We start from the raw sequence: 57,671 nt of genomic DNA, 5'->3' as shown, positions 1-57,671 counted from the left end.
CGTGTAACTAATTATTGGGTAAGCTTTCTAATGAAAACTTTTACAGCTAAACCAGAGAGCGTAAAACGCGACTGGTACGTTGTTGATGCAGATGGTAAAACTTTAGGCCGTCTCGCTACTGAACTGGCTCGTCGTCTGCGCGGCAAGCATAAAGCGGAATACACCCCGCACGTTGATACCGGTGACTACATCATCGTTCTGAACGCAGAAAAAGTTGCTGTAACCGGCAACAAGCGTACAGACAAAGTGTATTACCGTCACACCGGCTACGTCGGTGGTATCAAGCAAGCGACCTTTGAAGAGATGATTGCCCGCAACCCAGAGCGTGTGATTGAAATCGCGGTTAAAGGCATGCTGCCAAAGGGTCCGTTGGGTCGTGCAATGTTCCGTAAACTGAAAGTTTACGCGGGCACCGAGCACACTCACGCGGCACAGCAACCGCAAGTTCTTGACATCTAATCGGGATTATAGGCAATGGCTGAAAATCAATACTACGGCACTGGTCGCCGCAAAAGCTCCGCCGCTCGCGTTTTCATCAAGCCGGGCAGTGGTAACATCGTAATTAACCAGCGTAGTCTGGAACAGTACTTCGGTCGCGAAACTGCCCGCATGGTAGTTCGTCAACCGTTGGAACTGACCGACATGGTTGGTAAGTTTGACCTGTACATCACCGTTAAAGGTGGTGGTATCTCTGGTCAGGCTGGCGCTATCCGTCACGGTATCACCCGTGCACTGATGGAGTACGACGAGACTCTGCGCGGTGAATTGCGTAAAGCTGGCTTCGTTACTCGTGACGCCCGTCAGGTTGAACGTAAGAAAGTCGGCCTGCGTAAAGCACGTCGTCGTCCGCAGTTCTCCAAGCGTTAATTTTTTACTGCCTCGGCAGTGGAATTTACGCCAAAAACCCGGTGCTTCACCGGGTTTTTTTATGCCTGAAAATCAACTTGTCGCTACTAAAATCTTTGGTATATCAGACAATTCAATACGAAATCACCGCACAGCCCCCACAAAACAAGCAAAATCTGGTAAACTATCATCCACTTTTGCGCCTGTTCGCCATGCAGCAGTTATCAGTCTACCTCCGAGGCCGTTTTTATGACCTAAGGTTTCGCTGCAAGTTGCTGGCCTGCGGTCAAGATCATTCAGGATAGCAGCCTGTCAGTTGGCTATTCGCAGTATTTTCTAGATAACTTGGAGGTTTTCATGGCTGTCGCTGCCAACAAACGTTCGGTAATGACGCTGTTCTCTGGCCCGACCGACATTTTTAGCCATCAAGTACGTATCGTACTGGCGGAGAAAGGTGTCAGCGTTGAGATTGAGCAGGTTGAGTTGGATAACCTGCCGCAGGATCTGATTGACCTCAACCCGTACCAGACGGTGCCTACCCTGGTCGATCGCGAACTGACCCTGTATGAATCCCGTATCATCATGGAATACCTCGATGAGCGTTTCCCGCACCCACCATTGATGCCGGTCTACCCGGTTGCTCGTGGTGAGAGCCGCCTGATGATGTTGCGCATCGAGAAAAACTGGTATTCGCTGATGTACAAAATCGAGCAGAGCAACGGCCAGGACGCTGAATCAGCTCGCCGTCAACTGCGCGAAGAGCTGCTGGCGATTGCCCCTATCTTTGGTCAGACCCCGTACTTCATGAGCGAAGAGTTCAGTCTGGTGGATTGCTACCTGGCGCCGCTACTGTGGCGTTTGCCGCAGTTGGGCATTGAACTGAGCGGCGCCGGTTCCAAAGAGCTGAAAGGCTATATGACTCGCGTGTTTGAGCGTGACGCCTTCCTGGCCTCCCTGACCGAAGCCGAGCGCGAAATGCGCCTGCAGACTCGGGGCTAAGCGTTATGGATATGTCTCAGATGACTCCGCGCCGTCCGTATCTGCTGCGAGCTTTCTATGACTGGCTGTTGGAGAATCAGTTGACTCCGCACCTGGTGGTGGATGTGACGCGTCCTGACGTGCAAGTGCCGATGGAATTCGCCCGTGATGGTCAGATCGTTCTGAACATCGCACCGCGTGCGGTAGGCAACCTGGAATTAGGCAACGATGACGTGCATTTCAACGCACGTTTCGGTGGTGTGCCACGTGAAGTCTGGGTGCCAATGGCCGCGGTGCTGGCGATTTATGCCCGTGAAAATGGCGCAGGTACCATGTTCGAACCGGAGGCCGCTTATGAAGTGGAAGGCACGTTTGAGGGTTTGGACAATGAGACGATCCCTTCGGAAAGCCTGATGTCGGTGATTGATGGCGATCTCCCCGATCTGGATGAAGGTAATGATCCAGACGACGAGCCGCCACCGCCACCACGTGGTGGCCGCCCGGCACTGCGCGTGGTGAAATAATCCTGCAGCAGTAAACAGTAAAGGTCGCTTCGGCGGCCTTTTTTATGGCTTGCGATCCGGCAAATCCTCAGCTTTTCAGTGATGCAATACAGGCATCACGTGGGGCGCTGAGGTCACCGATACGCACGGTGGTGAGTGCGTGGGTCGCGCGCTGTTTAAACGAGGTAATGGCTGTGTCGCCTTGCACTTCAGGGGGCGCGGTACAGATGTCGTTGATGGGCAGGTTATTGCCCTTGTCGAGGGCATGCAGCACCGCGGCTGGGTTGTAGGCCAATGCAAAGGACAGGGCGGATTTGATGCCGGTGGTGAAGGCCGCGTTGCCGCCATTGGCCAGTTTGGGGGCCAGCGCGATCCAGCTGTCGTCACCCAGTTTGATGCTGTTTTCTATCGCCGCAAGCTGGCTTGCCTTGGCCAGTTGAGCGACTACCGGTGCCGCACCGCGTGCTTCAATATTGTAACCCACTTCTTGAGGATCCAGCGACGAAGCCAGTGAGTTGAAACTGACAACCAGCAGTGCGCCGGTTAATAAGGGAATAGGCAATTTCATGGTGAACTATCCTTATCAAGATATCAGGCACGACCGCGCCTCTGAGTGATGCTGACTGAATACTATAGCGCTTCAGGCGTTGCGCTGTGAGGGAGGTTGTTACAAAGCGTGTGGATGCGGTGGAAAAAACTAAGGGCCCGGCAGATCACCTGCGGGCCCTTTGGGGAAACGCTGACGGAAGATTAGACTTCCAGGTAGCTCATGATGCCATCGGCAGCTTTACGACCTTCGGCAATCGCCGTCACCACCAGATCCGACCCACGCACCGCATCGCCACCGGCGAAGATTTTCGGGTTGCTGGTCTGGAAGGCATTATCGGTGCTTTCCGGCGCCACAATGCGGCCCTGCTTGTCGAGCTCAACGTCGTGCGCGGCCAACCAGTCCATCTGGTGCGGACGGAAACCAAAGGCCATGACCACCGCATCGGCATCAATGATGTGCTCGGAACCTGGCACCTGCTCAGCAATCTGGCGGCCGTTGGCATCCGGTGCACCCAACTGGGTACGAACCATTTTCACTCCGGCCACGCGACCAGCGCTGTTGAGTTCGATGCTCAGCGGCTGCAGGTTGAATTTGAAATCAACCCCTTCCTCACGCGCGTTTTTCACTTCGCGTTTGGAGCCTGGCATGTTGGCTTCATCGCGGCGGTAGGCGCAGATAACGTCGGTAGCCCCCTGACGGATAGAGGTACGCACGCAGTCCATCGCGGTGTCACCACCGCCCAGAACTACCACGCGTTTGCCTTCCATGCTGACATAAGGCTCGTGCTGCTCAGCCTGATAGCCCATCAACTGCTTGGTGTTGGCGATCAGGAACGGCAGTGCATCATAAACGCCCGGCGCATCCTCGTTCTCCAGGCTACCGCGCATTGACTGATAGGTACCGACGCCGAGGAACACCGCGTCAAACTCGCTCAGCAGCGTCTCCATGGTGATGTCTTTGCCCACTTCGGTATTGAGTTGGAACTCAATGCCCATCTCGCTGAAGATGCCACGGCGTTTCACCATCACTTCTTTTTCCAGCTTGAAGGCCGGGATCCCGAAGGTCAGCAGGCCGCCGATCTCCGGGTGACGATCGTAGACCACCGCTTTCACACCGTTACGGGTCAGCACATCGGCACAGGCCAGACCGGCTGGGCCGGCACCGATAACCGCAACTCGTTTGCCGGTAGGCAGCACGTGGGACATGTCCGGTTTCCAGCCCATCTCAATCGCTTTATCGCTGATATAGCGCTCGATGTTACCGATGGTCACTGCACCGAACTCGTCGTTCAGGGTACAGGACCCTTCACACAGACGATCCTGCGGGCAAACGCGACCACACACTTCCGGCAGGCTATTGGTCTGGTGCGCCAGATCCGCAGCCTCCATGATGCGGCCTTCATTCGCCAGCTTCAGCCAGTTCGGGATGTAGTTGTGAACCGGACATTTCCATTCGCAATAAGGGTTACCGCAGGACAGACAACGGTCCGCCTGCGCCTTCGCCTGACTTTCCGAAAACGGCTCGTAAATCTCTACAAACTCAATTTTACGGATCTTGAGCGGTTTCTTTGGCGGATCAACGCGCTGCAGGTCGATAAATTGATAAACATTCTGACTCATTAATGACCTCTTACTGCGCCTGAACCCGCAACTCGGCGGCGGTTCGACTACGGTGACCCAGCAATGCTTTGACATCACTGGACTTCGGCTTGACCAGAGCGAACTTCGGCGCCCATTCCGGCCAGTTGGCCAGGATCTCTTCCGCACGCGAAGAACCGGTCGCCTGGACGTGCTCGGTAATCAAGCCGCGCAGGTGCTCTTCATGGATAGCCAGTTGTTCGACATCCAACACTTCGACCAACTCTGGATTCACACGTTTGCGGAACTCGCCGTCTTCATCCAGAACATAGGCGAAGCCGCCGGTCATGCCCGCACCAAAGTTGATACCGGTTTTACCCATTACGCAGACAATGCCGCCGGTCATGTATTCACACCCGTTGTCACCGATACCTTCGACGACGGTGATGGCACCGGAGTTACGCACGGCAAAGCGTTCGCCTGCACGACCGGCGGCGAACAACTTCCCGCCGGTCGCGCCATACAAGCAGGTATTGCCGATGATGCTGGCTTCGTGGCTGCGGAACGCAGAACCAATCGGCGGACGTACCGCGATACGGCCACCAGCCATGCCTTTACCGACGTAGTCGTTGGCGTCGCCGGTCAGGGTCAGTTCAACCCCACCAGCATTCCAGACGCCGAAGCTCTGGCCGGCGGTACCGGAGAAGTGCGCCTTGATTGGGTCGGCGGCCATGCCTTGATCGCCATGCACGGTTGCGATAGCCCCGGACAGGGTAGCGCCCACGGAACGGTCGGTATTGCGGATATCAAAGTAGAAAGCCTTGCTTTGTCTGGCTTCGATATGCGGTTGCGCCTGCGCCAGCAGATCTTTGTTCATCAGCCCCTGGTCGAATGGCGGGTTGCTGCTTTCGGTGCAGTACAGCGCCTTGCCCGGATGCGGCGTGGCGGTTTGCAGCAACGGCGACAGATCCAGCTTGTTTTGCTTGGCAGAAATGCCGGGAAGCGAAGTCAGGAAATCGGTGCGGCCAATCAGATCTACCAGTTGGCTGACTCCCAGTTGCGCCATAATCTCGCGGGTTTCACGCGCGATAAACTGGAAGTAGTTGGTCACACGTTCCGGCAGGCCGTGGTAGTGATCGCGGCGCAGTTTTTCATCCTGAGTCGCTACGCCGGTTGCGCAGTTATTCAGATGACAGATACGCAGATATTTACAGCCCAGCGCCACCATAGGACCGGTGCCGAAACCAAAGCTTTCCGCGCCGAGGATCGCCGCTTTGACAATATCCACGCCGGTTTTCAGGCCGCCGTCTACCTGCAAGCGGATTTTATGGCGCAGGCCGTTAGCCACCAGCGCCTGCTGGGTTTCCACCAGGCCCAGTTCCCACGGACAGCCGGCGTATTTCACCGAAGACAGCGGGCTGGCACCGGTACCGCCATCGTAGCCGGCAATGGTGATCAGGTCGGCATAGGCTTTCGCTACGCCGGTGGCGATGGTACCCACGCCCGGTTCTGACACCAGTTTCACCGAAATCATCGCCTTCGGGTTGACCTGTTTCAGGTCGAAAATCAGCTGCGCCAGATCTTCAATCGAGTAGATGTCGTGGTGCGGCGGTGGCGATATCAGGGTCACGCCCGGTACCGAGTAACGCAGCTTGGCGATATAAGGGGTCACCTTATCGCCCGGCAACTGGCCGCCTTCACCCGGCTTGGCCCCTTGCGCCACTTTAATTTGGATGACATCGGCATTCACTAGGTAGGCTGGTGTCACACCGAAACGGCCGGATGCCACCTGCTTGATGCGTGACACCTTGTTGGTGCCGTAACGAGCCGGATCCTCGCCGCCTTCGCCGGAGTTGGAGAAACCGCCGAGGCTGTTCATGGCGATTGCCAGCGACTCATGCGCTTCCGGGCTCAGAGCACCGATAGACATGGCCGCGGTATCGAAGCGTTTGAACAGCGATTCTGCCGGTTCAACCTGATCGACCGGGATTGGCGTGCCTTTCGGCGTGATGGCCAACAGGTCGCGCAGCATCGCCACCGGGCGTTCATTCACCAGCTTGGCGTACGCCTGATAGTCGCTGTATTTGCCGCTGTGGACTGCGGTTTGCAGTGTGCTCACCACGTCAGGGTTGTACGCATGGTACTCGCCGTCGTGGACGAACTTCAGCAGGCCGCCCTGTTCCAGCGGTTTGCGTTTCAGCCACGCACGCCTGGAAAGGTTTTGCAGATCCTGTTGGATATCACCGAAGCTGGCACCGCCGATACGGCTGACCACGCCCTGGAAGCACAGATCGGACAGATCGCGATGGAGACCGACGGCCTCGAACAGTTTGGCGCAGCGGTAAGAGGCAATCGTCGAGATGCCCATTTTGGACATGATCTTGTACAGGCCTTTGTTGATGCCGTTACGGTAGTTCAGCATCACTTCACGGTATTTCTTGTCGATCGCCTGGGTATCTACCAGTTTGGCCAGGGTTTCGTAGGCCAGGTACGGGTAGACCGCCGTTGCACCGAAGCCCAGCAACACGGCGAAATGGTGCGGATCGCGGGCACTGGCGGTTTCGACAATGATGTTGGCGTCACAACGCAGGCTTTTCTCTACCAGACGGGTCTGGATCGCCCCTACGGCCATAGGCGCAGGTACCGGCAGACGACTGGTGGAGATCGCGCGGTCCGACAACACCAGCAGTACGGCACCGTCGCGGACTTTGCGTTCTGCTTCGTCGCACAGGGCACGGATAGTCTGCTCCAAATCCTGCTCCGCCGGATCAAAGGTCAGATCGAGCGTATCGGCGCGATAGTATTCGCCTTCCAGCGTGGTGAGCTGTTTGAAGTCGGAGTACAGCAGGATCGGCGATTTGAAGCTTAAACGGTGCGCCTGACCTTCGGCCTCGCAGAACACGTTCATTTCGCGGCCGATGCTGGTCGCCAGCGACATCACATGTGCTTCACGCAGCGGGTCGATCGGTGGGTTGGTCACCTGGGCAAACTGCTGACGGAAATAGTCATAAATAATGCGCGGACGGCTGGAGAGCACGGCAAACGGGGTATCGTCACCCATTGAACCCGTGGCTTCCTGGCCGATCTCACCCAGCACGCGGATCACTTGATCCAGTTCTTCGCTGCTGTAGCCAAACTGCTTTTGGTAAGTTTCAAGCTGCGAGTCGTCCAGCTCACGGCTGCCCACCTGATCGGCCGGCAGATCTTCGAACGGCACCAGACGCTTGACGTTTTTTTCCATCCACTCTTTATACGGATGGCGGCTTTTCAGATCGTTATCGGTTTCGGCGGAGTGCAGGATCCTGCCGCTGCGGGTGTCGATCACCATCAGTTCGCCAGGGCCTACGCGGCCTTTCTCAACCACTTCATCGGGCTGGTAGTCCCAGATACCGACTTCCGAGGCGCAGGTAATCAGTTTGTCTTTGGTGATGACGTAGCGCGCCGGACGCAGGCCGTTACGGTCAAGGTTACAGGCAGCGTAGCGGCCGTCGGACATCACGATGCCGGCAGGGCCGTCCCACGGCTCCATGTGCATCGAGTTGAAGTCGAAAAAGGCGCGCAGGTCAGTGTCCATATCCGGGTTGTTCTGCCAGGCCGGCGGCACCAGCAGGCGCATGGCACGGATCAGATCCATCCCGCCCGCCAACAACAGTTCCAGCATGTTATCCAGCGAGCTGGAGTCGGAACCGGTTTCGTTAACAAACGGCGCAGCAGTCTGCAAGTCCGGAATCAGCGGCGTCTGGAATTTATAAGTACGGGCACGCGCCCACTGACGGTTGCCGGTGATGGTGTTGATCTCACCGTTGTGCGCCAGATAGCGGAACGGCTGTGCCAGCGGCCAGCGTGGCACGGTATTGGTGGAAAAACGCTGGTGGAACAGGCAGATGGCCGACTCCAGGCGCAAGTCCGCCAAATCAAGATAGAAACGCGGCAGATCCGCAGGCATGCACAGGCCTTTATAGATCGTAACCAGATTCGAGAAGCTGCAGACGTAGAAGCTGTCGTCCTGGACGCGCTTCTCGATACGGCGACGCGCGATAAACAGGCGGCGTTCCATATCACGTGGGCGCCAACCTGCCGGGGCGTTAACGAAGATTTGTTCAATGCGTGGCAGAGAAGAGAGGGCGATCTCACCCAATACGTCCGGGTTGGTCGGCACTTCACGCCAGCCAACGACCGACAGCGTTTCATTCTGCAGCTCTTCTTCGACAATGCGGCGGCTGGCACGGGCTTCCTCTTCATTCTGGCTGAGGAACATCATGCCAACGGCGTAGTTTTTGGCTAAACGCCAGCTGCGCTCTTCCGCCACCATGCGGAAAAAGCGGTCGGGCTTTTGCAATAACAGGCCGCAACCGTCGCCAGTCTTGCCGTCAGCAAGGATTGCGCCACGGTGCTGCATACGGGCAAGTGCGTGAATAGCCGTACGCACCACCTTATGGCTAGGTTCGCCTTCTATGTGGGCGATCAGGCCGAAACCACAGTTGTCCCGCTCTTGGGATTTATCGTACAACATAATCAGTGAACCTCCCCAGGCTCTGCGTGACTCTCACAACCGACTCACGAGCGGGCTTCCCAACGTTGGCAGAAGTCCAATCAGCAAGCTTAATAGCGCCGATCTGCTTTTCCGCCCTCCGTTAATGGCCTCTCGTGACGGTTCTCACAAGTGGTAAATGACTTGTTTTAAGAGGGAGTCTTAAATTACTGCATAAATATGACGAGACGTTTGCCCGTCCAGAAAGCTTCCAGCGGAGTTCCAACTTAGCGAGAAAGAATACGCAGGTCAACTATAGGCCTAAGGGGGTTTCTTACGGGATATTTAACGGTTAATTAATTGATATTTAATATTTTATTTAAGTTTTTGGGCTTACTCAGGAGAGCCATAACTCCCGGAGAAATGTGAGCTGTCTCACTATAGTGCAACGCCTGAATCTCTGCACCATGCTAGTGCGGGTGGGAATGTCGGAATTTTATTCTAATAAGTCATTATTTTTCGTTGTTTATAACTATTTTTCATCGCTTTGTCATATTGACGTGAACGGTTGCGTGAGAATAAGAAAAATTCATCTCGGCTGGAGTGATTTTATTTGCATTTATAATGAATAGTTATGCCTGTTGAAGCCTTGCGGGGAAAGCGTTGATCTCTGTCATCGTGGGAAAAGCCGTTTCTTATTAGCATCACGGGCTTTGAGCACAGAGAGCTCCAAGATTATGCAGTTGCCGCAATTAGTCAATATGTTTGGCACCGATCTTCAGCGCCGCTACGGTGAAAAGATCCATAAACTCACGCTGCATGGCGGTTTCAGTTGCCCGAACCGCGATGGCCGGCTTGGGCGCGGTGGCGGTACCTTCTGCAATGTGGCCTCTTTCGCCGATGAACAGATGCAGCAGCAAAGTATTGCCGAGCAGTTGGCGCTATTGTGACCGGCAGTACCCTGTCGCGGGTCTGGCAGGCTGGGCGCTTGCCTGAGTTGGCGCTCGAGGAGTATGCCTGCAGTGCCGGTGAGATAATCCGCCATACGCCGAAAGAGGTGGTGTATCACCGCATCTCCGCCAGTGCCCGTCGGCCGACGCTGTTGGCACCATTATGGTGCGAAAACCGTTGGAACGGCATGCAGGCGGTGGGGGCTATCTGCAACGCCATGGCGGTCAGGGCAGCGCGTTGGAAAAAAAGCAGCAATATCGTCCTTGCGCACTGTTTTGATTTGCAATCTTTCCCACACTTCGGCGTTTGCTTTCTTATCTCACCGGGGTTTTACGGTATGATTTACAAGATTCTGTCTGATGGGAGCGGCTATGAAGCAAATCCGGGTGTTAGCCCAGTATTACGTTGATTTAATGGTAAAATTGGGGCTGGTACGCTTTTCGCTGCTGCTGGCATCGGCGCTGGTGGTGCTGGCGATGGTGGTACAGATGGCGGTCACCATGTTGCTGCGCGGGGAAGTCGAAAGCATCGACGTGGTGCGCTCAATCTTCTTCGGCCTGCTGATTACGCCATGGGCGGTCTACTTTCTGTCGGTGGTGGTCGAACAGCTTGAGGAGTCACGCCAGCGCCTGACGCGGCTGGTGGATAAGCTCGAAGAGATGCGCCACCGCGACCTGGAGCTGAACCAACAGCTTAAGGACAACATCAGCCAACTGAATCAGGAAATTGCCGACCGTATCAAGGCGGAAGAAGAACGTCAGCAGGTGATGGACAAACTGACGGGAGAGATGGAGCAACGTGAACTGGCGCAGATAGAACTGGGCCAGCAGTCGGCGCTGTTGCGCTCCTTCCTCGATGCCTCACCGGATCTGGTTTATTACCGCAACGAAGACAAAGAGTTCTCTGGCTGTAACCGGGCGATGGAACTGCTGACCGGCAAAAGCGAAAAGCAGCTGATCGGTCTGACCCCCTTTGACGTCTACGGTGAGGAAATTGCCGAGAAGGTCATCGAAACCGACGAGAAAGTGTTTCGTCACAACGTCTCACTGACCTACGAACAGTGGCTGGTTTACCCGGATGGTCGCAAGGCCTGTTTTGAGCTTCGCAAGGTGCCGTTTTACGACCGCGTGGGCAAACGCCACGGCCTTATGGGCTTTGGCCGCGATATAACCGAGCGTAAGCGCTATCAGGACGCGTTGGAGAACGCCAGCAGGGACAAGACCACCTTCATCTCAACGATCAGCCACGAGCTTCGTACGCCGCTTAACGGCATCGTCGGCCTGAGTCGCATTCTGCTCGACACCGAGTTAAACGACGAACAGCTGAAATACCTCAAAACCATCCATGTCAGCGCCATCACGCTGGGTAATATCTTCAATGACATTATCGAGATGGACAAACTCGAGCGCCGTAAAGTGCAGCTCGACAATCAACCGGTGGACTTTACCGGCTTCCTGGCCGATTTGGAAAACCTCTCCGGCCTACTGGTGCAGCCGAAAGGGCTGCAGTTTGTGATGGAGCCGCAACAACCGCTGCCGCAACAAATCATCGCCGATGGTACCCGCCTGCGGCAGATCCTGTGGAATCTGATCGGCAACGCGGTGAAGTTTACCCCGCAGGGGCAAATCGTGGTGCGGGTGCGGCGTGAAGAACAGGATCGGCTGGTGTTTGAAGTGGAAGACTCCGGCATGGGCATTCCGCAGGATGAACAGGACAAGATCTTCGCCATGTATTATCAGGTGAAGGATCAGCACGGCGGCCGTCCGGCGACCGGTACCGGCATTGGGCTGGCGGTTTCCAAGCGCCTGGCGCAGAGCATGGGCGGTGATATCACCGTTAGCAGCGTGCAGGGGCAGGGTTCTTGCTTCACCTTATCCATCAAGGCACCGGCGGTGCAGGAAGCAGAAAGTGAAACCGCAGTCGAAGAGGAACTGCCATTGCCGGCGCTGCATATCCTGCTGGTGGAAGATATTGAGCTGAACGTGATTGTGGCGCGTTCGGTGCTGGAGAAGCTGGGCAACAGCGTTGAAGTGGCAATGAACGGCCAGGATGCGCTGGCCATGTTTGATCCGGACGAGTTCGATTTGGTGCTGCTGGACATCCAACTGCCGGATATGACCGGGCTGGATATCGCCCGGATACTGCGTGAACGCTATGCCGGGCAGGTACTGCCACCGCTGGTTGCGCTGACAGCCAACGTGCTGAAAGACAAAAAAGAGTACCTCGACGCGGGAATGGACGATGTGCTGAGTAAGCCGCTGTCGGTACCGGCGCTGACCAGGGTGATTAAACAGTACTGGGATCATGAACCCTCTCACACCACAAAGAAAACGGAGCAAAAGACGATGAAGATTAATGAGTCTTTACTGGATACCACCATGCTGGAACAGTATATGGACCTGGTGGGGCCGCAGTTGATTCATCAGAGCCTGGAGATGTTTGAGCAGATGATGCCGGGTTACCTGGCGGTGCTGGATTCCAACATGACGGCGCGCGACCAGAAAGGCATCACGGAGGAGGGGCATAAAATCAAAGGTGCCGCCGGCTCGGTTGGCCTGCGTCATTTGCAACAGATTGCGCAGCAAATTCAAACCCCTACGCTGCCGGCCTGGTGGGATAACGTGCAGGATTGGGTTGATGAGTTGAATCAGGAATGGCGCAACGATGTGCAGGTACTGCGTGGGTGGGTAGCGGAAGCTGAAGCTGAAAAAAAATGACCCCGACCTAGGCCGGGGTGCGCTAATATTGCGCCAACACCAGGGAAATTGTGAACCTGCGTATTGGTTTTAATGTTCTGGTCGAGCAGGTTGTAGAGAACTCCTAAACATCATACAGCCAACAACATAGCAAATGTAAGCGCTCTTGTTAGAAGATTCATTAAAATGTGTGATGTAGATTAGTGTTTGTCAACTCAGAGCACTTACCAGTTGACAGTAGCGACAGGAGGAAGGGTGATGAAAAACGTTGGCGTAGTGTTAAGCGGTTGTGGGGTTTATGACGGTACGGAGATCCATGAAGCCGTTCTGACGCTGCTGGCGTTGGACCGGGCGGGGGTGCAGGCGGTGTGCTTTGCCCCTGAAAAACCTCAACTTCATGTTATTAATCATTTATCTGGCGATGAAACGCCGGAGAGTCGCAATGTTTTAGTGGAGTCTGCACGCATTGCCAGGGGGAAGGTCCAGCCGCTTTCGCAGGCCGACGCCAGCCAACTCGATGCCTTGATCGTCCCCGGTGGCTTTGGTGCGGCAAAGAACCTCAGCAGTTTCGCCAGCGAAGGGGCGGAATGCTGGATTGATAAGGATTTGGCTAAGTTAACGCAGCAAATGCATAAGGCAAATAAACCAATTGGTTTTATGTGCATTGCACCCGCCTTGCTGCCGAAGTTGCTGGATCAACAAGTGCGGCTGACCATTGGCAACGATCCCGACCTCGGTGAAGTGATTGATGCCATGGGCGGCGAGCCGGTGATTTGCCCGGTAGATGACATCGTAGTGGATATCGAGAACAAAGTGGTGACTACACCGGCCTATATGCTGGCGAAATCTATCGCTGAGGCGGCCAGCGGAATTGATAAACTGGTTTCACGGGTGCTGGATTTGACTGAATGAGAAAATCTGCGGGCAAATCGATTTTTTCCCGGCCCTGGTTTTGGCTGAAACGTGGATTAATTGCGTTGGTTGGCGTATGGCTACTGGGGATCCTTGCCTTTGCTTTTCTGCCAGTGCCTTTTTCTGCTGTGATGGTTGAGCGGCAGATCGGCGCCTGGCTGAGTGGCGATTTTGGCTACGTGGCGCATTCCGATTGGGTGTCGATGGACGATATATCCCCGCAGATGGCGTTGGCGGTGATGGCGGCGGAAGATCAGAAATTCCCGGAGCACTGGGGGTTTGACGTGGCGGCGATCGAAAAGGCGCTTAGCCACAACGAACGTCGGCCCACGCGCATCCGTGGTGCCTCTACGCTGTCCCAGCAAACGGCGAAGAACCTGTTCCTGTGGGATGGCCGCAGCTGGCTGCGTAAAGGGCTGGAGGCCGGGCTGACATCGGGGATTGAACTGGTGTGGACCAAGCGACGGATCCTGACGGTTTATCTGAACATAGTGGAGTTCGGCGACGGTGTATTCGGTGTGGAAGAAGCGTCACGGCGCTTTTTCAATAAACCGGCCAAGCGTCTGACTGCCTCGGAGGCCGCACTGCTGGCGACGGTGTTGCCCAATCCGCATCGCTTCAAGGCCAATGCGCCTTCCGGCTATGTCATACAGCGACAGCAGTGGATCATGCGCCAGATGCGCCAGTTGGGTGGGGAAGGCTTCCTGAAAGAGAATAAGCTCGATTAACCAAGAGATACCCTGCTTTCGGGCAAGGTATCTCTCTTCGGCGACTAATGCCACATCAGGACTTATTGCTGATGAATGCACTTAAATCCGCATGCATCTTTTTGAGCGATGGTTCATCCACGTAAGGCATATGCCCTGTGTCATACCAATAAAAACGGATATTGTCGCGTAGTTTGGGCGACACGGGCAGATGGCTCATCTCATATTTGGCGACGAAGTAAGGCGTGGCCAGATCGTAAACCCCGCCTATCACCATCACTCTCATTGCCGGGTTCATTTTCATCACCCGCGACAGGCTCGGCAACACGTTAAATGATCTGTCCCGGCTGTTGCTGGACATGTTCCAGTCATAGATCTCATCGGAAAAGGCGCGATAGTTTTGGTCGGCGCTAAAATGCAGCGTCTTGCCGAGATAATCGTGGAATTGCGCGACGTAGGCGGAAGTAATTGCACTGATGTTGGGATCGTAATTGGACGTTTCGGCGATATTATCCAGCGACGGTCCACGATAGCGGGTATCGATTCTGCCAATGGTCTCGTCCTGGCCGCTCAACAGCTGTTTGGCGAAAACCGGCCCACTTAGGCGCAGATTGGCCTTGAGCCAATAATCGGCCGAAATACCGGTAAATTGGTAAAGCTGATCGGCGAGCGTTTGGCGAGCTTTTTCAGGCAGATTGGTACCTTGCAGCAATGCCTGGGCATAAGTCCCCAGAGCAAACTTCTCGGCCTGGTCTAACAAGGTTTGCAGGCTCTGGTGTTTGCCCGGCAGCCGCTGGTGGTACCACGCGCTGGCCGCGTAGGTGGGCAGTGCCAGATAGTAAGGCTGATCGACGCCGGGGTTTTGATTGGGGTCGTCGACATTATTGTCGTAGTTCAGAAACTGCGACATCAGGATAATGCCGTTAAGATCGATATTCTGATTTTTTAGCGTCTCGGCTAATACCACCGAGCGGGTAGTGCCGTAGCTTTCACCCAATAAATATTTAGGTGAGTTCCAGCGTTGGTAATGCGTTAGAAACTGAACGATAAACTGAGAAAAAGCCTGAGCATCGCCGTTGACGCCATAAACGTTGCTGGCACTCTGTGATTTTTGCTGCGCTCTCTCCGGTTGGCTGGCGGCACTACTGGAAAAGCGGCTGTAACCCGTTCCGGGGGCATCGATAAACACCAGATCGCTGACGTTGAGCAGGCTGTATTGGTTATCGGTTAGTTGGTAAGGTGCCAGCTGTGTTTTCTCTGGCTGAGTAGCGATAACCCGTTTAGGCCCGAGTGCCCCCATATGCAGCCAAAGCGAGGCGGAGCCCGGCCCGCCGTTGTAGATAAAGGTAATCGGCCTGTTCTCGTTCTTATTCTCATTCTTTTTGAAATACGCGACATAGAACATGCCGGTCACGGGATCTTCCGGGTCGTCTTTACTCAATTCCAGCACCCCGGTTTGCGCCTGATAGTTGATTTTTACCTGGTTGACCGTGATCGCGCCTTCGGTAGCTACGGTTTGATCGGCCATCGGGGTCGGGGCGTGCTCGGCGCGGGGCGCGTCCTGTGGCGGATTGGCGGCGGAAACTCCGGTGGTGAATAAAGAAACGGCAGTGAGAAAACCGATTAAAATTCTGTCCATTTGAATTTTATCCGTAATGAAGTGAGAGATGACTTTAAACGCGACTCATTAAACTAGGGTAAAACAGCGGGGAAGCGTGCCGAAAAGCGGCAAGGGGAAGGCCCCTTGCCTGAAGGATCATTTAACGAAGGTGAAGGCGGTGGTGACGTGTTTCACGCCGCTCAGCTGGCTGGCGATCTGCGCCGCAGACTGGCCTTCCTGTTGGGTGACCAGGCCCAGCAAGAACACTTCGCCATTTTCTGTGGTCACTTTCACGTTGGATGACTTCACCGTATCGCTGGTGAGCAGCTGTGAACGGAGCTTGGTGGTGATCCAGGTATCGGAAGAGGCTGTGCTCAGGCTAACCGGCGTTCCCTGACGGATCTCGTTATACACTTCGGTGGTGCCTTCAACACCCATAGCAATCTGCTTGGCACGCGCCGCCAGATCGGTGCTTGGCGATTGGCCAGTCAGCAGGACTTTACCCTGGTAGGCCGTTGCGACCACCCGAGCCTCTTTTTTCAGCTGCTGATCTTTGCTCAGGGCATTTTCAACCCGGGCTTCCAGCGTCCCATCGTCTACCTGAGTACCCACGCTGCGTGGGTCGGTGGCCGTTTTAGTGGCGACAGCGGCGCTGCCAACGACAACGCCTGCAATACAACCTTGTAACAGCAGGGCGCTGGACAGCACTGCAAATGTGGCTTTTAGCTTCATCTCAGTTCCTTAATCGTCCTGGTGGGGAAACAACGTATTATCTATCAGGTCGCATAGGCAATTTACAGTCAGCATATGCATTTCCTGAATGCGTGCACTGCGGTGGGAAGGGATGCGGATCTCGACATCCTGCTGACCGAGCAAGCCGGCCAGTTCCCCACCGTCATAACCGGTAAGCGCGACAATCGTCATGTCACGGGTTACCGCGGCTTCGACCGCTTTCACAATATCACGGCTGTTGCCGCGGGTGGAAATTGCCAGCAGTACGTCGCCTGCGTGGCCGAGCGCACGAACCTGTTTGGCATAGACTTCATCGTGAAGGCGATCGTTGGTGATCGCGGTCAGCACCACGTTATCGGCATTCAGGGCAATGGCCGGCAGGCTTGGGCGCTCGGTTTCAAAGCGGTTGATCATGCTGGCGGCGAAATGCTGCGCATTGGCTGCCGAGGTGCCGTTACCGCAGCACAGAATTTTATTGCCGTTAAGTAAGGATTGAACCAGCGTCATTGCTGCACGCGAGATGGCGTCGGGCAAAGCTTCCGCCGCCGCAATCTGGGTTTGGATGCTTTCGGTAAAACAGGCTTTAATTCTATCCAGCACGTTGTATTAATCCACTAAGTCAAAGGGCCGGTCTGCACCGGTAAACCGCGTTTAATCCGCATTGAAGGCATTGGGTATCCATTCTAACTGGCTACCGGTAATGGCCAAAACATCAAAACGGCAAGACGATGTGTCAAAACTGGCTCCGCGTCCTGCCAGCCACACGGCGGCGGCATGCAGCAACCGTTGCTGCTTGCGATAGGTGACGCTGGCAGCCGCACCGCCAAAAGCGTCACTGCGACGGTAGCGGACTTCAACGAACACCCAGGTTTGACCATCGCGCATGATGAGATCGAGCTCACCGCTGCGCAGCGCCACATTGGCGGCGCAGAAGGTGAGCCCGGCGCGTTCCAGATAGTGGCGGGCCTGTAACTCATAGTCCGCCCCTATGGCGCGTTGACTCAAGAGACCGGAACGACCGTGCCCTGACGATATTGCAGCCAAGGCAGCTTTCTGTTAATCACACAGCCTGGCGCGGCAGTGAGTACGCCAGTGGTGCCGGAAACCTGGAAGCCAGGCAACTGCCGCATTTCAGCAAAGTGGTTGGACAATGTCCAGGCATCCATCCCCATTGCGTACAGACGTACCAGCGAATAATCGTTGCGGAATTGGCTGCTTGCCTGCTGCAACAACTGCGGGTTAGCACCGGCCAGCAATGGAATATCACTGAACTGCAGGCCTTCCATTTCCAGGCGGAAGTCCGGGCCAGCTCCTGCCTGGTAGCTGCGGGAGCTGGCGTACATTGCCGGTTTGCTGCGCGAATTGGTAGCCATGTCGATCATCGGTTTGATCAGCGTCAACTGAGACTGGGTGGCGACGATATAGACCGAGTCTACGCTGCCACCGCTGGTTGCGGGCATATCGCTTGGTGGTGCCGGAATAGTCAGCCCGGCAATGGTCACCGCCTGCGGCGCCGGAGCAGCGGAGATTGGCGTGCCGGACATGCGAATGCCACCGCTGTTGACCATCTGGCGCAGTTCACTGGCGGAGCCGATACCTTGCTGCAGCACGGTTTGGCCACCCAGTTTCTGCCACTCCTGGTTAAAGGCTTTGGCAACGCGATCGCCGAAGGCACCACGTGGGAGCAGCAACAGCGGCTGCCGCTTCTGCTGTTCCCAAATGTGGCGGGCTGCATCACGCGCTTCGTCTTCCGGAGAAAGGGCGAAGTAACAGATGTTCGGGTTATCTTTCGGCGTTTCCGGTTGATTGAGCGCCAGCACGTTCAGAGTAGTGGTGCTGCTGGCCAGTTGATCGACGTTTTCCTTCAGCAAAGGGCCGACCACCAGGGTCGCGCCATCCTGTTGTGCCTGCGTCAGCAACGTGGCCAGCGGCTGGCTGGAGGTATCATACACCTTAATCTGTGCGTTAGCGGCCTGCGGCGGTGTCATTGGCGCAGTGGAAGGCGCAGAAGGCTCGGCGGTGGTCACCGGGGCCGCATCTGGTGCCGAGGTGCTCACCGCCCCATTGGCATTTTGATCGGTTGATGTCGGCTGCGTTGCCTGTTCAGGTGCGCTGGCGGGTTGCTGTTGCTGAACCGGCGTAGAAGGCGTTACGCCATATTTAGCCGCTTCAAAACCTTTTTGGATCGCGTCGGCGAACACCTTGGCCTGGCCGTTCAACGGCAGCAGCAGGGCGATTTTCGACGTGGAAGCTTGGGTAAAGTTCAGCACCTGGTTCAGCTGGGTCGGTAGCGTTTTTGCCGCCGGGTTCTGCGGATAGCGGTTCTGCCAGTCTTTAATCCCGGCCTTCAGCAGGTCAGGATCCTGTTTGTTGTCCTGATATACCCGCAACAGATCCAGCCAGCCTTGCAACACATTCTCATTGGCGTTGATCACCAGGCTGTTCATGCCCTGCGGTGTCAGTTGCAACAGCGACTGCCAGGTTTGATCCAGGTTGTTCTGATGTGCCTTGCCGGTTAGCAATGGCTCTTGCGCGATGTAAGCGCGGATTAGCGGCAGGGAAGGTTTGCTCTGATTGGCCGCGATCTGCGCCTGGTAGAATCGCACCAACTGGTTGGCTGATAGCGAACCGCTATCGATATGGCCCAGCGTGCTGCGCGCGCTGACGTAGCTTTTGTTCGCTACCTGCAGTTCTGCGGCCAGCAACTGGCTTTCCGCCTGTTGCACGCTGCTGAGGTTTTTCGGCAGTTGGTTCAGTTGTTCACTGGCCTGCGGCAGTTTCCCTTCACGTAACAACGCGCGAATAGCAAGTAATTGCCAGTCAGCCTTGTTATCATTGCTGCTTTGCTGCAACTGCTGCAGATAGTAATCGGAACTGGCGCTCGCTTCGTCCTGTATATTGGCAGGCGGCGTTTGCGGGGCCTGACTTGGACAGCCTGCAAGGAAAAGGGCTGCTGCGATAACTGCGGTAAGTCGGACAGGCTTTGAACGCCCTGCTTTGGTACGAACGAATGTTGAGGAAAGCATACTGTATCCAGTGATGTTTTTTTCAAGATGCTCAATATTAAATCGGCAACCCGGATGAAACAATGAATCAACACCAACAATCAGTCATTTCTGCATCAACGCTGTATGTGGTGCCCACCCCAATCGGCAATTTAGGGGATATTACCCACCGTGCGTTAGAGGTACTGAAAAGCGTTGATCTGATTGCGGCGGAAGACACGCGCCATACCGGGTTGCTGCTGCAACACTTCGCGATTAGCGCGCGGTTGTTTGCGCTGCATGACCATAACGAACAACAAAAGGCCGATCAACTGTTGGCGAAACTGCAGGAAGGCCAGAGCATTGCGCTGGTTTCCGATGCGGGTACGCCGTTGATCAACGATCCTGGTTATCACCTGGTGCGCCGTTGCCGTGAAGCCGGCATCCGTGTGGTGCCGCTGCCAGGTGCCTGTGCGGCAACTACCGCACTCTGTGCCGCCGGTTTGGCTTCTGACCGCTTCTGCTACGAAGGGTTCCTACCGGCGAAAACCAAGGGGCGTAAGGATACGCTGATGGCGCTGGCAGAGGAACCGCGCACGTTGATTTTCTACGAATCCACCCACCGCTTGCTGGAAAGTTTGCAGGACATGGTCACCGTCTGGGGGCCGCAACGTTATGTGGTGCTGGCACGCGAGCTGACCAAAACCTGGGAGTCCATCACCGGCGCGCCGGTGGGTGAACTGCTGGCCTGGGTGCAGGAAGACGAAGTTCGACGCCGTGGCGAAATGGTATTGATCGTTGAAGGCCACAAGGCGCAGGAAGACGCATTGCCGCTGGAGGCACTGCGTACCCTGGCATTGCTGCAAAAAGAACTGCCGCTGAAAAAGGCGGCGGCACTGGCGGCAGAAATCCACGGCGTGAAGAAAAATGCGTTGTATAAATATGCTTTAGAGCAACAAGAGCAGTAAAGCGGTTGACCTGCCGTGAGTGCAACGCTACTATCCGCGCCGGAGTTGACCAGACAGTCGCCGCTTCATTGCCGTCCCTTTCGGGGGAGACAGATGGAGGGGAGGAAAGTCCGGGCTCCATAGGGCAGGGTGCCAGGTAACGCCTGGGAGGCGCAAGCCTACGACTAGTGCAACAGAGAGCAAACCGCCGATGGCCCGCGCAAGCGGGATCAGGTAAGGGTGAAAGGGTGCGGTAAGAGCGCACCGCGCGACTGGCAACAGTTCGTGGCACGGTAAACTCCACCCGGAGCAAGGCCAAATAGGGGTTCACATGGTACGGCCCGTACTGAACCCGGGTAGGCTGCTTGAGCCAGTGAGCGATTGCTGGCCTAGAGGAATGACTGTCCACGACAGAACCCGGCTTACCGGTCAGCTCCCTCTATAAAGAAAACCCCGCGTGACGCAAGTTACGCGGGGTTTTTTCCTTTCTGGATGCCCATTACACTGGCAAATCGATCAGCAGCGCGCGCAGCGGTGTCTCGGCGCGGATGGTCAGGCGGTTTTCTTCGTGGATAAACGCCCCATCGCCGCAGGTCAGATTTTGGCTGTCGTTGCGCTCGCCCTGGGCTTCAAGGGTGCCGTGGATCGATTGTAGGTACGCACGGGGTCCGTTCAGCGCCAGCGTCTGCTGTTCGCCCGGCTGTAAATCCAGATGGTGGATCCACACCTGTTGACGCAACTGCAGGCTGCCCCGAGCACCGTCTGGTGAGGCCAGCAGTGTCAGGCCGGCCTCTGGCAACATCAGGCGTTGCACGCGTTCGTTGTTGCGCTCTGGGCAGGCATCCAGCCACAGTTGCAAGCGGGTCAGCGGTGTATCACTGCTGATGTTTTGCTCGCTGTAACTCAACCCCGGCTGGGTGGCCAGCAGCAAAGTCTCACCGGCCTTCGCGCTCACCGTATTGCCTTCGCTGTCGCGGTATTCCGCTTTACCCTGCAGGATTAAATTCAGGATATCCACGCTGGGGTAGGTGCGTGGCTGGAACGACGCGCCCGGAGCCAGCACTTCCTGATTTAACACCCGCAGTGAGGCATAGCCCATCAGCTTGGGATCGAAGTAGTGCCCAAAAGAAAAAGTGTAGCGAGCCTGCAGCCAACCAAAGTCAGCTTGCCCGCATTGTTGTGCTGTTCTGCATGTAATCATGGCAATCGGCTCTCTAAATTCATTATCTAGATGGTAAGCATCTGGACGGCGGATTGTTAGCCAGTTAATCTGCTCGGTATATTCAAATTTCCTGACAGAGAGATTCGATGGCCAGAGATCGGGCGTTAACGCTTGAAGCGTTAAGGGTTATGGATGCGATCGACCGACGTGGCAGCTTCGCTGCGGCAGCCGATGAGCTGGGACGCGTGCCTTCGGCACTCAGCTATACCATGCAAAAATTGGAAGAAGAATTGGATGTGGTGCTGTTCGACCGTTCCGGCCACCGCACCAAGTTCACCAACGTCGGGCGTATGCTGCTTGAGCGTGGACGGGTGCTGCTGGAGGCGGCAGACAAGCTGACCACCGATGCTGAAGCGCTGGCACGCGGCTGGGAAACCCACCTGACGATTGTCAGCGAGGCGCTATCACCCCCGAGCAAACTGTTTCCGCTGGTCGATAAACTCGCGTTGAAGGCCAATACCCAGGTGTCGATCTTGACCGAAGTGCTGGCCGGTGCCTGGGAAAGGCTGGAACAGGGGCGTGCGGATATTGTTATTGCTCCGGATATGCATTTCCGCGCGTCGTCCGAAATCAACACCCGTAAGTTGTACAAGGTGATGAGCGTGTATGTGGCCGCACCGGACCATCCCATCCACCTGGAGCCGGAGCCGCTGTCTGAAGTGACGCGTGTGAAGTACCGTGGTATTGCGGTAGCGGATACCGCACGTGAGCGTCCGGTGTTAACCGTGCAATTGTTGGATAAACAGCAGCGTCTGACGGTCAGTACCCTTGAAGACAAGCGCCTGGCCTTGTTAGCCGGTTTGGGCGTGGCGACCATGCCTTACCCGATAGTCGAGAAAGATATTGAAGAAGGGCGCTTACGTGTGGTGGGGCCGGAATATAGCCGCGAGGCCGACATTATAATGGCCTGGCGGCGTGATAGCATGGGGGAGGCGAAAGCTTGGTTCCTGCGCGAAATTCCACGTCTGTTCGCCCAACTGGAACGTCAGTAAAACTCCCCCTTGCCGTTAAGCAGAGGGGAGGCGTGCATTAACCGAAACGCCGGTCGCGCCCGTGTGGTTCATCCAAATCTTGCGCCGGCCCGATAGAAATAATTCCGTGCGGATTGATAGTGGCGTGGCTGCGGTAATAGTGATTGCGGATGTGCGGCAGGCTGACCGTTTCGGCAATGCCTGGCATTTGGTAGATGTCACGCAGGAAGCCGTACAGGTTGAGATAATCGCTGATACGGTGTTTGTCACATTTAAAATGGGTGACATACACCGGGTCGAAACGTATCAGCGTGGTCCACAGACGTAGGTCGGCTTCGGTCAGGCGATCGCCCGTCAGGTAACGCTGTTGGCCCAGGATCTGTTCCAGTCGCGCCAATGCGTCAAATACCCCGTTTACCGCTTCGTCATAGGCTTCCTGGCTGGTGGCGAAACCGGCCTTATAGACGCCATTATTCACCTGATCATAAATCCAACCGTTCAGTTCATCAATTTTTCCGCGAAGCTCTGTGGGGTAATAGTCGCCGGCGCGTGCGCCAACACCATCAAATACGCTGTTGAACATGCGAATGATATCTGCGGATTCATTGCTGACGATGGTCTGTTGCTGTTTGTCCCACAGTACTGGCACCGTCACACGGCCGGTGTAGTGCGGGTCGGCGCGCAGGTAAAGCTGGTAGAGGAAGTCCGAGTGGTACAGGCCGTCGCCGGTGGCTTCAGGGAAGTCGGTGCCGAAGGTCCAGCCATTTTCCAGCATCAGCGGATGCACCACGGAAACGGGAATGAGTGACTCCAGCCCTTTCAATTTGCGCATCAGCAGGGTGCGATGTGCCCAAGGGCAGGCGAGTGAAACGTACAGGTGATAACGATCTTTTTCCACTTTAAAACCCCCGACTCCGTGTTCGCCCGGCTGACCGCCTGTGGTCAGCCAATTGCGGAACTGAGAGGTTGAGCGTTTGAAACGGCCCCCGGTGGATGAGGTGTCATACCAGATGTCTTGCCAAACGCCATTGACGAGTTGTCCCATGGGAATCTCCTTCGTGTCCGAGTGAAAAAGCAAAAAGGCCCGACATGCGGGCCCCTGAGTCGGTGTTAAAACCTTACCACTTTTTGTTCAAAATGCGGTCGATGCTGAAACCGCCTGGACCTGCAACGGCCAGTACGATGAAGCCACCGGCGATGGTCAGGTTCTTCATGAACATCAGCTGGTTTACGCCATCAGCAAAGTTAGTATGGAACAGTAACGCGGTCAGGATGGTAAAACCGGCGGTAAACAGTGCCACGGTACGGGTCAGGAAGCCGAACAGAATCGCCAGACCGCCGCCAAACTCCAGCAGGATGGTCAGCGGCAGCAAGAAACCAGGTACGCCCATCGATTGCATGTACTGTTGGGTGCCGGCATAGGCATCACCCATTTTGCCGTAGCCTGCCACGATAAACAGGATAGGCATCAGAATACGAGCAACCAGCAAACCTGCATCTTCTAATTTTTTCATCATTTACTCCAAAGTGATTTTTGTTTGCCAGTTTTGGCGTTTGTCATGTTAGTGAGCGGTATGCCGGGTATCTGACCCTGTGCTGCCCGTTTCGTTTTGATGGGGTGAATGTTAATCGGGATGAGTACGCTTTGTTAGCAAGTAAAACTGTCGTATTTCTTCAAAAAAATTGAATCTTTAGCGTGCTAACAAATCGTGGATAATCAGAAAGTTGCCCAGCCTTCACCGGCAGAAACGCAAGGCCTCTGTGAAAAGGCGGGCAAAACATCGGAAGTATTGATGGAAGGGTGGAAAGTTATTTGCTGGAAAACGTTTTTTGGATCAAGCGGATAGTACCAAAGGCACCAAAGGCCCGGCGTGACCAGCGGATCAGTTTGCTGGGGTGACGGATGCCGTACAATGCCATCACACTGGAGCCGACCACCAGATATTTACGCAGGCCGAAAAGGGTTTGCCAGCCGCGATCGATACGCTCGGTTTTTTCCAGCCACAGGGCTTTGTTTTCGGCAAGATCCAGCCTTTGTTGCTGGATCTTGCCAATCAGCTTCTCTTTCCTCCATTCCAGATAGCGTCGGCGATTCATTTTTCACCTTCCAGCTCGGAACGGTCGATTTCCAACTGCTTGCGTGTCGCACCCAGCAGCGTGGAGCGGCGGGCTTTGACCAGTGTCCAGATAGCGCCAACCACGGCCAGGAACAACAGCACACCAGTAGTCGCGCCTAACGCCATCAAACGGTAAACAGGATCGATAGCCCAGAAAATCAGGATCAGCAGGCTCATCAGGCCAAATGCGGTGAATAACAGGGTCATGCCGGCCATAATCAGCAACTGAATGAGGTTGGCTTTTTCCTCTTCCAGCTCGACCACGGCCAGGCGAACCCGGGTTTCCACCATACCGACCAGAATAGTGATGATGCGCTGAGCGACATCCAGGACCCCTTTAGCGGGGCCCTGTGCACGAACTTGCGGTTGTTCTGCCATAATTAGCGGCGCGCTAGCAGAACGCCCAGCACTACGCCGACCGCAGCGCCGATACCAATACCGGTCCACGGATTATCACGAACATAATCATCAGCCTGGCCGGCGATTTGTTTGGTCTGGGAAGCAATCTTGTCCCCGGCATCGCTCAGACGTACGCGGGTATCTTTCAACGCGCTTTCGGCTTTGGAACGCAGCTTTTCCAGTTCAGCTTTTGGCTTATCGGTGGAAGAGTTCAACACTTCTTCCAGCGTATCGGCTAAGGATTTAAGTTCAGCGCGTAAGTTTTCTGCATTTGAATCATGTGCCATGTGATTATTCCTTAACGTTAACTTCGACAGACTTTCAACATAGCGGATTTTTTCGCCGGAGCAAAGGGCGGATGGGTAGCTGATATCACTAAGCATCCATTTTATATACAATAAAAATCCCGTGTGGCGTTGATCTCAGCGATAAATCCGCTGGTGTAAAAAATTATTCCGTCTGGGCCTGTTTCAACTCGGCTTGAGCTTCCGCCAGCTTTTTCTGTTTCTTGGCCACTTTCTCCAGGTTGCCGGTCTGCTGGGCTTCTTTCAACTCTTGCTGACGCTCGGTGACCTTGCTTTGTTTTTCATCGATTTTTTTCTGACGATCGGCCTGCAGGTTGGCTGGTGTGCAATGGGTCTGCACTTCGCTCAATGCCGTTTTCAACCCGGCGGCACGCTGAGTATTGCCGTGTTGGATGGCGTAATCGATCTGTTTCTGAATTTCTTGTGCCTTGGTCACACAGCCATTCTCGGCTGCGAATGACAGGGCCGGCAAGAGCAATAATGGGAGGGCAAGCAACACCGGGTGGCGTAATTTCATGTTATCAGTTCCTTATTAATGGGATGCATTGGCATGCATCCTCTGTTCCTGACTGCCAGCAAAGGCAGTGCGACAGGAGTCTTACGCTGCTGACTGACGCTAACCTTTAGCATAGTCATGGAAAGCGCAGACCCCCAAAGAACCCGCCCCAGTTCGGTGGTGATTGGTGATTAATTGAACAAAGAGGCCAAATGAAAGGAAAACCCTTCATATGAAGGGGATATTATCCCAGATTGAGTGGGGCGCGTACAAATTCACGCACCCAATGGGTAGGAACAGGGGGTTCGCTCAGGGCGATGATGTAGCCCGGCGGCAAAATGTTTTGCAATGCTTCGCGCGCCAGCAACTGTTGTTCCGGCGAGTCCAGGCGGATCACCAGCCCATCGCCTTCCGGGATGATGCTTTTGATGCGAATGCCTCGCTGATCCAGCCTTTGGTAGACATAAAAACCGTCAGGTAGCGAAAGGCCCTGCTGGCCGGTACGGATACGCAGTTCGCTTTCGGTACGCACCATGCAGGGCACCAACAGCGTGGCGAGCGCCAGTAAAGCTAACGCAAGCAGCAACACATACTGCCAGCGCGGGCGTTTGGTCATCACGCCCCTTTCCCCTGATCGGCGCGTTTCTTGCGCCACAGTACGATCAATGAACCGACCAGCCCGACGACCAGCAACACCAATGGCAGTAGCATCAGGCAGAACATCAGCTGGTCTTCATATTTGCGGAACACCGGGGTTTTACCCAGCGCAAAGCCCAGCGCGGTCAGGATCACCACCCACAGCAGACCGCTCATCCAGTTAAAGAACTGGAAACGTGCGTTGCTCAGACCGGAGAGGCCGGCAATGGTCGGCAGCAGAGTACGGACAAACGCCAGGAAACGACCGACCAGCAGAGCGGAAAGCCCGTGGCGGTGGAACAGCTGATGGGCACGCTGATGATAGTGAGCCGGCAGATGGGATAGCCAGCCCTGCACTGTTCGGGTATTACCGAGCCACTTGCCCTGTATGTAACTGACCCAGCACCCCAGACTGGCGGCGACGGTGAGGATAAAAATGGTCAGCGGGAAATTCATCGTACCTTTGGCGATCAGTACGCCAACCAAGATCAACAGGCTGTCACCTGGCAGAAACGCCGCCGGCAACAGGCCATTTTCCAGGAACAGAATCAAAAACAGCAGGGCGTAGAGAGTCCAGACCAGCGAGGGATTCGCCAGCGTCTCAAAATCCTGCTGCCATAAGGCATGTAACAGTTCTTTAATGATGTCCATCCGGTGTTCCTAAAACGTCATTGTTTGTTTTGTCTCAGCGGCGGATCGGGAGTGGGCGCAGAGCGCGCGGGCGATCCTGGCTGCTGATAATGATGAAACGGCGTTGCTTTAGTGTGTTCTAATCGGTGCGACACCGGTCAAGAGTGGTAAGTCAGCGTACCACGATAAAGCATATTACTTTCTTTCCAGCCACCGAGCCTGTTTTGCTGCCGCGGGGTATGCAGCGTCCAGTTCATCTGGGCAAGCCGGTTTGGCGCAGGTGATTTCTGGCGCGGGAGTCGAGTGCTGTGACCCAACTCTGTGGCTAACGAATAAACCGGCAGCAGTTGGGCAGTGGCGGGTAGCGAACCGGGGTAAGAATGCACCCGCGGCAGCAGCAGCGGCATTTTACCTGGTGCTTTACGCCGCAGTTCTGCCGGTAACCGGTAAACCGGGTCATCAGGGGAAAACACCGCCTCGGCAAGCGATGACTGATCGTTCAGTACCGTGGGGATAGCTTTGGAGGGTGCCGCGCATAGTTTTTGGCCGGAGACCGCACCGGTCCAGCAAAAAAGAGCAATAAGCATGGCAAACAACCAGCGCATGTATTCGCGTCCCGCCCCGTAGCAGAGGGTAAAAAATTGGCTCAACTTTACCAAAATAGCACGATTGGCAACAGGGAAATCTACGTTGCCAGCGGTGAAATACTACACGGCAAATCGCCGTTCAGGCATCGATTCAGAGGATTTTACAATACCTGACATAACACTACGGTTTTTGACTGCTTGCGCTATTTATTTTCTGCGGCCACGCCGTCCAGATGAATCACCGGGTTATCGGCGAACAGATAGCGGTCGGCGTTATACTCAAAATCGTCGCTGGTGGCGTTGAACAGCATCTGCTTGGTATTTTCAAGATGTTGCCACATGGCCAGTTTGGCGGCGTAAGGATCTTTACGTATCAATGCCTTAAGGATCTGATCGTGATCGTCACACCAGCTGGCGATCGAGCGGTCGTCAATATGCTCATGCAGCTTGATCCAATAAGGGTTATTCACGCGCTGTACCCACATTTTTTCCACGATGGTGGCCATCGCCGTGTTTTGAGTCGCCAGCGCGACCTGAACGTGGAATTTCAGATCCCACTGCGAGTCGCGGAAGCGATCTTCCTTACGTGCCTGTTCCTGGATCTCCATCAGCAGAACGATGTCCTGTTTGGTGACCTGGGTGGCGGCGAACTCGGCAATGTTGCTTTCAATCAGTTGACGCGCCTGCAGCAGTTCAAATGGCCCGGCGGTGGCAAACTCGATGCTGTCGCCCGGAACCACCAGATTTTTCTGCTGGTTGGACATCACATGGATCCCGGAGCCTTTGCGTACCTCAACGTAGCCTTCCACTTCCAGCATGATGATCGCTTCCCGCACGACGGTGCGGCTGACGTTCATCTCTTCGGCAATGTAGCGTTCGGCCGGCAGTTTATCGCCCACTGGATACCGGCCGCTTTCAATACGCTGCTTTAGCTCGGCGGCCAGTTGCTGATACAGGCGTCTGGTTTCAGTGAATTCCATAGTGAATGCTCTTAGGGTAGAGAGGGGCGCGTAACCATGGATTTGTTATACCACTTATCCTGCAGAGCTACCAGTGGCCGGAGGTAATGCCCGGCACACTGGCCGGACGATGGGGTCAACTTCGAGCCGAGGCCGGTTGCAGTGGATCTTCCTGCGGCTGTGAGGCCGGTCGATTTTGCAGGATGGTCCAGATGGCGATGGCACCGAGAATATCGAATACCGACAACGCGGCGAACAACGGGCTGAAGCCCAGAGTATCGGCCAATGCGCCGACCACCAGGGCAAACAGGGTGCTGGCAGTCCAGGCTGCCATGCCGGTCAGGCCGTTGGCAGTGGCCACTTCGTTGCGACCAAACACGTCAGAAGACAGGGTAATCAGCGCGCCAGACAGCGCCTGATGGGCAAAACCCCCGACGCACAGTAGCGCGATAGCCGCATAAGGGCTGGTAAACAAACCTATCATGCCAGGGCCAATCATTAGCACTGCCCCCATAGTGACCACCAGCTTGCGCGAAACGATCAGGTTCACCTTAAAGTGCTTTTGGAAAAACGGCGGCAGGTAGCCACCAACGATGCAGCCAAGGTCGGCGAACAGCATCGGCATCCAGGCAAACATGGCTATCTCTTTCAGGTTAAAACCATAGGCTTTGAACATGAATAACGGGATCCAGGCGTTGAAGGTGCCCCAGGCAGGCTCTGCCAGAAAACGCGGCAGCGCTATGCCCCAGAACTGGCGGTTGCGCACAATCTGCCAGGCGGACATTTTCTTGGCGTTGTCGGTTTGGTGCTGCGCTTCCTGGCCCTCCAGAATGTACTCGCGTTCCTCACTACTGAGTTTCTTCTGGTCTTTCGGGTGCTTATAGAAAACCAGCCAGCAGATGGCCCAAATCAGGCTCAGCACGCCGGTGATGATAAACGCCATTTCCCAACTGTGTGCCACTATGGCCCAGACTACCAGCGGTGGGGCGAGCATGCCGCCGATCGACGAGCCGACGTTGAAGTAGCCAACGGCGATAGAGCGCTCTTTGGCCGGGAACCACTCGCTGCTGGCCTTGAGCCCGGCGGGGATCATCGCCGCCTCTGCCATGCCAACGGCACCGCGCGCCAGGGCCAGCCCGCCCCAACTGTTGGCGAGTGCCGTGCCCATACAAAACAGCGCCCACAGAATGGCGAACATGGCGTAACCCACCTTGGTACCCAGTACGTCCAGTACGTATCCCGCCACCGGCTGCATCAGGGTGTAGCAGGCAGAATAGGCCGCGACAATGTACGAGTACTGCTGCGTGGTGATATGTAAGGTGCCTTCCAGCGTCGGTGCCGCCACGGCCATGGCATTGCGGGTCAGGTAGCCCAGCACGGTGCCGATGGTCACCAGCCCGATCATGTACCAGCGTAATCCTTTAATTTTACGCATCCAAAATATCTCCCAGTCTTCAATAGGTGGCGCCGAGATGGCGGCAGCGTTTTAGGGGGCTCCCCCTTTTCGTTGTTCTGCGCCGGCCTGTCCGTCACCGACGTATTCCCGCCGCATGAGCGACTGGGTGGCGAGACAATAACTTGTCATACAGATTTAAAAGTTGAGTGATATCACAAAAGCCGTTTTTCAATTGGGCAATACTGATTGCTGGATAATTATGCGATTCAGACGGCTTTTTGCCGTAAAAATGCGGGTTAATGGCCTTTTATGGCTGATGGCGACAAGGCAAAGGGTGATATTTTGCTGGACGCTCAATAAAATTGGTGTGATAACTTTGTCGAATTGGACAAAGTATCGAACGGTAAGCAAGGCGAGGAACTCAAAAAGATGGCGACGTTTTTAAGCGAAGATTTTCTGTTGGGCGGCGAATTTGCCCGACGTTTGTATCATGACTATGCGGCAGAGCAGCCGATCTTTGACTACCACTGTCATTTACCGCCGGAGCAGATTGCCGAGAACACCCGCTTCAAAAATTTATATGAGATCTGGCTAAAGGGCGATCACTATAAATGGCGGGCGATGCGCACCAACGGTGTGGCTGAGCGGCTGTGTACCGGGGATGCCGGTGACCGTGAAAAGTTTGACGCCTGGGCCGCTACCGTGCCACATACCCTAGGTAATCCGCTCTATCACTGGACCCATCTGGAGCTGCGTCGTCCGTTCGGGATTACCGGCACGCTGCTTTCCCCGACGACGGCGGACGATATCTGGCAACGCGGCAACGCCTTGCTGGCGCAGGATGATTTCAGGGCGCGTGGCATCATGCAGCAAATGAATGTGAGGATGGTGGGTACTACCGACGATCCGATCGACGATTTGCGCCACCATAAAGCGATTGCGGCTGACATTAGCTTCGATATCAAGGTGCTGCCAAGCTGGCGACCAGACAAGGCGTTCAATATCGACGCGCCGGGTTTCAATGATTACCTGCAAAAACTGGAAGCGGCAGCGGATATCAATATTGGCCGTTTTAGCGCGCTGTGCGACGCGTTGAAAAAACGTATGGATCATTTTGCCTCCCATGGCTGCAAGGTGGCTGACCATGCGCTGGACGTGGTGGTGTATGGCGAAGCGGACGAAAGCACATTGGACGCGATTTTAACCGCGCGTTTGAGCGGCAAGCTGCCGACGCTGGAGCAGAGCGCCCAGTTCAAAAGTGCGGTTTTGCTGTTCCTGGCCGGCGAATATCAACGTCGCGAATGGGTACAGCAGTATCACATCGGCGCACTGCGCAATAATAACAGCCGTATGCTGGCCAGTGTGGGGCCGGACATCGGCTTCGATTCGATTAACGACCGGCCGCTGGCGGAACCACTTTCTCGCTTGCTGGACGCCCAGTCACGTCAGGGCGGTCTGCCGAAAACTATTCTGTACTGCCTGAACCCGCGCGATAACGAAGTCATCGGCACCATGGTCGGCAACTTCCAGGGGGAGGGCATACCGGGCAAGATGCAGTTTGGCTCCGGCTGGTGGTTCAACGATCAAAAAGACGGTATGCAGCGACAAATGACGCAGTTGGCGCAACTGGGCCTGCTGAGCCGTTTTGTCGGCATGCTGACCGACAGCCGCAGTTTCTTGTCTTATACCCGTCATGAATACTTCCGCCGCATCCTTTGCCAGATGATTGGCGGCTGGGTGGAGAGCGGGGAAGCGCCGGCGGATATCACGCTACTGGGTGAGATGGTGAAAAACATCTGTTTCGACAATGCCAAAAACTATTTCGCCATTGAACTGGCGTAGCCGTTGCCCGAGGTGGGTTTATGCAAAGCATGGTAAAAATTCATTCGCTGGATAATGTCGCGGTAGCGCTGCGCGATCTCGCTGCTGGCGAAACGTTGGCGTTGGAAGCACAGACCATTCGGCTGGCGCAACCGGTGACGCGTGGGCACAAGTTTGCGCTGCAGCCGATCGCCGCCGGTGAGGCGATCACCAAATACGGCTTGCCGATTGGACATGCGCTGGAAGCCATAGCGCCGGGTGAACATATTCACTCGCAAAATGCCAAAACCAACCTGAGCGATCTCGACAGCTATCAGTATCAACCCGCTTTTTCTGCTCTGCCACCACAGGCTGCGGACCGTGAGGTACAGCTTTATCGCCGTGCCAGCGGAGAGGTGGGGATCCGCAACGAGCTGTGGATCGTACCGACCGTTGGCTGTGTCAACGGCATTGCCCGACAGATCCAGCAGCGTTTTCTGAAGGAAACTCAGGATGCGCAGGGGATCGACGGCGTGCATCTGTTCAGCCATCCGTTTGGTTGCTCGCAACTGGGTCAGGATCACGAGAACACCCGCACCATGCTGCAAAATATGGTGCGCCATCCCAACGCCGGGGCGGTGCTGGTGATTGGACTCGGGTGCGAGAACAATCAGGTGGATGTATTCCGCAGTACGCTGGGCAGCGTTGATGAGCAGCGGGTGCGCTTTATGGTGTGCCAGCAGCAGGACGATGAAGTTGAAGCCGGGCTGGAGCAGCTGCATGCGCTGTATCAGGTGATGCGTGACGATCGCCGTCAGTCGGGCAAGCTAAGTGAGTTGAAGTTCGGACTGGAGTGCGGTGGATCGGACGGTCTGTCCGGGATCACCGCCAACCCACTGCTGGGGCGTTTTTCTGATTACCTGATCGCCAACGGCGGCACCACGGTGCTGACCGAGGTGCCGGAGATGTTTGGCGCCGAACGGATCCTGATGGGCCGCTGTCGCGATCGGGAGACCTTCGAGAAGACCGTCAGCATGGTCAACGACTTCAAGCAGTACTTCATTGCCCATAATCAGCCGATTTATGAAAACCCATCGCCGGGCAACAAAGCCGGCGGGATTACCACGCTGGAGGAGAAATCCCTCGGTTGCACGCAGAAAGCCGGGCAGAGTCAGGTGGTGGACGTGCTCAAGTATGGCGAACGCTTGCGGCAGCCCGGCTTAAACCTGCTCAGTGCGCCAGGCAATGATGCGGTAGCGACCAGCGCGCTGGCCGGTGCCGGCTGTCATATGGTGCTGTTCAGCACCGGACGGGGCACGCCTTATGGCGGCTTTGTGCCGACGGTGAAACTGGCTACCAACAGCGAACTGGCGGCGAAGAAACCCCACTGGATTGATTTTGACGCCGGTCGGCTGATCCACGGCACCCCGATGGAGAGTCTGCTGGAGCAGTTTGTCGACCTGATCGTGGCGATTGCCAATGGCCAGGCGGCACGGAACGAAGTGAATGATTTCCGTGAGTTGGCGATTTTTAAAAGCGGGGTGACCTTGTAGGGCTGTGATATCGAAGCCAAAAAAAAGGCGCCCGATAACGAGCGCCTTGCTGAGTAAGTCTGGAAATTAACGTAACTTCAGCGGATCTTCATCGGCCAAACGCTGGTCTTCCGCCTGACAGGCTGCTGCGGTGAACAGGACGTCGGTAGAAGAGTTCAGTGCGGTTTCGGCAGAGTCTTGCAGAACGCCGATGATAAAGCCGACGGCGACCACCTGCATGGCCACGTCGTTCGGAATGCCGAACATGTTACACGCCAACGGGATCAGTAACAGCGAGCCCCCGGCCACACCAGAAGCGCCGCAGGCGCAGACGGCAGCCACGATGCTCAGCAGCAGCGCGGTCGGCACGTCAACCGGGATCCCCAAAGTATGCACCGCCGCCAGCGTCAGTACGGTAATGGTGATTGCCGCACCGGCCATATTGATGGTCGCGCCCAGCGGGATAGAAACCGAATAGGTATCCTCGCTCAGATTCAGCTTTTTGCACAGCTCCATATTCACTGGGATATTGGCGGCCGAACTGCGGGTAAAGAACGCGGTCACACCGCTTTCACGCAGGCAGGCGAACACCAGCGGGTAAGGATTGCGGCGGATTTTCCAGAAAACGATCAGCGGGTTCAGCACCAGTGCCACCAGCAACATACAGCCGATCAGCACCACCAGCAGTTGCGCATAACCCCACAGCGCGCCGAAGCCGGTTTCTGCCAGCGTCGAAGCCACCAGGCCGAAGATGCCAAGCGGGGCACAGCGGATCACTGCACGCACCACCATGGTGACCGCATGTGACAGATCGTTAATCAGCGATTTGGTGGTGTCAGAAGAGTGACGCAGCGCCAGTCCCAGACCCACAGCCCAGGCCAGAATACCGATGTAGTTAGCGCTAATCAGCGCCTGGAACGGGTTGGCCACCACGCTCAACAGCAGGCTTTTCAGCACCTCAATAATGCCGCCCGGCGGGTTAATGTCGGCATTGCCAGCCACCAGCGCCAGATTGGACGGGAACATAAAGCTGACCACGACCGCCACCAGTGCCGCAGCGAAAGTGCCCAGCAGATAGAGGAACAAGATCGGCCGGATATTGGTTTTCTGCCCGTGTTTATGATTGGCGATGGAGGCCATCACCAATACCAGCACCAGTACCGGCGCCACCGCTTTCAGTGCGCCAACGAACAGCGCACCCAGCAAGCCTACCGCTGAAGCCGTTGCCGGTGAGACCAGCGCAACGATAATACCGGCCACCAGGCCGACCATGATTTGTTTGACCAGACTGCCCTGAGCGATCTTTTGTAGTAGTTTTTGCATAGTGCTTTTTCTTCCCGATGATGTTGCTTACAGCTTTATCTCGGCGGGAACCTCGCCGGACAACTTTTATTTGATTCTGTAACCAAGTATGTTTGCCAAATCAGTATTCAGTAAACCGGGGGGGTTGGAAAGGGCCAGCGGTGAAATTCTGTGGGCGGATCAACTCTTGATAACATACTGGTTACATTTGTGTGATCGCAATAACGTTTGGCGTTTTAGACGAATTGCCAAACAATCACGGGGCGACTAGCGCCCCGGATAACAGATTATGGTGCTTTATTATTCGCCAGGCGGTCATTCCGGCGGTTAACCCAGGCGTTGATCAACAGCGTCAGCGTCAGGATACTGGCGACGACACCGAGCGAAACACCAATCGGAATATGGAACAAATCGATAATCAGCATTTTGACGCCGATAAACATCAGGATCAGCGACAGGCCATATTTCAGCATCGAGAAGCGTTCTGCTACGTTAGCCAGCAAGAAGTACATGGCGCGCAGGCCCATGATGGCAAACAGGTTAGAAGTCAGGACGATGAACGGGTCTGTGGTCACGGCAAAGATCGCCGGGATGCTGTCGACCGCAAAGATCACATCGCTCAGTTCTACCAGGATCAGCACCAGTACCAGCGGCGTAGCAAACAGCAGGCCGTTGCGGCGCACGAAGAAGCGCTCACCTTCCAGATTATCGGTCATGCGCAGATGGCTGCGCAGCCATTTCACCAGAGGCTTGTCGCCAATCGCCGCGCCATCTTCCTTCGCCAGCGCCATCTTGATACCGGTGAACAACAGGAAAGCACCGAACAGGTACAGCAACCACTGGAACTGGGTCACCAGCCAGCTACCGGCGAAGATCATGATGGTACGTAGCACGATCGCGCCCAGTACACCAAAAATCAGCACCCGGCGTTGCAGGTTTGCCGGCACGGCAAAGTAGCTGAACAGCATCAGCCAGACAAAGACGTTATCAACCGCCAGCGCTTTTTCGATCAGATAACCGGTGAGGAAGGCCAGCGCCTGAGTATCGGCAACGGCACGCCCGGCGGTTTGGTTCAGGTAGTACCAGAAACCCAGGTTGAACAGCAGAGAAAGGCTGACCCACACCAGCGACCAACTGGCGGCCTGCTTGAGCGTCATAGTATGTGCGCCCTTGCGGCCCTGCAGCAGCAGGTCAATTGCGAGCATCACAACTATGATGGCGGCGAAGCTGCCCCATAACCAAGGTGTGCCAACGGTATTCATCATCAGAGGTATCCTTCAAAAACAAAAACGGCCAACGTCGGAAGACGCTAGCCGCTCTTATGAACGCTGCAAGCAAACCTCGCCTTCCGGCAAGGTCTCACTTACAACGTTGATGAAGGTGCACCTTGGTGCTCCCTGACATCAGGTTGCCCGGTAACCGGGTGCTTGCGCACCGTAATGACGATTGACCGGCAAGATACCCTTCATCTTTCAAGCCGCTGCTGCGTTGTCTTCCCTCTGTCACCCCAGTCACTTACTTAAGTAAGCTCCTGAGGATTCCTTCGGTTGCCGCCTTGCCGCACCTTGAAATCTATTAGGTATAAAAGTTACTCCCCTTTGCACGGCAGAAAGTAATGCAAAATGTGTCAGCGGTCAACGTTTATTGCGTTACCCGGCCAGGGCTTTTTGTGCGCCGAGGCTGACGACAAATCCTTGCAACAACAGCCGGCTGAAGGGGGTATCGCTAACCTGCTGTTGCTTAAGCTGATACTCCACCTGTTGCTGCGGATAGAGCTCGCCGAGCCAACTCAGATACCGGTGCATCACCGCGCCGTTAAACTCTGGGTGGAACTGGGTGGTCAGTACGTTATCGCCATAACTGAGGATCTGATATGCATCCTGCTGCGAACGTGCCAGCACGACGGCACCGGCAGGGGGCGTCAATACGCTCTGCGAGTGGATCAGATTCGCCTTGAAGCGCGGCGGCAGCATGGTCATTCGTCGGTCATGAGCGGCGGCGGGCAATAGTTCGATATCCAGCGTGCCGACCTCCATGCCCTGCGGGTGATAACCAACTTCTCCGCCAAGCGCATAGGCCAGCAGCTGATGGCCATAACAGACGCCAAAAATCGGCAGTTTGATCAGCATCGCCTGACGCAGCCATTCGGCGGCCTGTTCGCTCCACGGCAGTTGTTCGGTGACCATCGCCGGTGAACCGGTGATCACCACGCCAGAGTAGTGTTGCGGTGGCAGCGGCTGTTGGCCGGCGGGGAGGTGCACGATCTGGACGCAATCGGCGTCGATATTCCCCTGTTGCAGGAACATACCGTCGAAATTGGCTTTTTCCTGGCGGATAACTTCCGGTGCGTCGCCGGTTTGCATCAGTAATAACGGTTTCATCTTATTCACCGTCGGCAGGAAACACTACGCCGGTCTGGCGGCGGATTTCGGTCAGCAGGCGGGCGATAATCAGCGAGTTTTCCAGCCCCGGGTGTTCTACCTGCCGTTTCTCCACCAGTCCGGCGAAGACTTGTGCTTCGTACAGCATGGTATTGATATGCTGCGGTTGGGTCAGATCCTGGCGTTGACCACCGCGTGGCGTTAGCATCACGCCCTGACACTCCGAGATTTTCTCAATCACCAGCGTGCCTTCTTCGCCCTGGATCTCGCTCGGAATGTCCGAGTTGCTGACCTTGGAGTGGGAGAGGGTCACGTCGAAGTCGCCGTAGTTGAGGCAGGCGGTGCCATGCGCATCAACTCCGGTATCCAGCAAGCTGGCGCTGGCGATCACTGATTCAGGCTCACCGAACAGCGCCACGGCACTGGCCAGGCAGTAATAACCAATGTCCATAATTGAACCGTTGGAAAACTGCGGGTTGAAGGTGTTTGGATTTTCACCGGCCAGATAGCGTGGGTAGCGCGAAGAGTATTGGCAGTAGTTGATAAAGGCTTTACGCAAACGGCCGATTTTCGGCAGCATTTGCTGCAAGGTCAGGAAATTCGGCAGGTGGGCGCTTTTAAAGGCTTCGAACAGCACCACCTGATTCTCACGCGCACAGGCCACCAGCTTTTCGGCCTCGCGCAGGTTGGATACCAATGGTTTTTCGCAAATTACGTGTTTTTTATGGCTGAGGAACAGCAACGACTGCTGGCAGTGCAGGCTATTGGGGCTGGCGATGTAAACCGCGTCGATAGAATCTGATTGGGCCAGTGCTTCCAGGGAATCGAAAAACAGACTGACGGGGTAGTTGGCACCAAATGCCTGCGCCTGTTCCAGCTTGCGCGAATAGACGGCGGTCAGTTTCAGCTTGCCGCTTTCGTGTGCGGCGTCGATAAAGCGTTCCGTAATCCAGTTGGTACCAACAACGGCAAAGCGAATCATAGATATCTCCGGTTCCCAGACGTAAGAAATCAGAGTATCACAGGGACTCGTCAGGTATACAGATTGCCAAACACCGACAGGTGGGTCAGATACAACCTGGTATCGAACTCCAGTTGGTGGTAGCTGGGTTCCATATGACAGCACAGGCTATAGAAAGCCTTGTTGTGGTCTTTTTCTTTCAGGTGCGCCAATTCATGCACCACGATCATGCGCAGAAACGGCTCCGGTGCCAGCTTGAATACCGTCGCCACGCGGATTTCCGCCTTGGCCTTCAGCTTGCCACCCTGCACGCGGGAAATGGCGGTGTGCATACCGAGCGCGTGTTTCATCACCTGGATTTTACCGTCGTAGGCCACCTTGCTCAGCGGCTGGGCGTTGCGCAGGTACTGGTTTTTCAGATCGACGGTAAACTGATAAAGCGACTTGTCGGTGGTACAGTCGTGTACTTGCGGATAACGCTGTAACAGCACCTCACCCAGACGTTGTTGGTCGATCAACTGTTGCACCTGGCTTTGCAGATGTTCAGAGTAACCCTGCAGGTAAGTCAGTTCGGACATCGTCTTCCCGTATTGGCCATAATTCAGCGGGGCATTGTATGATGTTTTTTCGCGCAAAGCCCGCAAAGGGCAATTTATCCGAAAAAACATTTTACTGGCGGGCGTTTTTAGGGGATAAACAGCCCAAATTTTATCAGTCAGGAGGGGCAATGAGCCAACTCGATCTGGGAACACAGCAACTTGAGCTGGAGCGTTATCCCCAACAGGAAGAATCCACCCAACTACAGGCGTGGGAAGCGGCGGACGAATATCTGCTGCAACAGCTTGAAAATGTAAACATTGGCGATCGTCCGGTGCTGATTTTCAACGACAACTTTGGCACCCTGGCCTGCGCACTGCACGGTCACCAGCCTTACAGCATCAGCGATTCTTATATGAGCCAGTTGGCCACGCGCCATAATCTGAAGCTCAATGAATTGGATCCGGAGCAGGTTACGCTGCTGGACACCCTGGCCGAATTGCCGGAGTCACCGGCGGTGGTGCTGATCCGCATTCCTAAAGCGCTGGCATTGCTGGAACAGCAACTGCGTGCGCTGCGCGATGTAGTGGCACCAGACACGGTGATCATCGCCGGGGCCAAAGCGCGTGACGTGCATACCTCAACCATGCAGCTGTTTGAAAAGGTGCTCGGCCCCACTCGTACCAGCCTGGCATGGAAGAAAGCGCGGTTGATCCACTGTGAAGTCGCAGACATCGTGCCACCGGCAGCGCCGGTAACCACCAATTGGGTGCTGGACGGCACCGATTGGATTATCCACAACCATGCCAACGTGTTCTCACGCAGCAACCTGGATATTGGCGCACGCCTGTTCCTGGATCACCTGCCGCATGACATTGAAGGCCACATCATCGATCTGGGCTGCGGTAACGGTATTATCGGCATGGCCGCATTGATGCAGAATCCGCAGGCGCAGGTGAGCTTTGTTGATGAGTCCTACATGGCGGTAGCTTCCAGCGAACTGAATGTGGAACATAACCTGCCGCAGGATATGGATCGTTGTCAGTTTGAGGTGAACAACTCGCTGGCGGGGATTGAGCGTGAAAGCGTGCAGGCGGTACTGTGTAACCCACCGTTCCACCAGCAGCATGCCATCACCGATCACACCGCCTGGCAGATGTTCTGTGACGCCAAGCGTTGCCTGCAGGTGGGCGGCGAGCTGCGCATTGTCGGTAACCGTCATTTGGATTACCACCAGAAGCTGAAACGTTTGTTCGGCAACTGCACCCTGATCGCATCCAACAAGAAGTTCGTGATCCTCAAAGCGGTGAAGTCCGGCGCTCGTTACTGATTGAACAAGGGGCGCAGAAAATGCGCCCCTGATAGTGATTACAACGTCATCGCCAGTCGCGTGCCCTGATCGATAGCGCGGCGAGCATCGAGCTCGGCGGCGACGTCCGCTCCGCCAATCAAATGCACCGTTTTGCCCATCTCCAGTAGCGGTTGTTGCAGCTCGCGGCGCGGTTCCTGCCCGGCGCAGATAATCACCGTGTCTACCGGCAAACAACTTTCCTGCTCGGCTCGTGATATATGCAGGCCTTCATCATCAATGCGTTGATAGCTCACGCTGTTGAGCATTTTTACGCCGCGCATAGCCAAACTGGTGCGGTGGATCCAACCGGTGGTTTTCCCCAGGCCTTCACCCACTTTGCTGGTCTTGCGTTGCAGCAGATAAATCTGCCGGGCCGCGTGCGTCGCCACAGGCCCTTCTGCAGCCAGACCGCCGCGATGGTTAAGCTGGCCATCGATGCCCCATTCACGGTTAAACTCAGCCTGATCCAGGCTGCTCGACACGCCGTGCTGGCTGAGGTACTCGGCGGTGTCAAAGCCGATTCCGCCGGCACCGATAATCGCTACCCGCTGGCCGACCGGTTTTTTGTCGCGTAGCACGTCCAGATAGGTTAAGACTCTGGCGTTATCGATGCCGGGGATCTCCGGGGTACGCGGCACGATGCCGCAGGCGAGGATCACTTCGTCAAACTCCGCCAAATCGGCTGCCTTCACCCAACTGCCCAGCTTCAGCGTTACTTCCAGCAGCGCCAGTTGGCGGCGGAAGTAGCGCAGGGTTTCATGGAACTCCTCTTTGCCGGGGATCTGTTTGGCAATATTGAACTGGCCGCCAATCTGATCGGCGGCGTCGAACAGCGTCACACGGTGGCCACGGCTGGCGGCGGTGGTGGCAAAGGCTAGCCCGGCAGGCCCGGCACCGATCACCGCCAGTTTCTTTGGTTTTTCTGCCGCAACCAGTGGCATTTCGGTTTCGCGGCAGGCGCGTGGGTTAACCAGGCAAGAGGTGAGTTTGCCTTCAAAAATCTGGTCGAGGCAGGCCTGATTACAGCCAATACAGGTATTGATCTCGTCGGCGCGGCCTTCGGCGGCTTTTTGCACAAAGGCGGCGTCGGCCAGGAACGGACGGGCCATCGACACCATGTCGGCGCAGCCGTCTGCCAGCACCTGCTCCGCAACGGCCGGATCGTTAATGCGGTTGGTAGTGATCAGCGGAATGCGCACTTTGCCCATCAATTTGCGAGTAACCCAACTAAAACCGGCGCGTGGCACCATGGTGGCGATGGTCGGAATCCGCGCCTCATGCCAGCCAATACCTGTGTTGATGATGGTCGCCCCCGCTTGCTCAACCGCCAGCGCCAGCTGCTCAATCTCCTGCCAGCTTGAACCGTCTTCCACCAGATCCAGCATCGAAAGGCGGTAAATCAGAATGAAATCGCTGCCGACCGCCTGCCGCACTGCCCGGACGATCTCTACAGCAAAACGCATGCGGTTGCTGAAGCTGCCGCCCCATTGGTCGTCGCGCTGGTTGGTGCGTGACACCAGAAATTGGTTGATCAGATAACCTTCGGAACCCATCACCTCGACGCCATCGTAGCCGGCTTTTTGCGCCAGTGCCGCACACTGGGCGAAGTCGACGATGGTCTGCATGATCTCATCCTCGCTCAGCGCAGTGGGGGCGAAGGGGTTGATCGGTGCCTGCAGCGGGGAGGGGGCGACCGGTTGCGGCTGATAGCTGTAGCGACCGGCATGCAGGATCTGCAGTGCAATTTTACCGCCGGCCTGATGGACAGCCTCGGTGACGATGCGGTGGTGGCTGACCTGCTGTGGCTGGCTTAGGGTGGAGCCGCCACGATATACCACGCCTTTTTCATTGGGGGCGATCCCGCCGGTGACGATCAGCGCCACGCCGGCCGCTGCGCGCTCGGCATAGAAAGCGGCCATTCGCTCGGGGCCATTGGGCAGTTCTTCCAGGCCGGTGTGCATCGATCCCATCAACACCCGGTTTTTCAGGGTAGTGAAGCCGAGATCCAGCGGTGCCAGCAGGTGTGGGTAATTGCTCATTGCAGTCTCCATCATTCATCCCCTGCATCTTTCAAGCTGCAGTGTTGTTGGCTGCATTCGCTCACCCCAGTCACTTACCTGAGTAAGCTCCTGGGGACTTGCGAACTTGCTGCCTCGCTGCTGCGTGAAAGCTATTGGGTATGATCTGTAGTTATTATTATGTTCGACCTCAAGTGGTCGGATGAGATAAATCTAGCCGTTGTCACTGCCGTTGGGAATCTGCATTGCGCTGAATGTGATAGATGTCATGAATCTTTATTGCTGTTTGCATAGTGAACAGCAAATCGGTTAGCATTTGCGCGTTGAAATTCCTTCTCTCTGCGGAGCCATTACCGAAAATGAACACACACGCCTGCTGATATCTTGTCCCACGTTACGCACATCGGTGCTTTGTGGGGATGTTTTGATCTCATTCAGGAGTGCTTATGGCTCATTTTGCGCAGTCCCCTTATCTCGTTTTACATCAACTGACTTGCCAGTTTGCTGACGGCGAAACGCTGTTCGGCCCGCTGGATCTGACTTTCGATCAACAACACTGTGGCCTGGTTGGGCGTAACGGCGTCGGTAAAACTCGTCTGCTACGGCTGATTGCCGGGCTGGATTTGTCGGGTAGCGGCCATGTTGAGTCCCATGCTTCACTGGCTTACGTGGCGCAGCAGCCGGACATCGCACCGCAGACCACGCTGGCGCAGCTACTCGGCTACGGCGAGACCTTTGCCGCGTTGGCCCGCCTTGAGCTGGGACGGCCGCAAGCGGAAGATATCGAGCGTCTGGAAGGGCAGTGGGATCTCAGCGATCGTCTGCAGGCGGCTTTTAGCGCAGCCGGGCTGCCGGTATTTGAGCCGAAGCGGCCAGCGAGCGATCTGAGCGGTGGTGAACGGATGCGTGCCACCTTGTGCGGGGCGATGCTCGGTGGTGCGGACTTCCTGCTACTGGACGAACCGACCAACCACCTTGATACCCGCGCTCGCGACTGGCTGTATCAACAATTGGAAAGCTGGCGTGGCGGTTTGCTGGTTGCCAGCCACGATCGGCAATTGCTGGCGCGCATGCAGCGTATTGTCGAACTGACCCCCGCTGCATTGCAGAGCTACGGCGGTAACTACCAGGATTATCGCCGCCAGCGTGACCTGGAGCAGCAGGCTGCGCGTGCCGGGCTGGAACATGCGCGTCAGGAACGTCGGCGTATCCGCGCCCGGCAGCAGAAGGAGCATGACATCAGCCAGCGGCGTTCCGCGCAGACGCTAAAAGCCGTCGATACGCTGAACATCGCCTCTTTTGAGCGGGTGGCCTATAAGGCGGCGGCCAAAGAGAGTCTGGGTACGCTGCGCAAGCAGCATCAGGAGCAGAAAGGCTCCCTCGATGCCGCAGTACATCAAGCCTGGCAGCGGGTGGAGGAAGATAGTCCGGTGATGCTGACCCTGCCGGGTAGCGCAGTGGCGGCGGGCAAACAGGTACTGGTGCTGGAACAGCTGCAACTGCCCTTTATCACTATGCCTCCGCTGAATTTACGCATCGATGGCCCGATGCGCGTGGCGTTAACCGGCCCAAACGGCTGCGGTAAAACGACCTTGCTGAAGGTGATCCTGGGGCAGTTGGCCGCCAGAACCGGTTGTTGCCATTGCTCGCTACCGACGGCTTATCTCGATCAAAACCTTTCGCAGCTAGATCTGTCTCTTTCGGTGGTTGAGCATCTTGACCTGCAGGATTCGCCGCTCAATGAGGGCAGGATGCGCAGCCAGTTAGCACAGTTGCAGCTAAACGCCGAGCGCGTACTGTTGCCCCTGGCGGTGCTGAGTGGTGGTGAGCGGCTGAAAGCGGCGCTGGCCTGCATGTTGTGGCGTCAGGAGCCGGCGCAGTTGCTGTTGCTGGATGAACCGACCAACCACCTGGATCTGGCATCGTCACTGGCGATCGAGGCCGCACTGGCCAGTTTTCCCGGCGCGATGCTGGTGGTCTCCCATGATGAGGCGTTTTTGCAGGCGCTGAAATTGACTCACCGTTTGCAATGGCAGCAGGAAGGGTGGCAATTGCAGAGCCTTTGATGGAAGAGCGCGCTCAGGGACGGATGCACTCCAACAGCAGGGTAAAGGCGGCGGCCATTTGTTCTTCCGGCACGCAGGCAAACCCCATCAGCAGGCCACGGCGATGGTTAGGCAACATGTAGTAGCGCGACAGTGGTCGCACCAGCACGCCGCGTTGGTTGGCGGCGGCGGCGATCGCCACGTCGTCCGCCTCATCCGGCAGGTTAAGGATCAGGTGCAGCCCGGCGTTGTTGTTGAATTCGCTCAATGCCTGCTTGCCCAGATGCTGTTCGATCAATGCGGTCAGAAATGCCCGTCGGCGGGCATACAGCAGCCGCATGCGACGAATATGCGCGGTGTAATGGCCTTCCTGAATAAACTGCGCCAATGCGGTCTGGATCAGCAGATGACCGCCGCGGTACAGTTCGGCATGGGCGGTTTTCAACGCCGCGACCAGCGGCTTTGGCAACACCACGTAACCCAGCCGCAGCGCCGGGTACAGCGTTTTGCTGAAAGTGCCGATATAGATCACCGGCGCGTCGGCTTCCAGCCCTTGTAATGCCGGGATCGGCTGGCCGGAAAAGCGGAATTCACTGTCGTAGTCATCCTCAACGATCCAACTGCCGCCGTTACGTGCCAGTGCCAGCAAGCGTTGTCGCCGTGCCAGACTCATCACCGAACCCAGCGGATATTGGTGCGACGGAGTGACAAATATCAACCGTGGTGCACCGGTGGGTTGCTCCGGCGGTACCATACCGGCCTCATCAACCTCCAGCGGGCAGATATTCACGTCGTTCATTCGCAGGATATTGCGGATCCCCCAATAGCCCGGCTCTTCTATCCACGCGTTGTCGCCCGGATTGCACAGCAGCCGCGTCACCAGATCTATTGCCTGATGGATGCCCTCGGTAATCAGAATTTGCTCCGGCGAACAGCGTACCGAGCGTGCCACGCGCAGATAATCCACCAGTGCATGTTGCAGTTCCGGGCTGCCACCCTGGTTGCTGTAGGTCAGTTTCTGCGGGGCTGGGCGACGGCTAATGCGTGCCTGGATCTTGCTGAATAACTGATGAGGGAAGGCATTTACATCGGGTACGCCGGGGATAAACGCACCCCATTGTTTCGGGCTGGCGCTGGCGTGATGCAACAAAGCAGCGCCGCGTTCAGACAGCTCAATACGTCGTTGTTCCCCGTCACTGCCGGTAGGGGCGCTGGCAGTGGATAAACAACTGTCCGGCACGGTTTCGGCGACGAATGTGCCACTTCCGGCGCGTGCCAAAACATATCCTTCCGCCAGCAATTGTTCGTAAACGGTTAAAACGGTGTTGCGTGAGAGGCTAAGCTCCTGCGCTAAATCGCGTGAGGCGGGCAGGCGGCAGGAGGGCGGCAGGCTACCGTCCAGAATGCTGGTGCGGATCGCATTATAGAGCCGCTTATGCAGCTTATCCTCAGGCTGTTCGCCGAGACGTTGCAATAGCAGGTCACCACTCAGTGAGCGCAATTGGATCCCTCAATTAATCGTAACTGGCTCTCGATTATAGGGCCACATCCTGTGTAAATAAACGTCATTGTTTCACAAATGTGAACGAAACGTACAGATGGCACCGACCGGAGAGAACAACATGAAAAACGCTGAATTGAACCAACGTCGTCAGGATGCTACCCCACGTGGGGTGGGTGTCATGTGCGGTTTTTACGCCGAGCGTGCAGAGAACGCCACGCTGTGGGATGTCGAAGGCAATGAAGTCATCGATTTTGCCTCGGGTATTGCCGTACTGAATACCGGCCACCGTCACCCGAAAGTGATCGCCGCGATTGAAAAGCAACTGAAGGCTTTTACTCATACCGCTTATCAAATTGTTCCTTACGAAAGCTACGTTACGCTGGCGGAGCGCATCAATCAGCGCGCGCCAATTGAAGGCCCATGTAAAACCGCCTTCTTCACCACCGGTGCCGAAGCGGTAGAGAACGCGGTCAAAATTGCTCGTGCTCATACCGGTCGCCCAGGCCTTATCACCTTTGGCGGTGGTTTCCACGGCCGTACTTACATGACCATGGCGCTGACCGGCAAGGTGGCGCCTTACAAACTGGGCTTTGGGCCATTCCCTGGCTCGGTGTTCCACGGTCAGTACCCAAATGAGTTGTATGGCGTGACCACCGAAGACGCGATGAACAGCTTGGAACGCATCTTTAAAGCGGATATCGATCCCAAGCAGGTTGCGGCTATCGTGCTGGAGCCGGTGCAGGGCGAGGGCGGTTTCAACATCGCACCGGCCGAGTTTATGCAAGCGCTGCGCACGCTGTGTGACGAACACGGCATTCTGCTGATTGCCGATGAAGTGCAGACTGGTTTTGCCCGTACCGGCAAGCTGTTTGCTATGGATCATTACAGCGTGAAACCCGATCTGATCACCATGGCGAAAAGCCTGGCGGGCGGTATGCCGCTGTCGGCGGTGGCAGGACGTAGCGAGGTGATGGATGCTCCGGCACCGGGTGGGCTGGGCGGTACCTATGCCGGTAACCCACTGGCGGTGGCGGCAGCGTTGGCGGTATTGGAAGTGATTGAGGAAGAGCAGCTGTGCCAGCGTTCGCAGCGCCTGGGCCAGCATTTGGTGGAAGTGTTGCAGCAGGCGCGCCAGACCAGTAAGGCGATCGTGGATATTCGCGCTCAAGGCTCGATGGTGGCAGTGGAGTTCAACGATCCTACCTCCGGCAAGCCTTCGGCGGAAATTACCCGTCAGGTGCAGCAGAAAGCGCTGGCAGAAGGCCTGTTGTTGCTGAGCTGCGGCGTCAATGGCAACGTGATCCGCTTCCTGTATCCGCTGACCATTCCGGAAGACCAGTTCACCAAGGCGCTGAGCATTCTTTCCCGCGCGCTGGCCCAATAAGGAGTGCGTGGCAATGAAATTGAATAATCCCGAGCTGCTGCGTAGCCAGTGTTTGATTAACGGTGAGTGGTGTGATGCGCTGAGCGGCAAACGTGAAGCGGTGATCAACCCGGCGACCGGCGTCGAATTGGCCAGTATTCCGCTGGTCAGCGGCGAAGAAACCCAACAAGCGATTAACGCGGCGCAGGTGGCGCAGCAAGGCTGGAAGCAACTGACCGCCAAGCAACGGTCCACACTGCTGTTGGCCTGGGCCGACAAGATAATGGCGGCGCAGGAAGATTTGGCGCAGTTGATGACCGCAGAACAGGGCAAGTCATTGGCGGAAGCGCGTGGTGAAGTGGCCTATGCCACGTCGTTTATCACCTGGTTTGCCGAAGAGGCCAAACGGATAGACGGTGCGGTATTGCAGGCACCACTGGCCTCACAGCGCCTGGTGGTGGTCAAGCAACCGATTGGCGTTTGTGCGGCGATCACCCCTTGGAACTTCCCGGCGGCGATGATCACCCGCAAGGTGGCACCGGCGCTGGCGGCTGGCTGTGCGATTATCGTTAAACCGGCCGAACAAACGCCGCTGACCGCGCTGGCGTTGGGCAAGCTGGCGCAGGATGCCGGCATTCCGGCGGGCGTATTGCAGATTGTCGCCGGTGATGCCGCTCAGGTGGGCAAGGTGCTGTGCGACAGCCCGGTGGTGCGCAAGTTGAGCTTTACCGGTTCGACCGAGGTCGGCCGCATTCTAATGGCGCAGTGCGCGCCAACCATCAAAAAACTGTCGCTGGAACTGGGCGGCAATGCGCCGGTGATCGTCTTCGATGACGCCAACCTGGACGCGGCGGTCGCAGGCATTATGGCCTCCAAATTCCGCAACAGCGGCCAGACCTGCGTCTGCGCCAATCGTATCTACGTGCAGGACGGCATTTATGACCGCCTGGTGGACAAACTGGTGGCGGCGGTCGAGCAACTGAAAGTCGGCGATGGCAGCCAGGAGGGCACCACTCAGGGGCCGCTGATCGACCAGGACGCGGTGGAAAAAGTGCAGAGCCATATCGATGATGCGTTGATCAAGGGGGCGCAGGTTGCTATTGGCGGTCAGCCACACGCGCTGGGGGGGACCTTCTTCCAGCCAACGGTAGTGACCGGCGTGACGCAGAAAATGCGTTTCGCCAAAGAAGAAACCTTTGGCCCGGTAGCGCCACTGTTCCGTTTCCATGATGAGGCGGAAGCCATCGCCATGGCCAACGATACCGAATTCGGCCTGGCTGCCTATCTGTTCACGCAGAACGCCTCACGCCAGTGGCGTGTGCCGGAAGCGCTGGAGTACGGCATGGTCGGTATCAATACCGGACTGATTTCCAACGAAGTCGCACCGTTTGGCGGCGTGAAACAGTCAGGGCTCGGACGTGAAGGATCGCGTTACGGGATTGAAGAATATCTGGAGTTGAAATACCTGTGTATCGATGTGAGCTGTTAACCACCGGGAAATTAACCGATCCCGGTGGCCTGGGCTGTCGGGAGACAAAGGATGCTGTATGTCTGCTGAAAATACCTCTATTTCTCCGGCGCTTGCCGCCGGGGTGCGAGCACCTGCACCCACCAAATCACTGAGTTTCCTCGAAGGGGTGGCGATGATTGTCGGCACCAACATTGGTGCCGGCGTGCTGTCTATCGCCTATGCCTCCAGCAAGGCGGGTTTTTTACCCCTGTTGTTCTGGCTGGTACTGGTCGGTAGCCTGACCACCATCACCATGCTGTATGTTGCCGAATCCACCTTGCGCACCCGCGCTCATCTGCAATTAAGCGGGTTGGCGAAACGTTATGTCGGCGGTATCGGTGCCTGGCTGATGTTTGCCTCGGTTTGCGTTAACAGCGTCGGGGCGCTGACCGCCTATATGACCGGCAGCGGCAAACTGCTGCAATCCCTGTTTGGTATCTCACCGGCGATCGGCAGCCTGCTATTCTTCGTGCCTGCGGCGGGGGTGTTGTACCTGGGGCTGAAGGCGATTGGCCGCGGCGAAAAGTTTATCAGTATCGGCATGGTAGTGATGCTGGCCGCATTGGTGGCGGCCACACTGCTCAAAGATACCAGTCAGATGCGTAACCTGCTGGACGGTGACTGGCGCTTTATGGTGCCGGTATTCAACGTGGTGGTGTTCTGCTTCTCGGCGCAATATATCGTGCCGGAAATGGCGCGCGGCTTCTCGGACAAACCGGAGCAGCTGCCCAAGGCGATTATGGTCGGTATGGCGGTGACCTTTGTGTTGCTGGCGGCGGTACCGATGTCGGTCATTGCGCTCAGCGGATTGGATGGCATTTCTGACGTGGCGACCATTTCCTGGGGTCAGGCATTGGGGCAATGGGCGTTCTTCTCCGCCAACATCTTTGCCCTGTGCGCGATGCTGACCTCTTACTGGGGATTGGGCGGCAGCTTCCTGACCAATATTTTCGACCAGTTCAGACTGGGTAATGACGAACAGCCTCTGCGCCGTTTCGGCGTGTTGATGCTGGTGGTGTTGCCCCCCTTCGTACTGGCTTACAGCGGGCTGGTGTCATTCGTTAACGCACTGTATTTCGCCGGGGTATTCAGCGGGGTGATCCTGTCGATTATGCCGATGCTGATCCTGCGCGGGGCGCGAAAGCATGGCGACCAGACGCCACGCTGGCAGTGCAACTGGATCACTCACCCGTTGCTGCAGGTCAGCATCATATTGCTGTACCTGGGCAGTGCGGTGTATGCCATTGCGTCGTTGTTCGGCTATCTGCCCTCTGGATGGTGAATTGCCTTCCCTCAAGAAGTGATGTTGTTTCTCGATAATTGAGAACGGCGGCGTCGTGGCCGCCGGTTTTTTTACCCGCACATTTTCTCCGGCAGCGCCAACCAGGCCTGCACCGAAGGACGTTGCCACTGTTTTTGCGCATAGTGGCGAATGTTTTCCGGCACCGCATCACCGTGTATCACCAGCCGATTGAGCATCAGCGCCAGATCGGTATCGGCAATACACCATTCCCTGAACAAATTATCCTGGCCGTGGCTCAGCAGTTTTTCGACGGCGGCGATCAGCTTGTTGGCGTCAGCCTGTGCGGCGGCGGACAGCGGGGGAAACTTGCCCTGGTCGAAAACGGCCTCGGTCGAACGTTCGGCGCGCAGGCCCTGCAGATCGCTGCGTAGCCACGCCTGGACTTCCCGAGCCTTGGCGCGTTGTTTAACGTCGCGCGGATACACTGGGTGGGCCGGGTGGATCTCATCGAGATATTCATCAATGGCCGAGGACTCCGAGAGTTGAAACTCGCCGATCACCAGCGTAGGGACTCTACGTGTCAATGACAGCGCTGCATAGCTTGCCGCTTTGTTTTCCCCTTGTGACAGGTCGACCGGCTTAACCGTGAAGGGAATGCCTTTCTCCGTCAGGGTAATAAACGCCGACATGGCATAGGGGCTGAAAAAGTTGGCATCGGTATAGAGTTCGGCAATCGGCTGAGACATTGGGTTTTCCTCAAGGCAAAGGGATGCGAACTTTGATAATTGACGAGCAGTGGCTAAAAATCAATCTGTTAGCAGAAAGTTATTTCAGCGGTGAGCCGTGCTATGGGCGAGGGTTGCCGACGTTGTGATATATTTGTTGCCATTAAGTTGATTTTGGCAGCGCGAAGTAACATGAAGCAGCAGTGGATAGAGAGTTTGAAACTAGGGTGTGCCCGTTTGTGGCCGCACCCTTTGGCCGTAGGCAAAAAAGAGATATTTCTTTCCAGCGTTGGCGCCGGATTGGGGCTGATGATTTCCGGTTGGATCAGCCATTTTGTTCTGGGTGAGGTGAACCTGTGGTTTATCGCGCCGATGGGGGCATCCGCCGTGTTGTTGTTTGGCGTGCCGAACAGCCCGCTGGCGCAGCCATAGACGGCGACGAAGAGAACATCATCGGTATTGAGCTTTACGACGCTGAGCAGGATAAAACGGTTGTCCGTTTCGATTCCTACCTGTTTGAACTGGAGGCGCTGACCTTTCTGCGCTGGCTGGTCGTCACCAAACGGCTGGAGCTATCGTATTTTTTCGAGCGTCGATGTATAGATTTGTTAAGGTTAAATCACGAAAAGCGTCAACCTGATGTACCGGAATGTACCGCGTAATGCGCGAATTTTCCCGAAAATTGTCAAGTTGCCCCACAAATTCGCAATTCGATATGCAGTTTTATACAGGTCAACTACCGGAATCCCCCGCCTTATTCGTGAAAGTGTCAACCTCGTGTACAGAACGGATAAGGTTTTCTGTGAAAAACGAAACCGATCCGCGAAAGTGTCAATCAGCCGGAAAGCCGTATGATTGCTAGATTCAAGAAGTTTTTGCCGATTTACCGATGTATAGAAAACCCAACATCCATTCACGAATTTACGCAAAAGTGTCAACCAGCCTGATCCAAAATGATCCGGATTTTGCGCAAAAAGTGTCAATCCCACCTCACGATGTATAACGGCGAGCGGAAATTGCCAATTCTCACAACCGTGTAGCTGTTCCACTGGCGGCGTATCCCTACAGGAAGCGAATACGGCATGACGTGGCGTCAGGCAACGGGGTAATGGCGAGTGTGGGCCAACAACACAGAATCACAATTTTTATGTGGATAATTAATGCTCATATTTTTATGCTGGCGATTCATATTGCGTTTAAATTAAGGATAATCAGCATGCTAAATACCATTAATACCCCAAACAACACCCTTTTTACACCAATGAACTGACCCCGGATGTTCTGGCCTGCCAATATAAATCGCCTTTCAGCGCTGAGCAATTCGCTGAAATGGCTGATGAAGGTGACTCTATGGGGAACGATTTTTTGTGTTTAACGCGGGCTTGCTAAGGACGGCATATGACGACGGGATTTTTTCTGTATCACCTGGATAAAACCACCTGCGGGGGCCGGATTCTTTCCGGCTCACCTGACGACACCTACGAAATCGGTGGTATCGAGCGACAGCAGGTCAGAGAGGGCGATCCTGTGACCTGCGGGAAGCATGAAGGACGGTTTCGCGTGTGCGGCGGGATGGGCGATACTTACGAGGTGGGTGGCGTGCTGAAAGAGTGGGCGGGTTCTCTAGACAGTTACAGCTCATGTCCGTGCCGTGCGCGGTTCATCCCCTCCGTTGATACGCACACCTATGAACGAGATTGTAACGCCGGACGGGCAGCGGAACGCGCCCGTGCCACGGAGAAAAAAGCGCAGCAGTCCGGTGAGCCGGAGCAGCACGCTCAGGCGGCAAAGAAAAAGAAACGCGAAATTACGTTGACCATCGGGATGTTCTTCGACGGCACCGGCAACAATGCCATCAACAGCGGTGAGCGTCAAAAAGCCTGCACCGGCGAGCATTTTGGGATGGATAATGCTGATGCTCAGTCTGCTTTAATTCAGTGCACCCGGCTAAAACGCGGTTACAGCGGTACCGCCGCCGGGAGTCATCTCGGTTATTACACCAATGTGCACTGGCTTAATACGTTGTATAACCAAAAACTCACCGTGGGTACAGGGTACGGTCAGGGGGCTATTTATATCGAGGGGATCGGCACCGAAAATGGAGAAGGCGACAGCGGTTACGGGATGGCGACCGGCCGGGGTGACACCGGCGTGGTGAGAAAAACCGATAAGGCGGTCACGGCGCTGATTGCCGGTATCCAGGACTATTTAACCGAACACCCCGCCGCCCGTTCCTGCACCATAAAAGAATTGCAGTTTGATATTTTCGGTTTCAGTCGAGGTGCGGCTGCGGCGCGGCATTTTGCTAACCGGGTGTTCGAGCAGGACAGTTTCATTATTGCGGCCATTAAGGCCGGGCTGGGTGAGGTTGAATTCTCAGGTACTCCCGGCGGTAAAACCCGCTTTCTGGGAATATTTGATACCGTGGCCGCTATCGGTACCCCGGCTAACGGCCTCAACCCACACAGTGCCGATACCGGCAATGTAAATATCGTGCTTCGCCCAGGCGTGGCGGAGAAAGTTTTCCATATCACGGCACAGCACGAATGCCGGTTTAACTTTGCACTGAACAGCGTCAAACCGGCGTGGCCGGAACTGGCCTTACCCGGCGTGCACTCAGACATTGGCGGCGGCTACAATCCCGACGAGCACGAAGCCTATTTTCTGACCCGCCCTCAGTTTGAAACCGTGCCCCTGTCTACCGCCGACAGCCATACCCGGATTTATCAGCAGACCTGTGAGCAGCTCACGGTGATGGATACCTATCCGGCGATAGCCCCTGTGTTTCAGAGCGTAGAGATTGAGATTAACGCCTGGCATAACGACAGAATGCCCGCCGATCGCTATGGCACGCCGCAAAAGCGCAGCGGCGCAGCCCTGATTATCGACAGACCCACGCGTAATGACTGGTCAAAGGTGGTGCTACGGGTGATGCTTGATGCTGCACAGGATGCAGGGGGAGTATTCGATCCCATTGATGACAGTGTTCCAGATTTTGCAATACCAGCAGAGCTAAATAGCCTATGTGAAAAGGCCATTGTGATGGGCCGTGCCGCCCGTAGTGGTCAATCGGCCATTGGGTTTACCACCCCGGAAATACATGGGCTGGCGGAAAAATATCTCCATTGCTCAGCCAACTGGAACAGCGTGATAAGCGACGGTCGGGGCATGGTCACCGGCGGAGTTAAACCGGCGAAACTGGTCACCTTCACCAATCGTCCGGACGAACGCTGGCAACGGACGGTCTACGATATGGACGGGAATAAAACATGGAAATAATGCGTCTGGCCGGGCTGCTTTCGGTACTGACGTTGACGGCCTGCCAAGGAGCAGGCCAGCCTAACGTTGCCGCAGTCAAAAACGATGTTCCAACAGAGTGGAGATTTAATTTTTTTACGCCTAAAGCGCTTCCCGCATTGGTGACGTTCGCCATTGTTATTGATACCGATGAGTGGATTTCACGATTTATTACGCTGGACAGCACCCCCGACCTGGATAATGTTATCGGCGCGTGGAACGATAGCGATCGCGCACCCAGCGGACATTGGAACAGAATAAAATCTCCCCCCAAATATCTCTTTTTCTGCTGGGACTCCATCATTGATAAAAAGGTGTATGAAACCCGAGTAACCTTCTCTAACGCCGTTGTGGATAAAATGCGGCGGCCCAGCGGGAAAAATGATCCATACAATAATACCTACAACACCATGCAAATTGGTCTGGCCCCTGAAGGGAAGGTGGCCGTCTGGCTACGTGGAGTAGGAGTTGAACCTAATTACCGCGTGACGCCGTCAGTCATAACAACGCTCTCCGGGGATAAATTAGAACTTTGCAAAGGAGTAACTAAGCACCCCAATGGATATAAATACTATGGGGAAACTCCAGACTTCATCAAAGGGAAAAAATACCCCTACGGTAACTGGAATTAACTCAGATACGGGGAGTTAGTGTCCCTAGGAGTAATCCACACAGTGACGCAGCGGACGGTCTACGATATGGACGGAAATAAAATATGGGAATAATGCGTCTGGCCGGGCTGCTTTCCGTACTGACGTTGACGGCCTGCCAAGGGGCAGGCCAACCTAACGTTGCCGCAGTCAAAAACGATGTTCCAACAGAGTGGAGATTTAATTTTTTCACGCCTAAAGCGCTACCCTCGATGGTGACGTTCGCCGTTGTCATTGATACCGATGAGTGGATTTCACGATTTATTACGCTGGACAGCACCCCAGACCTGGATAATGTTATCGGCGCGTGGAACGATAGCGATCGCGCACCCAGCGGACATTGGAACAGAATAAAATCTCCCCCCAAATATCTTTTTTTCTGCTGGGACTCCATCATTGATAAAAAGGTGTATGAAACCCGAGTAACCTTCTCTAACGCCGTTGTGGATAAAATGCGGCGGCCCAGCGGGAAAAATGATCCATACAATAATACCTACAACACCATACAAATTGGGCTGGCTCCGGAAGGTAAGGTCGCCATCTGGTTACAGGGTATAGGATTTGAGCCTAATTACCGCGTGACACCGTCAGTCATAACGACGGTCTCAGGAGATAAATTAGAGCTTTGCAAAGGGGTAACCCGATTCTCTAATGGCTATGAATATGGAGAAGATACAAAGGATTTCATCAAGGGGAAAGTCTATCCATATGGTAATTGGTAGGCCCGCTTGCCCCGGAAATCGTCACCTTCACCAATCGCCCGGACGAACGCTGGCAACGGACGATCTACGATATGGACGGAAACAAAACATGGAAATAATTCGTCTGGCCGGGCTGTTTTCGGTACTGACGTTGACGGCCTGCCAAGGGGCAGGCCAATCTAATGTTGCCGCAGTCAAAAACGATGTTCCAACAGCGTGGAGATTTATTTTTTTCACCCCCAAGGCGCTACCCGCATTGGTGACGTTTGCTATTGTTCAGGATGTCGACGGTAAGGTTTATGAGTTTGATACTCTCGACAGCACGAAGGCGCTGTATGACGTTGTCGGTGAGTGGAGCGACAGTGCACGTGCACTCAACGGCTACTGGAATCACATCGAGCGTCCCCCCAAGCATATTATTTTTTGCTGGGATTCGGTGATAGATAAAAAGGTGTATGAGACCCGCCTGACCCTCCCTAACGCCGTCGTGGAAAAGATGCGTAGTCCCAGCGTGTACAAAACCGTGCAAGTTGGTCTGGCTCCCGAAGGGAAAGTGGCTGTCTGGTTAAGTGGAGTTGCCAGGGGGGAGCTTAGTTATCGTGTGACACCGTCGGTCATAAAAACGGTCTCCGGGGATAAATTAGAGCTTTGCAAAGGAGTAACTAAACACCCTAATGGATATAAATACTATGGGGAAACTCCAGACTTCATCAAAGGGAAAAAGTACCCCTATGGTAACTGGAATTAACCCAGATACGGGGAGTTAGCGTCCCTCTGAGTAATCCACACAGTGACGCAGCGGACGGTCTACGATATGGACGGGAATAAAACATGGAAATAATGCGTCTGGCCGGGCTGCTTTCCGTACTGACGTTGACGGCCTGCCAAGGGGCAGGCCAACCTAATGTTGCCGCAGTCAAAAACGATGTTCCAACAGAGTGGAGATTTAATTTTTTCACGCCTCAGGCGCTCCCCGCGCTGGTGACGTTCGCTGCTGTTCAAGATGCCGACGGGGCTATGTATCAGTTTAATACTCTTGATAGCACGAAGGCGTTGTACGGTGTTATCGGCGGGTGGGACGATAACTCACGGGCACTCAACGGCTATTGGAATCATGTTAAGCGCCCCCCGAAGCATATTATTTTTTGCTGGGATTCCGTGATTGATAAAAAGGTGTATGAAACGCACCTGACTCTCCCTAAGACCGTTGTGGAGAAAATGCTCAGCCCCAGTGGAAACAAAGACTATCAGGGCAATACCGTGTATTACAACGCCGTGCAAGTGGGTCTGGCTCCAGAGGGGAAGGTGGCTGTCTGGTTAAGCGGGGTTGTTCGGGGCGAGCCTAATTATCGCGTAACGCCGTCAAAGTTGACGACGTTATCCGGCGACAAATTAGATATTTGCAAAGGAGTAACTAAGAGTGATTTTTCTTATGGATATGACGCAGATATAAAGGATTTCATCAAGGGGAAAGTCTATCCATATGGTAATTGGTAGGCCCGCTTGCCCCGGAAATCGTCACCTTAACCAATCGGCCAGACGAACGCTGGCAACGGACGATCTACGATATGGACGGGAATAAAACATGGAAATAATGCGTCTGGCCGGACTGCTTTCGGTACTGACGTTGACGGCCTGCCAAGGGGCAGGCCAGCCTGACGCTGTCGCAGTCAAAAATAATGTTCCAACTGAGTGGGAATTTAATTTTTTCACGCCTAAGGCGCTGCCTGCACTGGTGACGTTCGCTGTTGTCCAAGATGCTGATGGGACGGTTTATCGATTTAATACGCTGAACCGAACCCCCGATCTGCCTAAAGTTATCGGTGAGTGGAATGACAAGGACCGAGCATCCGGAGGGCACTGGAATCGCGTTGAGCGCCCCCCCAAGCATATTCTTTTTTGCTGGGACTCGGTGATAGATAAAAAGGTGTATGAAACGCATCTCACCTTATCGGCCGCCGTTGTGGAAAAAATGCTCAGGCCCAGCGAAAACAAAGATTATCGGGGCAATACCGTGTATTACAACAACGTGCAAATTGGTTTGGCTCCAGAAGGGAAGGTGGCCGTCTGGCTACGTGGTATAGGGGCTGAACCTAATTATCGTGTAATACCGGCAATCCTGACAACGTTATCCGACGATAAACTAGATATTTGCAAAGGAGTAACTAAGAGTGATTTTTCTTATGGATATGACGCAGATATAAAGGATTTCATTAAGGGGAAAAAATACCCCTACGGTAACTGGTGACCCCTTGCTTAGGTGTCATGCAAAAAGGGTTCCTTGTGGGTAATGCTTGTCAGTTAAGCCTGACTGGCATTTTTTATCCAATCCCTGTGCGCTCCGTGCAGGAGGAATTGCCGTAAATATCCCGCATTTCTCTGCTGCCGCAATGAACGGCAATTGGAGGGGCCGAAGGCGCGGCCCCTCCACCCGCGCCCTCGCTTAACACCGTCTGTCCGCTACGCGGATACCCTCGCTGCACCTGCGTTGTCGGGCGGGTCGGCTACGACAAACCTCCCTGTTAGTCTCGCCTCAACCGGCCTTCCCTGGTCGGTTGCCCCTGACAACGCCGTCTTGC

Annotated in this window: 51 protein-coding genes, 1 other RNA gene and 2 pseudogenes; 26 read left to right on the top strand and 28 right to left on the bottom strand. The window is 55.5% G+C overall.

All coding sequences use genetic code 11. The features are described 5' to 3' along the window. Positions 1–30 precede the first annotated feature (30 nt). The 4 genes from rplM to sspB all read left to right on the top strand — a co-directional run bounded on the left by rplM (position 31) and on the right by sspB (position 2,348). On the top strand, positions 31–459 hold the full coding sequence (gene rplM, locus ACUTQ5_RS16035; RefSeq protein ID WP_012147045.1) for a 50S ribosomal protein L13: 429 nt from the start codon (positions 31–33) through the stop codon (positions 457–459). 15 nt (positions 460–474) lie between these two features. Next, the gene (rpsI, locus tag ACUTQ5_RS16030) at positions 475–867 is read left to right on the top strand and encodes a 30S ribosomal protein S9 (RefSeq protein ID WP_012147044.1); all 393 of its coding nucleotides are present in this window, start codon (positions 475–477) and stop codon (positions 865–867) included. A 336-nt stretch (positions 868–1,203) separates the two neighbouring features. Beyond that, positions 1,204–1,845, top strand: a complete 642-nt coding sequence (gene sspA / locus ACUTQ5_RS16025; protein ID WP_445652070.1) for a stringent starvation protein SspA — start codon at positions 1,204–1,206, stop codon at positions 1,843–1,845. Positions 1,846–1,850: 5 nt separating this feature from the next. After that, complete coding sequence (gene sspB, locus ACUTQ5_RS16020; protein WP_445652069.1) at positions 1,851–2,348, top strand: ClpXP protease specificity-enhancing factor; 498 nt, start codon at positions 1,851–1,853, stop codon at positions 2,346–2,348. A 67-nt stretch (positions 2,349–2,415) separates the two neighbouring features. On the opposite strand, the gene ACUTQ5_RS16015 is transcribed toward sspB, so the two are convergent. From ACUTQ5_RS16015 to gltB, 3 genes are all read right to left on the bottom strand, one after another. Beyond that, positions 2,416–2,895 (bottom strand): hypothetical protein, encoded by a 480-nt coding sequence (locus tag ACUTQ5_RS16015; RefSeq protein ID WP_445652068.1) that lies wholly within the window; start codon positions 2,893–2,895, stop codon positions 2,416–2,418. A 182-nt stretch (positions 2,896–3,077) separates the two neighbouring features. Beyond that, positions 3,078–4,496: a glutamate synthase small subunit gene (locus tag ACUTQ5_RS16010; RefSeq protein WP_445652067.1), complete on the bottom strand. Its 1,419-nt coding sequence runs from the start codon at positions 4,494–4,496 to the stop codon at positions 3,078–3,080. Positions 4,497–4,506: 10 nt separating this feature from the next. Beyond that, the gene (gene gltB, locus ACUTQ5_RS16005; protein WP_445652066.1) at positions 4,507–8,967 is read right to left on the bottom strand and encodes a glutamate synthase large subunit; all 4,461 of its coding nucleotides are present in this window, start codon (positions 8,965–8,967) and stop codon (positions 4,507–4,509) included. 695 nt (positions 8,968–9,662) lie between these two features. On the opposite strand from gltB, the pseudogene ACUTQ5_RS16000 reads away from it, so the two are divergent. The 4 genes and pseudogenes from ACUTQ5_RS16000 (at position 9,663) to mtgA (ending at position 14,212) form a co-directional block, all read left to right on the top strand. Continuing rightward, positions 9,663–10,155 (top strand): annotated as a pseudogene (locus ACUTQ5_RS16000) (hypothetical protein). Between the two features lie 92 nt (positions 10,156–10,247). After that, positions 10,248–12,593, top strand: a complete 2,346-nt coding sequence (gene arcB / locus ACUTQ5_RS15995; RefSeq protein WP_445652065.1) for an aerobic respiration two-component sensor histidine kinase ArcB — start codon at positions 10,248–10,250, stop codon at positions 12,591–12,593. 237 nt (positions 12,594–12,830) lie between these two features. Then, a complete protein-coding gene (gene elbB, locus ACUTQ5_RS15990) occupies positions 12,831–13,484 on the top strand; it encodes an isoprenoid biosynthesis glyoxalase ElbB (protein ID WP_445652151.1) in 654 nt (217 codons plus the stop codon). After that, positions 13,481–14,212, top strand: coding sequence for a monofunctional biosynthetic peptidoglycan transglycosylase (mtgA, locus tag ACUTQ5_RS15985; RefSeq protein ID WP_445652064.1), 732 nt, complete (start codon positions 13,481–13,483; stop codon positions 14,210–14,212). Before elbB ends, mtgA begins: the two co-directional genes overlap by 4 nt. A gap of 55 nt (positions 14,213–14,267) precedes the next feature. Here the strand turns inward: mtgA and ACUTQ5_RS15980 are convergent, their stop codons facing one another. The 5 genes from ACUTQ5_RS15980 to ACUTQ5_RS15960 all read right to left on the bottom strand — a co-directional run bounded on the left by ACUTQ5_RS15980 (position 14,268) and on the right by ACUTQ5_RS15960 (position 19,549). Continuing rightward, positions 14,268–15,830: a S10 family peptidase gene (locus tag ACUTQ5_RS15980; RefSeq protein WP_445652063.1), complete on the bottom strand. Its 1,563-nt coding sequence runs from the start codon at positions 15,828–15,830 to the stop codon at positions 14,268–14,270. Positions 15,831–15,947: 117 nt separating this feature from the next. Further along, the gene (gene dolP, locus ACUTQ5_RS15975; protein ID WP_445652062.1) at positions 15,948–16,523 is read right to left on the bottom strand and encodes a division/outer membrane stress-associated lipid-binding lipoprotein; all 576 of its coding nucleotides are present in this window, start codon (positions 16,521–16,523) and stop codon (positions 15,948–15,950) included. 9 nt (positions 16,524–16,532) lie between these two features. Then, positions 16,533–17,123 carry a DnaA initiator-associating protein DiaA gene (gene diaA, locus ACUTQ5_RS15970; protein WP_020831820.1) on the bottom strand — a complete coding sequence of 197 codons (591 nt, stop codon included), beginning with the start codon at positions 17,121–17,123 and terminating at the stop codon, positions 16,533–16,535. 51 nt (positions 17,124–17,174) lie between these two features. Next, positions 17,175–17,528 (bottom strand): YraN family protein, encoded by a 354-nt coding sequence (locus ACUTQ5_RS15965; protein ID WP_445652061.1) that lies wholly within the window; start codon positions 17,526–17,528, stop codon positions 17,175–17,177. Further along, entirely contained in the window at positions 17,525–19,549 is a 2,025-nt protein-coding gene (locus tag ACUTQ5_RS15960; protein WP_445652060.1) for a penicillin-binding protein activator, read from the bottom strand. Before ACUTQ5_RS15960 ends, ACUTQ5_RS15965 begins: the two co-directional genes overlap by 4 nt. A gap of 62 nt (positions 19,550–19,611) precedes the next feature. On the opposite strand from ACUTQ5_RS15960, the gene rsmI reads away from it, so the two are divergent. Together rsmI and rnpB are read left to right on the top strand one after the other, a co-directional pair. Continuing rightward, entirely contained in the window at positions 19,612–20,475 is an 864-nt protein-coding gene (gene rsmI / locus ACUTQ5_RS15955) for a 16S rRNA (cytidine(1402)-2'-O)-methyltransferase (protein ID WP_012147032.1), read from the top strand. A gap of 41 nt (positions 20,476–20,516) precedes the next feature. Then, positions 20,517–20,895: RNase P RNA component class A (rnpB, locus tag ACUTQ5_RS15950), an RNA gene on the top strand. Between the two features lie 58 nt (positions 20,896–20,953). Here rnpB and ACUTQ5_RS15945 read toward each other — a convergent pair. After that, positions 20,954–21,655: a pirin family protein gene (locus tag ACUTQ5_RS15945; protein WP_445652059.1), complete on the bottom strand. Its 702-nt coding sequence runs from the start codon at positions 21,653–21,655 to the stop codon at positions 20,954–20,956. Between the two features lie 107 nt (positions 21,656–21,762). Here ACUTQ5_RS15945 and ACUTQ5_RS15940 point away from each other — a divergent pair, with 107 nt between their 5' ends. Next, positions 21,763–22,668, top strand: a complete 906-nt coding sequence (locus ACUTQ5_RS15940) for a LysR family transcriptional regulator (RefSeq protein ID WP_445652058.1) — start codon at positions 21,763–21,765, stop codon at positions 22,666–22,668. A gap of 37 nt (positions 22,669–22,705) precedes the next feature. Here the strand turns inward: ACUTQ5_RS15940 and ACUTQ5_RS15935 are convergent, their stop codons facing one another. The 11 genes from ACUTQ5_RS15935 to ACUTQ5_RS15885 all read right to left on the bottom strand — a co-directional run bounded on the left by ACUTQ5_RS15935 (position 22,706) and on the right by ACUTQ5_RS15885 (position 30,211). After that, entirely contained in the window at positions 22,706–23,692 is a 987-nt protein-coding gene (locus ACUTQ5_RS15935; RefSeq protein WP_445652057.1) for a glutathione S-transferase family protein, read from the bottom strand. A 73-nt stretch (positions 23,693–23,765) separates the two neighbouring features. Beyond that, the gene (locus ACUTQ5_RS15930; RefSeq protein WP_202672031.1) at positions 23,766–24,161 is read right to left on the bottom strand and encodes a DoxX family protein; all 396 of its coding nucleotides are present in this window, start codon (positions 24,159–24,161) and stop codon (positions 23,766–23,768) included. Between the two features lie 295 nt (positions 24,162–24,456). After that, entirely contained in the window at positions 24,457–24,744 is a 288-nt protein-coding gene (locus tag ACUTQ5_RS15925; RefSeq protein ID WP_012147027.1) for a YqjK-like family protein, read from the bottom strand. Beyond that, positions 24,741–25,142, bottom strand: coding sequence for a phage holin family protein (locus ACUTQ5_RS15920; protein ID WP_445652056.1), 402 nt, complete (start codon positions 25,140–25,142; stop codon positions 24,741–24,743). Before ACUTQ5_RS15920 ends, ACUTQ5_RS15925 begins: the two co-directional genes overlap by 4 nt. A 2-nt stretch (positions 25,143–25,144) precedes the next feature. Beyond that, positions 25,145–25,450, bottom strand: a complete 306-nt coding sequence (locus ACUTQ5_RS15915; RefSeq protein ID WP_004948431.1) for a DUF883 family protein — start codon at positions 25,448–25,450, stop codon at positions 25,145–25,147. Positions 25,451–25,613: 163 nt separating this feature from the next. Next, positions 25,614–25,985 carry a DUF1090 domain-containing protein gene (locus tag ACUTQ5_RS15910; RefSeq protein WP_445652055.1) on the bottom strand — a complete coding sequence of 124 codons (372 nt, stop codon included), beginning with the start codon at positions 25,983–25,985 and terminating at the stop codon, positions 25,614–25,616. Positions 25,986–26,208: 223 nt separating this feature from the next. After that, positions 26,209–26,580 carry an EnvZ/OmpR regulon moderator MzrA gene (gene mzrA, locus ACUTQ5_RS15905; protein WP_445652150.1) on the bottom strand — a complete coding sequence of 124 codons (372 nt, stop codon included), beginning with the start codon at positions 26,578–26,580 and terminating at the stop codon, positions 26,209–26,211. After that, on the bottom strand, positions 26,580–27,251 hold the full coding sequence (locus tag ACUTQ5_RS15900; RefSeq protein WP_445652054.1) for a DedA family protein: 672 nt from the start codon (positions 27,249–27,251) through the stop codon (positions 26,580–26,582). The genes mzrA and ACUTQ5_RS15900 overlap by 1 nt, the downstream gene beginning before the upstream one ends. Positions 27,252–27,388: 137 nt before the next feature. Further along, positions 27,389–27,835, bottom strand: coding sequence for a hypothetical protein (locus ACUTQ5_RS15895; RefSeq protein WP_445652053.1), 447 nt, complete (start codon positions 27,833–27,835; stop codon positions 27,389–27,391). Between the two features lie 185 nt (positions 27,836–28,020). Continuing rightward, positions 28,021–28,797 (bottom strand): transcriptional regulator ExuR, encoded by a 777-nt coding sequence (gene exuR, locus ACUTQ5_RS15890; protein ID WP_445652052.1) that lies wholly within the window; start codon positions 28,795–28,797, stop codon positions 28,021–28,023. A gap of 115 nt (positions 28,798–28,912) precedes the next feature. Further along, a complete protein-coding gene (locus ACUTQ5_RS15885; protein WP_445652051.1) occupies positions 28,913–30,211 on the bottom strand; it encodes an MFS transporter in 1,299 nt (432 codons plus the stop codon). A gap of 390 nt (positions 30,212–30,601) precedes the next feature. On the opposite strand from ACUTQ5_RS15885, the gene uxaC reads away from it, so the two are divergent. Then, on the top strand, positions 30,602–32,014 hold the full coding sequence (gene uxaC, locus ACUTQ5_RS15880; protein WP_445652050.1) for a glucuronate isomerase: 1,413 nt from the start codon (positions 30,602–30,604) through the stop codon (positions 32,012–32,014). A gap of 20 nt (positions 32,015–32,034) precedes the next feature. Next, complete coding sequence (locus ACUTQ5_RS15875) at positions 32,035–33,525, top strand: UxaA family hydrolase (protein ID WP_445652049.1); 1,491 nt, start codon at positions 32,035–32,037, stop codon at positions 33,523–33,525. 66 nt (positions 33,526–33,591) lie between these two features. Here ACUTQ5_RS15875 and sstT read toward each other — a convergent pair whose 3' ends face one another. The 5 genes from sstT to ACUTQ5_RS15850 all read right to left on the bottom strand — a co-directional run bounded on the left by sstT (position 33,592) and on the right by ACUTQ5_RS15850 (position 38,726). Further along, positions 33,592–34,827 (bottom strand): serine/threonine transporter SstT, encoded by a 1,236-nt coding sequence (gene sstT, locus ACUTQ5_RS15870; protein WP_445652048.1) that lies wholly within the window; start codon positions 34,825–34,827, stop codon positions 33,592–33,594. A gap of 266 nt (positions 34,828–35,093) precedes the next feature. Beyond that, a complete protein-coding gene (locus ACUTQ5_RS15865) occupies positions 35,094–36,071 on the bottom strand; it encodes a TerC family protein (RefSeq protein ID WP_112363732.1) in 978 nt (325 codons plus the stop codon). Between the two features lie 384 nt (positions 36,072–36,455). After that, a complete protein-coding gene (locus ACUTQ5_RS15860; protein WP_445652047.1) occupies positions 36,456–37,187 on the bottom strand; it encodes a glutamine amidotransferase in 732 nt (243 codons plus the stop codon). A 1-nt stretch (position 37,188) separates the two neighbouring features. Continuing rightward, positions 37,189–38,169, bottom strand: a complete 981-nt coding sequence (locus tag ACUTQ5_RS15855) for a Gfo/Idh/MocA family protein (RefSeq protein WP_445652046.1) — start codon at positions 38,167–38,169, stop codon at positions 37,189–37,191. A 50-nt stretch (positions 38,170–38,219) separates the two neighbouring features. Next, positions 38,220–38,726, bottom strand: a complete 507-nt coding sequence (locus ACUTQ5_RS15850; RefSeq protein ID WP_445652045.1) for a M48 metallopeptidase family protein — start codon at positions 38,724–38,726, stop codon at positions 38,220–38,222. A 149-nt stretch (positions 38,727–38,875) separates the two neighbouring features. Here ACUTQ5_RS15850 and rlmG point away from each other — a divergent pair, with 149 nt between their 5' ends. Beyond that, positions 38,876–40,015, top strand: a complete 1,140-nt coding sequence (gene rlmG, locus ACUTQ5_RS15845) for a 23S rRNA (guanine(1835)-N(2))-methyltransferase RlmG (protein WP_445652044.1) — start codon at positions 38,876–38,878, stop codon at positions 40,013–40,015. 38 nt (positions 40,016–40,053) lie between these two features. Here rlmG and ACUTQ5_RS15840 read toward each other — a convergent pair whose 3' ends face one another. Beyond that, positions 40,054–42,075 (bottom strand): oxidoreductase, encoded by a 2,022-nt coding sequence (locus ACUTQ5_RS15840; RefSeq protein WP_445652043.1) that lies wholly within the window; start codon positions 42,073–42,075, stop codon positions 40,054–40,056. A gap of 425 nt (positions 42,076–42,500) precedes the next feature. Between ACUTQ5_RS15840 and ACUTQ5_RS15835 the strand changes: the two genes are divergently transcribed. Continuing rightward, positions 42,501–44,120 carry an ABC-F family ATP-binding cassette domain-containing protein gene (locus ACUTQ5_RS15835; protein ID WP_445652042.1) on the top strand — a complete coding sequence of 540 codons (1,620 nt, stop codon included), beginning with the start codon at positions 42,501–42,503 and terminating at the stop codon, positions 44,118–44,120. A gap of 13 nt (positions 44,121–44,133) precedes the next feature. Here ACUTQ5_RS15835 and pdxR read toward each other — a convergent pair whose 3' ends face one another. Continuing rightward, the gene (pdxR, locus tag ACUTQ5_RS15830; RefSeq protein WP_445652041.1) at positions 44,134–45,600 is read right to left on the bottom strand and encodes a MocR-like pyridoxine biosynthesis transcription factor PdxR; all 1,467 of its coding nucleotides are present in this window, start codon (positions 45,598–45,600) and stop codon (positions 44,134–44,136) included. Between the two features lie 121 nt (positions 45,601–45,721). On the opposite strand from pdxR, the gene ACUTQ5_RS15825 reads away from it, so the two are divergent. Genes ACUTQ5_RS15825 through ACUTQ5_RS15815 form a run of 3 tightly spaced genes read left to right on the top strand, consistent with a single transcriptional unit; the run spans position 45,722 to position 49,758 of the window. After that, on the top strand, positions 45,722–46,987 hold the full coding sequence (locus ACUTQ5_RS15825; protein WP_445652040.1) for a 4-aminobutyrate--2-oxoglutarate transaminase: 1,266 nt from the start codon (positions 45,722–45,724) through the stop codon (positions 46,985–46,987). Between the two features lie 13 nt (positions 46,988–47,000). Beyond that, positions 47,001–48,455, top strand: coding sequence for an NAD-dependent succinate-semialdehyde dehydrogenase (locus ACUTQ5_RS15820; protein WP_445652039.1), 1,455 nt, complete (start codon positions 47,001–47,003; stop codon positions 48,453–48,455). Positions 48,456–48,513: 58 nt separating this feature from the next. Beyond that, positions 48,514–49,758, top strand: coding sequence for an aromatic amino acid transport family protein (locus tag ACUTQ5_RS15815; RefSeq protein ID WP_445652038.1), 1,245 nt, complete (start codon positions 48,514–48,516; stop codon positions 49,756–49,758). A gap of 71 nt (positions 49,759–49,829) precedes the next feature. Here ACUTQ5_RS15815 and yfcF read toward each other — a convergent pair whose 3' ends face one another. Further along, the gene (yfcF, locus tag ACUTQ5_RS15810; protein WP_445652037.1) at positions 49,830–50,465 is read right to left on the bottom strand and encodes a glutathione transferase; all 636 of its coding nucleotides are present in this window, start codon (positions 50,463–50,465) and stop codon (positions 49,830–49,832) included. Positions 50,466–50,636: 171 nt separating this feature from the next. Between yfcF and ACUTQ5_RS15805 the strand changes: the two are divergent. The 8 genes and pseudogenes from ACUTQ5_RS15805 to ACUTQ5_RS15770 all read left to right on the top strand — a co-directional run. Continuing rightward, positions 50,637–50,873, top strand: a pseudogene (locus tag ACUTQ5_RS15805) (HPP family protein); the annotation flags it as partial. Beyond that, positions 50,801–51,106, top strand: a complete 306-nt coding sequence (locus tag ACUTQ5_RS15800; RefSeq protein WP_445652036.1) for a hypothetical protein — start codon at positions 50,801–50,803, stop codon at positions 51,104–51,106. The pseudogene ACUTQ5_RS15805 and the gene ACUTQ5_RS15800, both read left to right, overlap by 73 nt. 736 nt (positions 51,107–51,842) lie before the next feature. Then, the gene (locus ACUTQ5_RS15795; RefSeq protein WP_445652035.1) at positions 51,843–53,723 is read left to right on the top strand and encodes a PAAR domain-containing protein; all 1,881 of its coding nucleotides are present in this window, start codon (positions 51,843–51,845) and stop codon (positions 53,721–53,723) included. Beyond that, positions 53,714–54,373, top strand: coding sequence for a DUF2931 family protein (locus ACUTQ5_RS15790; protein WP_445652034.1), 660 nt, complete (start codon positions 53,714–53,716; stop codon positions 54,371–54,373). The genes ACUTQ5_RS15795 and ACUTQ5_RS15790 overlap by 10 nt, the downstream gene beginning before the upstream one ends. An 83-nt stretch (positions 54,374–54,456) precedes the next feature. Further along, positions 54,457–55,113 (top strand): DUF2931 family protein, encoded by a 657-nt coding sequence (locus ACUTQ5_RS15785; RefSeq protein ID WP_445652033.1) that lies wholly within the window; start codon positions 54,457–54,459, stop codon positions 55,111–55,113. 88 nt (positions 55,114–55,201) lie between these two features. Continuing rightward, positions 55,202–55,840, top strand: a complete 639-nt coding sequence (locus tag ACUTQ5_RS15780; protein ID WP_445652032.1) for a DUF2931 family protein — start codon at positions 55,202–55,204, stop codon at positions 55,838–55,840. A gap of 83 nt (positions 55,841–55,923) precedes the next feature. Further along, positions 55,924–56,589 (top strand): DUF2931 family protein, encoded by a 666-nt coding sequence (locus ACUTQ5_RS15775; RefSeq protein ID WP_445652031.1) that lies wholly within the window; start codon positions 55,924–55,926, stop codon positions 56,587–56,589. An 88-nt stretch (positions 56,590–56,677) separates the two neighbouring features. Continuing rightward, on the top strand, positions 56,678–57,340 hold the full coding sequence (locus ACUTQ5_RS15770; protein ID WP_445652030.1) for a DUF2931 family protein: 663 nt from the start codon (positions 56,678–56,680) through the stop codon (positions 57,338–57,340). Positions 57,341–57,671: the final 331 nt, after the last annotated feature.

The organism is Serratia sp. NA_112.1, assembly GCF_052691715.1.
Note: the sequence above shows the minus strand (reverse complement) of the source record. Positions and strands in the feature narration are given on the sequence as shown.

Bases quoted from the DNA above. Each gene is read 5' to 3' on its own strand.
- rplM (WP_012147045.1), top strand. From the start codon at position 31: ATGAAAACTTTTACAGCTAAACCAGAGAGCGTAAAACGCGACTGGTAC.
- rpsI (WP_012147044.1), top strand. From the start codon at position 475: ATGGCTGAAAATCAATACTACGGCACTGGTCGCCGCAAAAGCTCCGCC.
- sspA (WP_445652070.1), top strand. From the start codon at position 1,204: ATGGCTGTCGCTGCCAACAAACGTTCGGTAATGACGCTGTTCTCTGGC.
- sspB (WP_445652069.1), top strand. From the start codon at position 1,851: ATGGATATGTCTCAGATGACTCCGCGCCGTCCGTATCTGCTGCGAGCT.
- ACUTQ5_RS16015 (WP_445652068.1), bottom strand. From the start codon at position 2,895: ATGAAATTGCCTATTCCCTTATTAACCGGCGCACTGCTGGTTGTCAGT.
- ACUTQ5_RS16010 (WP_445652067.1), bottom strand. From the start codon at position 4,496: ATGAGTCAGAATGTTTATCAATTTATCGACCTGCAGCGCGTTGATCCG.
- gltB (WP_445652066.1), bottom strand. From the start codon at position 8,967: ATGTTGTACGATAAATCCCAAGAGCGGGACAACTGTGGTTTCGGCCTG.
- arcB (WP_445652065.1), top strand. From the start codon at position 10,248: ATGAAGCAAATCCGGGTGTTAGCCCAGTATTACGTTGATTTAATGGTA.
- elbB (WP_445652151.1), top strand. From the start codon at position 12,831: ATGAAAAACGTTGGCGTAGTGTTAAGCGGTTGTGGGGTTTATGACGGT.
- mtgA (WP_445652064.1), top strand. From the start codon at position 13,481: ATGAGAAAATCTGCGGGCAAATCGATTTTTTCCCGGCCCTGGTTTTGG.
- ACUTQ5_RS15980 (WP_445652063.1), bottom strand. From the start codon at position 15,830: ATGGACAGAATTTTAATCGGTTTTCTCACTGCCGTTTCTTTATTCACC.
- dolP (WP_445652062.1), bottom strand. From the start codon at position 16,523: ATGAAGCTAAAAGCCACATTTGCAGTGCTGTCCAGCGCCCTGCTGTTA.
- ACUTQ5_RS15960 (WP_445652060.1), bottom strand. From the start codon at position 19,549: ATGCTTTCCTCAACATTCGTTCGTACCAAAGCAGGGCGTTCAAAGCCT.
- rsmI (WP_012147032.1), top strand. From the start codon at position 19,612: ATGAATCAACACCAACAATCAGTCATTTCTGCATCAACGCTGTATGTG.
- ACUTQ5_RS15945 (WP_445652059.1), bottom strand. From the start codon at position 21,655: ATGATTACATGCAGAACAGCACAACAATGCGGGCAAGCTGACTTTGGT.
- ACUTQ5_RS15940 (WP_445652058.1), top strand. From the start codon at position 21,763: ATGGCCAGAGATCGGGCGTTAACGCTTGAAGCGTTAAGGGTTATGGAT.
- ACUTQ5_RS15935 (WP_445652057.1), bottom strand. From the start codon at position 23,692: ATGGGACAACTCGTCAATGGCGTTTGGCAAGACATCTGGTATGACACC.
- ACUTQ5_RS15930 (WP_202672031.1), bottom strand. From the start codon at position 24,161: ATGAAAAAATTAGAAGATGCAGGTTTGCTGGTTGCTCGTATTCTGATG.
- ACUTQ5_RS15925 (WP_012147027.1), bottom strand. From the start codon at position 24,744: ATGAATCGCCGACGCTATCTGGAATGGAGGAAAGAGAAGCTGATTGGC.
- ACUTQ5_RS15920 (WP_445652056.1), bottom strand. From the start codon at position 25,142: ATGGCAGAACAACCGCAAGTTCGTGCACAGGGCCCCGCTAAAGGGGTC.
- ACUTQ5_RS15915 (WP_004948431.1), bottom strand. From the start codon at position 25,450: ATGGCACATGATTCAAATGCAGAAAACTTACGCGCTGAACTTAAATCC.
- ACUTQ5_RS15910 (WP_445652055.1), bottom strand. From the start codon at position 25,985: ATGAAATTACGCCACCCGGTGTTGCTTGCCCTCCCATTATTGCTCTTG.
- mzrA (WP_445652150.1), bottom strand. From the start codon at position 26,580: ATGACCAAACGCCCGCGCTGGCAGTATGTGTTGCTGCTTGCGTTAGCT.
- ACUTQ5_RS15900 (WP_445652054.1), bottom strand. From the start codon at position 27,251: ATGGACATCATTAAAGAACTGTTACATGCCTTATGGCAGCAGGATTTT.
- ACUTQ5_RS15895 (WP_445652053.1), bottom strand. From the start codon at position 27,835: ATGCGCTGGTTGTTTGCCATGCTTATTGCTCTTTTTTGCTGGACCGGT.
- exuR (WP_445652052.1), bottom strand. From the start codon at position 28,797: ATGGAATTCACTGAAACCAGACGCCTGTATCAGCAACTGGCCGCCGAG.
- ACUTQ5_RS15885 (WP_445652051.1), bottom strand. From the start codon at position 30,211: ATGCGTAAAATTAAAGGATTACGCTGGTACATGATCGGGCTGGTGACC.
- uxaC (WP_445652050.1), top strand. From the start codon at position 30,602: ATGGCGACGTTTTTAAGCGAAGATTTTCTGTTGGGCGGCGAATTTGCC.
- ACUTQ5_RS15875 (WP_445652049.1), top strand. From the start codon at position 32,035: ATGCAAAGCATGGTAAAAATTCATTCGCTGGATAATGTCGCGGTAGCG.
- sstT (WP_445652048.1), bottom strand. From the start codon at position 34,827: ATGCAAAAACTACTACAAAAGATCGCTCAGGGCAGTCTGGTCAAACAA.
- ACUTQ5_RS15865 (WP_112363732.1), bottom strand. From the start codon at position 36,071: ATGATGAATACCGTTGGCACACCTTGGTTATGGGGCAGCTTCGCCGCC.
- ACUTQ5_RS15860 (WP_445652047.1), bottom strand. From the start codon at position 37,187: ATGAAACCGTTATTACTGATGCAAACCGGCGACGCACCGGAAGTTATC.
- ACUTQ5_RS15855 (WP_445652046.1), bottom strand. From the start codon at position 38,169: ATGATTCGCTTTGCCGTTGTTGGTACCAACTGGATTACGGAACGCTTT.
- ACUTQ5_RS15850 (WP_445652045.1), bottom strand. From the start codon at position 38,726: ATGTCCGAACTGACTTACCTGCAGGGTTACTCTGAACATCTGCAAAGC.
- rlmG (WP_445652044.1), top strand. From the start codon at position 38,876: ATGAGCCAACTCGATCTGGGAACACAGCAACTTGAGCTGGAGCGTTAT.
- ACUTQ5_RS15840 (WP_445652043.1), bottom strand. From the start codon at position 42,075: ATGAGCAATTACCCACACCTGCTGGCACCGCTGGATCTCGGCTTCACT.
- ACUTQ5_RS15835 (WP_445652042.1), top strand. From the start codon at position 42,501: ATGGCTCATTTTGCGCAGTCCCCTTATCTCGTTTTACATCAACTGACT.
- ACUTQ5_RS15825 (WP_445652040.1), top strand. From the start codon at position 45,722: ATGAAAAACGCTGAATTGAACCAACGTCGTCAGGATGCTACCCCACGT.
- ACUTQ5_RS15820 (WP_445652039.1), top strand. From the start codon at position 47,001: ATGAAATTGAATAATCCCGAGCTGCTGCGTAGCCAGTGTTTGATTAAC.
- ACUTQ5_RS15815 (WP_445652038.1), top strand. From the start codon at position 48,514: ATGTCTGCTGAAAATACCTCTATTTCTCCGGCGCTTGCCGCCGGGGTG.
- yfcF (WP_445652037.1), bottom strand. From the start codon at position 50,465: ATGTCTCAGCCGATTGCCGAACTCTATACCGATGCCAACTTTTTCAGC.
- ACUTQ5_RS15795 (WP_445652035.1), top strand. From the start codon at position 51,843: ATGACGACGGGATTTTTTCTGTATCACCTGGATAAAACCACCTGCGGG.
- ACUTQ5_RS15790 (WP_445652034.1), top strand. From the start codon at position 53,714: ATGGAAATAATGCGTCTGGCCGGGCTGCTTTCGGTACTGACGTTGACG.
- ACUTQ5_RS15785 (WP_445652033.1), top strand. From the start codon at position 54,457: ATGGGAATAATGCGTCTGGCCGGGCTGCTTTCCGTACTGACGTTGACG.
- ACUTQ5_RS15780 (WP_445652032.1), top strand. From the start codon at position 55,202: ATGGAAATAATTCGTCTGGCCGGGCTGTTTTCGGTACTGACGTTGACG.
- ACUTQ5_RS15775 (WP_445652031.1), top strand. From the start codon at position 55,924: ATGGAAATAATGCGTCTGGCCGGGCTGCTTTCCGTACTGACGTTGACG.
- ACUTQ5_RS15770 (WP_445652030.1), top strand. From the start codon at position 56,678: ATGGAAATAATGCGTCTGGCCGGACTGCTTTCGGTACTGACGTTGACG.